Origin of the sequence: Aphanizomenon sp. CS-733/32 (assembly GCF_028330045.1) — a bacterium.
GTDB lineage: Bacteria > Cyanobacteriota > Cyanobacteriia > Cyanobacteriales > Nostocaceae > Dolichospermum > Dolichospermum gracile.
Genome location: NZ_JAQMSE010000146.1, coordinates 1 through 53133, shown reverse-complemented (window position 1 = coordinate 53133; position 53133 = coordinate 1). Strand labels below are relative to the sequence as shown.

The 53133-nt window shown below is 38.9% G+C and carries 43 protein-coding genes, 2 pseudogenes and 1 CRISPR repeat array; of the genes and pseudogenes, 26 read left to right on the top strand and 19 right to left on the bottom strand.

What is annotated here, in order from left to right; all coding sequences use genetic code 11:
* Nucleotides 1-216 precede the first annotated feature (216 nt).
* Nucleotides 217-1707 carry a UDP-N-acetylmuramoyl-L-alanyl-D-glutamate--2,6-diaminopimelate ligase gene (locus PN471_RS11605; protein WP_271776979.1) on the top strand — a complete coding sequence of 497 codons (1491 nt, stop codon included), beginning with the start codon at nt 217-219 and terminating at the stop codon, nt 1705-1707.
* A gap of 57 nt (nt 1708-1764) precedes the next feature.
* Here PN471_RS11605 and PN471_RS11600 read toward each other — a convergent pair whose 3' ends face one another.
* On the bottom strand, nt 1765-3207 hold the full coding sequence (locus tag PN471_RS11600) for a sensor histidine kinase (RefSeq protein ID WP_271776978.1): 1443 nt from the start codon (nt 3205-3207) through the stop codon (nt 1765-1767).
* 451 nt (nt 3208-3658) lie between these two features.
* On the opposite strand from PN471_RS11600, the gene PN471_RS11595 reads away from it, so the two are divergent.
* Nucleotides 3659-3961: a hypothetical protein gene (locus tag PN471_RS11595; RefSeq protein ID WP_271776977.1), complete on the top strand. Its 303-nt coding sequence runs from the start codon at nt 3659-3661 to the stop codon at nt 3959-3961.
* 163 nt (nt 3962-4124) lie between these two features.
* Here the strand turns inward: PN471_RS11595 and PN471_RS11590 are convergent, their stop codons facing one another.
* Nucleotides 4125-5525 (bottom strand): amidohydrolase, encoded by a 1401-nt coding sequence (locus tag PN471_RS11590; RefSeq protein ID WP_271776976.1) that lies wholly within the window; start codon nt 5523-5525, stop codon nt 4125-4127.
* 80 nt (nt 5526-5605) lie between these two features.
* Between PN471_RS11590 and PN471_RS11585 the strand changes: the two genes are divergently transcribed.
* From PN471_RS11585 to PN471_RS11555, 7 genes are all read left to right on the top strand, one after another.
* Nucleotides 5606-6376: a cysteine hydrolase family protein gene (locus tag PN471_RS11585; RefSeq protein WP_271776975.1), complete on the top strand. Its 771-nt coding sequence runs from the start codon at nt 5606-5608 to the stop codon at nt 6374-6376.
* Nucleotides 6377-6407: 31 nt separating this feature from the next.
* A complete protein-coding gene (locus tag PN471_RS11580) occupies nt 6408-6863 on the top strand; it encodes a cupin domain-containing protein (RefSeq protein ID WP_193894201.1) in 456 nt (151 codons plus the stop codon).
* A 388-nt stretch (nt 6864-7251) separates the two neighbouring features.
* A complete protein-coding gene (gene hemE / locus PN471_RS11575) occupies nt 7252-8304 on the top strand; it encodes a uroporphyrinogen decarboxylase (protein WP_271776974.1) in 1053 nt (350 codons plus the stop codon).
* A 320-nt stretch (nt 8305-8624) separates the two neighbouring features.
* A CRISPR array of direct repeats spans nt 8625-9465; the repeat unit is 36 nt; unit sequence CTTTACAAACCAACTTCCCCGCAAGGGGATGGAAAC.
* Between the two features lie 100 nt (nt 9466-9565).
* A complete protein-coding gene (locus PN471_RS11570) occupies nt 9566-10408 on the top strand; it encodes a GNAT family N-acetyltransferase (protein ID WP_271776973.1) in 843 nt (280 codons plus the stop codon).
* Nucleotides 10409-10652: 244 nt separating this feature from the next.
* Complete coding sequence (locus tag PN471_RS11565; protein ID WP_271776972.1) at nt 10653-11009, top strand: hypothetical protein; 357 nt, start codon at nt 10653-10655, stop codon at nt 11007-11009.
* A 5-nt stretch (nt 11010-11014) separates the two neighbouring features.
* Entirely contained in the window at nt 11015-11434 is a 420-nt protein-coding gene (locus PN471_RS11560) for an HNH endonuclease (protein ID WP_271776971.1), read from the top strand.
* A 122-nt stretch (nt 11435-11556) separates the two neighbouring features.
* Nucleotides 11557-12513, top strand: coding sequence for an NAD-dependent epimerase/dehydratase family protein (locus PN471_RS11555; protein ID WP_271776970.1), 957 nt, complete (start codon nt 11557-11559; stop codon nt 12511-12513).
* Between the two features lie 488 nt (nt 12514-13001).
* On the opposite strand, the gene PN471_RS11550 is transcribed toward PN471_RS11555, so the two are convergent.
* From PN471_RS11550 to PN471_RS11540, 3 genes are all read right to left on the bottom strand, one after another.
* The gene (locus tag PN471_RS11550; RefSeq protein WP_271776969.1) at nt 13002-13391 is read right to left on the bottom strand and encodes a DUF4346 domain-containing protein; all 390 of its coding nucleotides are present in this window, start codon (nt 13389-13391) and stop codon (nt 13002-13004) included.
* A gap of 106 nt (nt 13392-13497) precedes the next feature.
* Entirely contained in the window at nt 13498-14667 is a 1170-nt protein-coding gene (locus tag PN471_RS11545; RefSeq protein WP_193894192.1) for a GNAT family N-acetyltransferase, read from the bottom strand.
* A 164-nt stretch (nt 14668-14831) separates the two neighbouring features.
* Nucleotides 14832-15512 carry a RibD family protein gene (locus PN471_RS11540; protein WP_271776968.1) on the bottom strand — a complete coding sequence of 227 codons (681 nt, stop codon included), beginning with the start codon at nt 15510-15512 and terminating at the stop codon, nt 14832-14834.
* A gap of 100 nt (nt 15513-15612) precedes the next feature.
* On the opposite strand from PN471_RS11540, the gene PN471_RS11535 reads away from it, so the two are divergent.
* The 4 genes and pseudogenes from PN471_RS11535 (at nt 15613) to PN471_RS11520 (ending at nt 18941) form a co-directional block, all read left to right on the top strand.
* Nucleotides 15613-17499 carry a sensor histidine kinase gene (locus PN471_RS11535; protein ID WP_271776967.1) on the top strand — a complete coding sequence of 629 codons (1887 nt, stop codon included), beginning with the start codon at nt 15613-15615 and terminating at the stop codon, nt 17497-17499.
* A 57-nt stretch (nt 17500-17556) separates the two neighbouring features.
* The gene (locus tag PN471_RS11530; protein WP_271776980.1) at nt 17557-17883 is read left to right on the top strand and encodes a hypothetical protein; all 327 of its coding nucleotides are present in this window, start codon (nt 17557-17559) and stop codon (nt 17881-17883) included.
* Between the two features lie 33 nt (nt 17884-17916).
* Nucleotides 17917-18105, top strand: a pseudogene (locus PN471_RS11525) (molybdopterin dinucleotide binding domain-containing protein); the annotation flags it as partial.
* Nucleotides 18106-18491: 386 nt separating this feature from the next.
* A complete protein-coding gene (locus PN471_RS11520; protein ID WP_271776966.1) occupies nt 18492-18941 on the top strand; it encodes a phosphate-starvation-inducible PsiE family protein in 450 nt (149 codons plus the stop codon).
* A gap of 70 nt (nt 18942-19011) precedes the next feature.
* Here the strand turns inward: PN471_RS11520 and glmU are convergent, their stop codons facing one another.
* Nucleotides 19012-20367 carry a bifunctional UDP-N-acetylglucosamine diphosphorylase/glucosamine-1-phosphate N-acetyltransferase GlmU gene (gene glmU, locus PN471_RS11515; protein ID WP_271776965.1) on the bottom strand — a complete coding sequence of 452 codons (1356 nt, stop codon included), beginning with the start codon at nt 20365-20367 and terminating at the stop codon, nt 19012-19014.
* Between the two features lie 69 nt (nt 20368-20436).
* Complete coding sequence (locus PN471_RS11510; protein WP_271776964.1) at nt 20437-21360, bottom strand: tRNA (5-methylaminomethyl-2-thiouridine)(34)-methyltransferase MnmD; 924 nt, start codon at nt 21358-21360, stop codon at nt 20437-20439.
* An 88-nt stretch (nt 21361-21448) separates the two neighbouring features.
* Here PN471_RS11510 and PN471_RS11505 point away from each other — a divergent pair, with 88 nt between their 5' ends.
* Together PN471_RS11505 and gor are read left to right on the top strand one after the other, a co-directional pair.
* Nucleotides 21449-22264: a sulfurtransferase gene (locus tag PN471_RS11505; RefSeq protein WP_271776963.1), complete on the top strand. Its 816-nt coding sequence runs from the start codon at nt 21449-21451 to the stop codon at nt 22262-22264.
* A 94-nt stretch (nt 22265-22358) separates the two neighbouring features.
* A complete protein-coding gene (gene gor / locus PN471_RS11500) occupies nt 22359-23738 on the top strand; it encodes a glutathione-disulfide reductase (RefSeq protein ID WP_271776962.1) in 1380 nt (459 codons plus the stop codon).
* A gap of 233 nt (nt 23739-23971) precedes the next feature.
* On the opposite strand, the gene PN471_RS11495 is transcribed toward gor, so the two are convergent.
* From PN471_RS11495 to PN471_RS11475, 5 genes are all read right to left on the bottom strand, one after another.
* A complete protein-coding gene (locus tag PN471_RS11495; RefSeq protein WP_271776961.1) occupies nt 23972-24235 on the bottom strand; it encodes a glutaredoxin family protein in 264 nt (87 codons plus the stop codon).
* A 228-nt stretch (nt 24236-24463) separates the two neighbouring features.
* Complete coding sequence (locus PN471_RS11490) at nt 24464-26014, bottom strand: hydantoinase B/oxoprolinase family protein (RefSeq protein ID WP_271776960.1); 1551 nt, start codon at nt 26012-26014, stop codon at nt 24464-24466.
* Between the two features lie 72 nt (nt 26015-26086).
* Entirely contained in the window at nt 26087-26746 is a 660-nt protein-coding gene (locus PN471_RS11485) for a Uma2 family endonuclease (protein ID WP_271776959.1), read from the bottom strand.
* Nucleotides 26747-27109: 363 nt separating this feature from the next.
* Nucleotides 27110-29209 (bottom strand): hydantoinase/oxoprolinase family protein, encoded by a 2100-nt coding sequence (locus tag PN471_RS11480; protein ID WP_271776958.1) that lies wholly within the window; start codon nt 29207-29209, stop codon nt 27110-27112.
* Between the two features lie 89 nt (nt 29210-29298).
* On the bottom strand, nt 29299-30510 hold the full coding sequence (locus PN471_RS11475; protein WP_271776957.1) for an HhoA/HhoB/HtrA family serine endopeptidase: 1212 nt from the start codon (nt 30508-30510) through the stop codon (nt 29299-29301).
* A gap of 253 nt (nt 30511-30763) precedes the next feature.
* Here PN471_RS11475 and PN471_RS11470 point away from each other — a divergent pair, with 253 nt between their 5' ends.
* Together PN471_RS11470 and menH are read left to right on the top strand one after the other, a co-directional pair.
* Nucleotides 30764-31147 carry a metal-sensitive transcriptional regulator gene (locus PN471_RS11470; RefSeq protein WP_271776956.1) on the top strand — a complete coding sequence of 128 codons (384 nt, stop codon included), beginning with the start codon at nt 30764-30766 and terminating at the stop codon, nt 31145-31147.
* Complete coding sequence (gene menH / locus PN471_RS11465; RefSeq protein WP_271776955.1) at nt 31144-31959, top strand: 2-succinyl-6-hydroxy-2,4-cyclohexadiene-1-carboxylate synthase; 816 nt, start codon at nt 31144-31146, stop codon at nt 31957-31959. The genes PN471_RS11470 and menH overlap by 4 nt, the downstream gene beginning before the upstream one ends.
* A gap of 126 nt (nt 31960-32085) precedes the next feature.
* On the opposite strand, the gene PN471_RS11460 is transcribed toward menH, so the two are convergent.
* From PN471_RS11460 to PN471_RS11445, 4 genes are all read right to left on the bottom strand, one after another.
* Nucleotides 32086-32850, bottom strand: a complete 765-nt coding sequence (locus PN471_RS11460; protein WP_271776954.1) for a WecB/TagA/CpsF family glycosyltransferase — start codon at nt 32848-32850, stop codon at nt 32086-32088.
* Nucleotides 32851-33013: 163 nt separating this feature from the next.
* On the bottom strand, nt 33014-33631 hold the full coding sequence (locus PN471_RS11455) for a TIGR04282 family arsenosugar biosynthesis glycosyltransferase (protein ID WP_271776953.1): 618 nt from the start codon (nt 33629-33631) through the stop codon (nt 33014-33016).
* Nucleotides 33628-34332, bottom strand: a complete 705-nt coding sequence (locus PN471_RS11450; RefSeq protein WP_271776952.1) for a 16S rRNA (uracil(1498)-N(3))-methyltransferase — start codon at nt 34330-34332, stop codon at nt 33628-33630. The genes PN471_RS11455 and PN471_RS11450 overlap by 4 nt, the downstream gene beginning before the upstream one ends.
* Nucleotides 34333-34491: 159 nt before the next feature.
* Nucleotides 34492-35235 carry a tetratricopeptide repeat protein gene (locus PN471_RS11445; RefSeq protein WP_271776951.1) on the bottom strand — a complete coding sequence of 248 codons (744 nt, stop codon included), beginning with the start codon at nt 35233-35235 and terminating at the stop codon, nt 34492-34494.
* Nucleotides 35236-35859: 624 nt separating this feature from the next.
* Here PN471_RS11445 and PN471_RS11440 point away from each other — a divergent pair.
* Entirely contained in the window at nt 35860-37173 is a 1314-nt protein-coding gene (locus tag PN471_RS11440) for a pentapeptide repeat-containing protein (RefSeq protein WP_271776950.1), read from the top strand.
* Nucleotides 37174-37198: 25 nt separating this feature from the next.
* Here the strand turns inward: PN471_RS11440 and PN471_RS11435 are convergent.
* Nucleotides 37199-37375: pseudogene (locus tag PN471_RS11435) on the bottom strand (HepT-like ribonuclease domain-containing protein); the annotation flags it as partial.
* 478 nt (nt 37376-37853) lie between these two features.
* Here PN471_RS11435 and PN471_RS11430 point away from each other — a divergent pair.
* On the top strand, nt 37854-39041 hold the full coding sequence (locus PN471_RS11430) for a C1 family peptidase (RefSeq protein WP_271776949.1): 1188 nt from the start codon (nt 37854-37856) through the stop codon (nt 39039-39041).
* A 237-nt stretch (nt 39042-39278) separates the two neighbouring features.
* Complete coding sequence (locus PN471_RS11425; RefSeq protein WP_271776948.1) at nt 39279-39701, top strand: protease inhibitor I42 family protein; 423 nt, start codon at nt 39279-39281, stop codon at nt 39699-39701.
* A gap of 68 nt (nt 39702-39769) precedes the next feature.
* On the opposite strand, the gene map is transcribed toward PN471_RS11425, so the two are convergent.
* Nucleotides 39770-40537 carry a type I methionyl aminopeptidase gene (gene map, locus PN471_RS11420; protein ID WP_271776947.1) on the bottom strand — a complete coding sequence of 256 codons (768 nt, stop codon included), beginning with the start codon at nt 40535-40537 and terminating at the stop codon, nt 39770-39772.
* 11 nt (nt 40538-40548) lie between these two features.
* Nucleotides 40549-41547, bottom strand: a complete 999-nt coding sequence (locus PN471_RS11415; protein ID WP_271776946.1) for a Gfo/Idh/MocA family protein — start codon at nt 41545-41547, stop codon at nt 40549-40551.
* A gap of 355 nt (nt 41548-41902) precedes the next feature.
* On the opposite strand from PN471_RS11415, the gene PN471_RS11410 reads away from it, so the two are divergent.
* From PN471_RS11410 to PN471_RS11385, 6 genes are all read left to right on the top strand, one after another.
* Complete coding sequence (locus PN471_RS11410; RefSeq protein ID WP_271776945.1) at nt 41903-42874, top strand: sterol desaturase family protein; 972 nt, start codon at nt 41903-41905, stop codon at nt 42872-42874.
* Between the two features lie 29 nt (nt 42875-42903).
* Nucleotides 42904-43698 carry an N-acetyltransferase gene (locus tag PN471_RS11405; RefSeq protein WP_271776944.1) on the top strand — a complete coding sequence of 265 codons (795 nt, stop codon included), beginning with the start codon at nt 42904-42906 and terminating at the stop codon, nt 43696-43698.
* A gap of 47 nt (nt 43699-43745) precedes the next feature.
* A complete protein-coding gene (locus tag PN471_RS11400) occupies nt 43746-50123 on the top strand; it encodes a non-ribosomal peptide synthetase (protein ID WP_271776943.1) in 6378 nt (2125 codons plus the stop codon).
* Between the two features lie 112 nt (nt 50124-50235).
* Nucleotides 50236-51645, top strand: coding sequence for an MFS transporter (locus PN471_RS11395; protein WP_271776941.1), 1410 nt, complete (start codon nt 50236-50238; stop codon nt 51643-51645).
* 255 nt (nt 51646-51900) lie between these two features.
* Nucleotides 51901-52200 (top strand): ferredoxin, encoded by a 300-nt coding sequence (locus tag PN471_RS11390; RefSeq protein ID WP_271776940.1) that lies wholly within the window; start codon nt 51901-51903, stop codon nt 52198-52200.
* Between the two features lie 293 nt (nt 52201-52493).
* Nucleotides 52494-52793, top strand: a complete 300-nt coding sequence (locus PN471_RS11385) for a ferredoxin (protein ID WP_271776939.1) — start codon at nt 52494-52496, stop codon at nt 52791-52793.
* The last annotated feature ends 340 nt before the right edge of the window (nt 52794-53133 follow it).

The following is a 53133-nucleotide window of genomic DNA, read 5'->3' as shown; positions in this document are numbered from 1 at the left end:
GAATAAGAAAGTGTTCGTTTCCTCCATGTTCCCTTCCTTCGTGCTACGCACATTAGTCAGGGAACTGTCGTCAACTCACGCGCCATTCATCCCACGCTCCTAAGAGTGAGACGTGGGGCTTCTGTCGGTTAAGCTAAATTTTGCCTATATCTCTCCCCATAAACAGAAAATAATGTTTAAATAAGCGCAGGACAAGCTTGTGGCGAGGTTCACTAGATGAAATTGCGGGAATTATTAGCGGCTGTAGATGGAATTGAGTCTGTAAATATACCAGATATTGATATTCAAGGACTGAAAACTAATTCCCATGCCTGTGGTGTGGGCGATTTGTTTATTGGGATGCCAGGAACTAGGGTAGATGGTGGGGAGTTTTGGTCCGGGGCTTTGGCTGCTGGTGCTGTAGCGGCGATTGTTTCCCCCGAAGCAATGAGGAAAAATCCGCCGACAGCAAACTCTGTGGTAATTAGTGCTGAGAATATGACTCAGGCTTGCGCTCAAATAGCTGCGGCTTTTTATGGTTATCCCGGACAAAAACTGAAAATGGTGGGTGTGACGGGGACAAATGGGAAAACTACTACCACTCATTTGATTGAATATTTCTTAACTCAGGCTAATTTACCGACGGCGTTAATAGGTACGCTGTATACGCGCTGGCCTGGTTTTGAAGAGACTGCTGTGAATACTACTCCTTTTGCGGTGGATTTACAGCAACAATTGGCTAAAGCGATGAATGCTGGTTGTGATACTGGGGTGATGGAAGTTAGTTCTCATGCTTTGCACCAGGGTAGGGTTTTGACTTGTGCTTTTGAGGTGGGGGTATTTACTAATCTCACTCAGGATCATTTGGACTATCATTTGGATATGGAGGATTATTTTGCCGCGAAAGCGTTGTTATTTAGTCCTAATTATCTGCAAGGACGGGCAATTATCAATGCTGATGATATCTACGGTCAACGGATAATTGCATCTTTGCATCGGGAACAGGTTTGGAGTTATAGCGTTAATGATAGTACGGCTGATTTTTGGATGAGTGATTTAAGTTATCAACCCCATGGGGTGAGTGGGATTTTACATACTCCTCAAGGTAATGTGGCTTTTAGTTCGCCTTTGGTTGGTCAATATAATTTAGAAAATCTTTTGGCTGCTGTGGGGGCGGTTGTCCATTTGGGGTTAGATTTGCAATTGGTAGCAGGTGCTATTTCTGGGTTTCCCGGTGTTCCTGGACGGATGGAACGGGTACAAATTAGTTCACAACAGGATATTAGTGTGATTGTGGATTATGCCCATACTCCTGATAGTTTGGAGAATTTGCTGAAGGCGGCTCGGCCGTTTATTCCTGGTAAAATGATATGTGTATTTGGTTGCGGGGGAGACCGCGATCGCACTAAACGTCCGAAAATGGGGAAAATTGCGGCGGAACTCGCAGACATAGCGGTGGTGACTTCAGATAATCCTCGCACGGAAGACCCGGAAAAGATATTAGAGGATGTGCTGGCAGGTATTCCTGATCTGGTACAGGCAATGGTGATGAGCGATCGCTCTACCGCCATTCGGACGGCTATTTTACAGGCTCAACCTGGAGACGGTGTATTATTAGCCGGTAAAGGTCACGAAGACTATCAAATTCTCGGTACTGAAAAAATTCACTTTGACGACAGAGAACAGGCACGAGAAGCTTTACAGGAAAGAATAAATAACCAAAATTAGATCATTATTTCTGTCAGAGTGGGGTTGTCCCACTCTTCCTGACTCCTGAGTGGTAATTCAGATACTTCTAACTTCCAAAGGTAAAAAAATAGTCAAAACTTCCCCATTTTGGGGACGTTGACGCACAATTAATTTCCCCCCAATTGCTTGAAATAAATGCTTAGTTGCCGCCATATTTAAACTAATTGCTCCTGTTTCCGGCTGAAACATCAATAATTGACCCAATGACTTCCGAATTGGTGGCGTTGTCCTGTAGCTTTGATCTTGACAATCAAACTGAGGAGATAATTGCAACTTTAACTGATCACCTGCCGGAATTACTTGCACCTGAATACAACTACCAGCAGGTAAACTGCGCGTAAAATTCTCGATTAAACTAGTAAGCACCCTATCCAGCATTGCCGGATTACTAACCACCGTCGGTAACTGCTTCGGTAAAACCACATTTAAAGTTAAATTACGCCGGGTTGCCGCCAATTGCCAACGGGGAATACTCTGTTGTAAAATCTCATCCAAACACATCGGCGATAATTGGGAATTAGCAAATTTTGAAGGTTGTGATAAATTCTCTAACTCTGCCGCCTTGAATAATAACTCCATCCGGTCAATTTGCTCAGTACATTCATGATCAATAACCTCTAACCGACCGATAACATTAACAGGTAAATCCTTCCTTTTTAATAGTAACCGCGTCAGCATCCGAATAGTTGTTAACGGAGTGCGAACCTCATGAGCAAAGGCTTGGAGCAATTCCACATCAGAACGAGATGGAGATTTCGGCGGTGGAGTAGGTGAATGACAAGATAATGAAGTATGCGTAACTGGATTACTTTCTGCGGGAATAGTTAACTCTTGCAGTAATAACTGACTAAATTGAATTACAACTTGATAATCTGGAGCAACAAAAGGATAATTTTGTACCTTAACATCTAAGTCAGCAAACAATTCAGGGTTAGTTAAAACCACCCTAGCACCTATAGATTCCCAAGCCTTTTGGACAACTGCTGATTCAAAAGAAAACAAAAATTCCTTCTTACCATTCTCATTTTCCGCTAAAACCAAAACTAATCTAAATTTATCTGTAAATATCAAGCAAAACTGTTCCACACCCAGAGGATCAGCCGGTAACAAAGGTAAAATAGATTCTTGAAAAGTAGCAGTATGGGGAGTATTTGTTTTTATATTATTTATATTCTGCGTCACTTCTGACGGCATCATAAATGGCATCAACGCCAAAGGATTAAAAGGTCTAGCTGTAAAAGTTATTGTTTGTAATTGTTGTGCTAGTTGGGGGTGACTAAATAAAGGTGCAGGTGCAGCTAATACCAAACCTTGAGGATCATGAGATGAACTCGTGGCTAAAGTTTTCAACAGCAAGTTCTCCGTAGCCGCCAAACTCACACGCCATTGCTGCTCCGCCTTAGCCGTAGAACACTCAACGACAGGAGATTGATTTTCAGATAAAACTTCCTTGAGACTTGGCAAAATCCATTCGTACACAGGTTTTAACCTCTTGATTGCTTCAGCAGCTAATGGTAGTTATATTAGACATTTGCACTCTACATCCACGAGATTATCGTCATTGGGGTGAAGATAGAAAGTGGTATAACCGAACCTTTAAGGTGCAATATCCTCTCTTTGTTACCAAATCAGTCACCCATTGCCAATCCCAAAAAAGATGCGGCTGAGTCTTTAAGATGGAGAATATATAGATAGTGGCTACCTGTGAGCATCAAACCGTTAATATTCGATAGCCATGAGTACAATTAAATTGGCTCTTTTCAATAAAAGCGTTTTAATTTAGTTATTGAAAAGTTGTCATTTCGTCAGTTATCTGGACTTTTGGTTCATGACTTTTGGTTGTAGAAATTTAATTCTTTTTTAAGACTTGCTCCTGGGTATCACTCACAGTAAAATCCATCACTTCAACTATCCAACTTTGGAAATCAACATGAAAAAGCTCATTTCTTTTCTAGTTAGTGGCGTTTTAGCAGTTGGTATGGTTGGTTGTCAAGAGGCACCAAAAACAGGTTCAGAAACTACTGGTACTAGCACCACAACCCCCGTTGTTCCAGGCAAACCCGATTCTGATACCAACAGAATTATGGATAATTCTACCACAACTCCTACTGCAACTCCTATGACGATTTCTACCCCAACTCCCACTTCAACTCCTACTGCAACTTCTAAATCCACAACCGGCGTGAAAGGTGTCAAGGTAGAAGCTAGTGCGAAGACTGAGAAAAAACCCTAGTACCGCAAGGCGTTCGTCAAAATTCAAAATTCAAAACCAAGACAGTATAGGCTTTCAACAATTGAGAATGGTCGGTTGATTTACGCCGTGTTGTACTAGTTATTTGATTTCATAGCCCTCTCACCTATCTTGCAGGTAGGTGATGAAATTGCTATAGCGATATTTAATCTAATCCCATAACTTGCCGATAACGAGGTGCTAATTGATCTAAATTAGCTGATTTAGGCTGTGTTTCCCAGTGACTTCGGTTAAATAACTCTTGTCGCAGTTCATCAATATTAATTGTAGTAATTTTCCCATTACTAATAATTTGCTTGCCATTTACCCAAGCACTATTAACAACATTGACAGGACGACCTAAAACTAATAAACCAATGGGATCTATGCGGGGAAGTAATGATAAATTATTGAGATCATATAAAACTATATCAGCTTTTTTACCAACAGTAATAGAACCAAGCTCATCTTCTACATTTAAACCTTTTGCACCTCCTAAAGATGCCATTTTTACAGCTTGACGGGGTGGAATCCAGGATTGATAATCTGGTTCTGTAAGATTATGTAGAATCGAACCAATTTTAATAGCTTCTAACAGGTCTTGGGAGTCATTACTAGAAGCACCATCACAGCCAAAAGTCACATTAATCCCCGCTTGAATACATTTGATAATTGGGGCAATACCACTGCCTAAACGGAGGTTACTTAAAGGATTATGAACGACTGTAGATTGTGTTTGGGCAAGAATATTAATATCAGATTCCTTTAACCATACACAATGTGCTAAAGTTGTGCAACTGTTTAAAAATCCAAGTTGTTGTAAATGTTGAACCGCAGTACAACCATATTTTTCTTCAGCCAATTTTTCTTGGGCTTTGGTTTCTAATAAATGGGTATGACGACAAAGATCATACTTATTACTTAATGCGATACATCCTATAAATAAATCATCACTGCATAGCTGAATTCCCGTTGGGGCAACTAAAATATTAATTCCTACCTCTGGTTGATGAAATTGTTTTACTGCTGTTTCCATAATTGCTAAAGTTTCTCCCGAAGAGCGAAAATAAGGTTCATGATTTGCTTGTAATTCTCCATTAGGTATGCCCATACTCAAAGATTCATCTTGAATTAGAGGGGCAATAAAAGCTCGGATACCTACTTCTTGATAAGCCCGAACTGCGGTAGAAATTGTCTCTAATTCTTGTCCAGGAATTAATACTAAATGATCGACTACACTTGTTCCTCCGGAAAGTAAAGTTTCTACGGCCGTTCCCAAAGCACTAAGATAAACTTGTTCTGTATTTAAAGGAGTGAAATCATATAAATGTGCTAACCATAATTCAAGAGGTAAAGGGGGAATTGCTCCTCGTTGCCACATTTCCGAAGAATGGGTATGGGCATTAAAAAAACCAGGGAGCAGCAGTTTATTCTCTCCATTAATTTCTGTACCAATTATTTCTAAATTAGGGGTAACAGCGGTAATTTTACCATCTACAACCTGTACATCTGTAGTTACGTAACTATCAGCAACGCTAATTAAAGTATTTTTAATTGTAAAGTTCATGATTTTAACCTTAATTAAGTAATTGACCATTAATATAATTTTAAGCTACAACATAAAAACGATATCGAGAATTGGCATTTATGAATCTACCCACTCGGAAATTAGGATTTGCACCAAATAACTGGCAAGTAAATCAGACATTTGCAGATATTACTCGTCCTCAAAAGACTCCACAACCAGCCATTTTAGCAACAGAAACTAAAACTCTGCGTTGCGACTTATCCAAAGTTGCTATTATTGTTATTGATATGCAAAATGATTTTTGTCATCCTGATGGTTGGTTAGCACACATTGGTGTAGATGTTACCCCTGCCCGTCAACCGATTGTCCCTCTACAACAATTATTATCACAACTGCGGGCTGCTGGTATACCTATAATTTGGCTAAATTGGGGTAATCGTCCAGATTTACTAAATATCAGCGCTGGTTTATTGCACGTATATAACCCCACAGGGGCAGGTATTGGACTAGGTGATCCCCTGCCCAGCAACGGTTCTCAGGTACTAATGCAGGGCAGTTGGGCTGCTGCTGTGGTAGACGAACTAGAACAGCTACCAGAAGATATCCGGGTTGACAAGTATCGTATGAGTGGATTTTGGGATACACCCTTAGACAGTATTTTGCGAAATTTGGGTATAACTACAATTTTTTTTGCTGGTGTAAATGCTGATCAATGTGTTTTGTCAACTTTGTCTGATGCCAATTTTTTAGGATATGACTGTATTTTAGTCAAGGATTGTACGGCGACAACTTCACCGGAATATTGTTGGTTAGCAACTTTATATAATGTCGAACAATGTTTCGGGTTTGTAACAGATTCCTCGGCAATTGTAGCCGCAATTCATCATTAATTTAACTGAAGTAAAAACACCAATTACCAATATGTACGCTACTAGTTGTGTCATTCCAGTTGTCAAATCTCCCAAAGACTATCAAGCATATCGGATTAGTCCCCATGACTCTAACCGATTAGCAATTATCTTTGATTCTGCCAGTGCAAATACTTCTTTAACTTGTTGTATAGAAATCTTTGATGTTGATGGACAAACACCACCAAATCGGCATCAACGGGCTGTAGAAATGTTTTTTATCCTCAAAGGAGAAGGAACCGCAATTTGTGATGGAAAAACAGTAAATATCAAAGCTGGAGACAGTTTACTAGTACCACCAACAGGGACTCATTTAATTAGAAATACTGGTGAAAATCGTCTTTATGTCTTAACAATTATGGTTCCCAATGAGGAGTTTTCGGAACTAATTCGCAGTGGTATGCCTGTAGAATTAGATGCTGAAGATATAACTATTCTGGGAAGATTAGATTCTTTGAAGTTTTTTTAGATCAATACTGTTGCCAAAAATCTGGAACCCTATTGATATCGTAACGATTCTATCGGGTTTCAGCCCTATATTTAGGGTTTGCTGAATAAGTTGTCTGTAAGGGGAGGTGACAGGTGCTACGCCACGGGGATAGGGAAGGAATTTTCTTCTTTCTTTCTCCTGAACTCCGAACTCCGAACTCCGAACTTGCGCTTCTGGGTCCGGAGCGTGAGACAAATTCATAGTTTTATTCAGCAACGCCCTTTTCTCCATGCATCAGGAAAAGTATAACTTTTTATTAAGTTAAGTCAAGCAACCTTAAGACCTGTATAGATAGGTAGATCAAGAGGAATCTGAGGATGGTAAGCTAAATGGTGAAATATAAAAGTGACTTAGGACGAAGTGTTAAATGGGTGTTTCCTTAACGGCTCCTCTCCTCCTTCGGGCTGCTCGTGGTGAACAAGTAGATCGTCCTCCTGTATGGATGATGCGACAAGCGGGACGCTACATGAAAGCTTACCGGGATTTGCGGGAAAAATATCCTTCATTCCGCGATCGCTCAGAAATTCCCGAAGTAGCGATCGAAGTTTCCCTCCAACCCTGGAGAGCTTTCCAACCCGATGGAGTAATTTTGTTTTCCGATATTGTCACTCCCTTACCAGGAATGGGGATTGACATGGATATTGCGGAAGGAAAGGGACCGATTATTTATTCGCCCATACGCACTAAAGAACAAGTTGATCAACTGCATTCCTTAGATCCAGAATCAGCACTGCCGTTTATTAAAACGATTTTGCAAGCATTACGGCAGGAAGTAGGTAATCAATCAACGGTGTTAGGCTTTGTTGGCGCACCTTGGACATTAGCAGCTTATGCGGTGGAAGGTAAAGGTTCTAAAACCTATTCCATCATCAAAAACATGGCTTTCTCAGATCCGACAATTCTCCATCAGCTACTCACAAAATTAGCAGATTCCATTGCTGATTATGTCCGCTATCAAATTGATTGTGGCGCTCAAGTAGTACAAATGTTTGATTCTTGGGCAGGACAATTAAGCCCTCAAGATTATGATACCTTTGCTCTACCTTATCAAAAAATGGTGTTTGAGAAAGTTAAACAAACTCATCCTGACACACCATTAATTTTGTTGGTGACAGGTAGTGCGGGACTTTTGGAAAGAATGCCAGCTTCCGGTGCAGACATCATTACTGTAGACTGGGCAGTAGATATGGCAGATGCTAGAGCCAGATTAGGTAAGCACGTGAAAGTACAGGGTAATCTTGATCCAGGTGTGTTGTTTGGTTCTAAGGCATTTATCCGCGATCGCGTTTTGGACACCGTTCGCAAAGCTGGTAACTGGGGACACATCCTCAACCTTGGCCATGGTGTACTCCCCGAAACACCAGAAGAAAACGTCGCCTGCTTCTTTGAAACCGCCAAAAACCTCAACGCTTTGGTTTAACAAATTCAGTAGGGATAAGGTATCTTTTCCCTATTGAAAATATTTAATCTCCTGATTCCATAAATCAAATTTATCCGAAAAAACTCTTGACTATTTTCGTTGTTGAATAATACAATCAAGTTGGTAAGTTGAATTTTTTCGACACACCTCCCCCGAACCTTGAAAACCCTATAATCTCGTTGAGGTGTGTCGAAGTCTTACGCACCAAAGGTTTCAGGCGACAAAATCCGCCATTTTGTCAGAAAATTTTTCCATTTTTCTGAGGTGTGTCGAAATGGGTATCTGAAACCCTTACCCAGTAAGCTTTCCAGAAGTGAACTCTTTACAAACCAACTTCCCCGCAAGGGGATGGAAACGTTTGATAATGTTGCCAGAAGCCTTCGACGCTTTCTTTACAAACCAACTTCCCCGCAAGGGGATGGAAACCCCCAGGAATGTGAACAGCAAACTGGTTACAGGCACTCCTTTACAAACCAACTTCCCCGCAAGGGGATGGAAACGGCAAGGGTGGAAACGGAGGAAACTCCGCCTCCCAACTTTACAAACCAACTTCCCCGCAAGGGGATGGAAACTTTCTGCTCTGGGGTGAGGGCACCCGCAGCAGCAGTTTGACTTTACAAACCAACTTCCCCGCAAGGGGATGGAAACCATCTATCTCACCTCCAGCAAGAACAATATTAGTGTTTTCTTTACCAACCAACTTCCCCGCAAGGGGATGGAAACACGAGATTGCGTTTGGATAAAAACCCTGAGCCTCCTTTACAAACCAACTTCCCCGCAAGGGGATGGAAACTTGAGGGCGTTGACGATCAACTTGTGGGTTCCGGTCCTTTACAAACCAACTTCCCCGCAAGGGGATGGAAACGTTGTTTTTCCATAAACATTGCGAGGCAATACTGGCTTTACAAACCAACTTCCCCGCAAGGGGATGGAAACCAAATGTGTCAATATGAGCGAAATGTTTTCAACTTTACTTTACAAACCAACTTCCCCGCAAGGGGATGGAAACGTTGCTCATTTGCACGAGCAGGAAGAGTTACTATTTTTCTTTACAAACCAACTTCCCCGCAAGGGGATCGAAACATAATAACATAATGTCTAGCCTGACGTTTTTCAGGCGATAAACTTTACAAACCAACTTCCCCGCAAGGGGATCGAAAAAAGTGAACTTCTCTGAAGTATGCTATGCTATTTTTCTTTCCATACCTTGCCATAACGACAATTTTTAACACCTACTTACTGATTCATAAAATTAGCAGTTATGAAAGACACCCTAAAAATTCGCCCCATGAACAGACCCGAAGTGGCTTTAGCCATTAAATGGGCAGCCATAGAAGGTTGGAATCCAGGCATTTATGATGCCGATTCTTATTATCAAACCGACCCCCAGGGCTTTTTATTGGGCGAATTAAACGGTGAACCAATTGGCTGTATTTCCGCTGTTGCTTACGATGAACACTTCGGGTTTATAGGTTTTTACATTGTCAAACCAGAGTATCGCGGGCGTGGTTTCGGCATCCAACTTTGGCAAGCAGCAATGGACTATCTGGGTACTAACCGTAACATCGGTTTAGATGGAGTAATCGCCCAACAGGAGAACTACAAAAAGTCCGGTTTCCACATCGCCTATAAAAATATTCGCTACCAAAGAACAGGCGGTGGTATAATACCCCCTGATATCGTCCTCCTAGACACAGTTCCCTTTGAGGAATTAGTCGCCTATGACCGGCAATTTTTCCCCGCCCCAAGAAGGAAATTTTTACAACATTGGTTGCATTTACCCAACAGCGCCGCCTGTGGTATTCTCAACAATGGACATTTAACAGGTTATGGAGTCGTTCGCCGCAGCGAATCAGGTTACAGAATCGGTCCCCTATTTGCCGACAATGAAGAGATTGCTGATAAAATATTCCAAGCATTATTAACGAAAGGTATTAATACTTCGGTGTTTATTGATATTCCCGATATTAACCCACAGGCTCTGGCATTAGCACAACGTCACCAAATGCAGCCCGGATTTGAAACCACTCGGATGTACACTAAAGGCACTCCAGATTTACCCATGCACCGCATCTTTGGAGTCACCAGTTTAGAACTCGGCTAGATATCACATGATTCATCAAAATTGCCAAATTTATGCCGAAAAACCGCGTTTTATGAGTATCTTTGTTGATACAGCGGTTTCCGCTCTTATAAGGTACATCTTAGCCCCCTCATCGCTTGCGGGGAGGGGGTTGGGGGTGGGGTTCTTGTACCTCATAACATCGAGAAGTGCTGTATTTCTGTTTAGTTGCTGAAAATAAACCTGTATTTTGTTATAATCGCTTTTAAAGGTTGAAGGAAAAACTATGCAATTTACTTTAGATATTCCTGAAGAATTAGTAACTCAACTGCAATTATTTAAGCATCAAATACCACAAATTTTAGAGTTAGGAATCCGAGAAGTAAATGCTGCATCCCAACCTGGATTTACAGGTATGGCAGAAGTATTAGAATTTTTAGCACAGTTACCAACATCAGCAGAAATTATTGCTTTACGTCCTTCGGTAGAATTACAAGAACAGATTAGTAGTTTATTAGAAAAAAATCGAACTCAAGGTTTAACTCCTGCGGAAGAAATGATTTGGGAACAATATCAATATTTAGAGCATTTGGTCAGGATAGCCAAAGCCAGGGCTTTATTAAAGTTAAAAGCAGGTGAATAAACTACATGAGTACATACATTTCATCTGCTTTGAGAAAATTAGTTTATGAGCGTGCTAAAGGTTGTTGTGAATATTGTTTAATTCCTGAAATTACTACCTTATCTACTCATGAAATAGATCACATTATTGCTGAAAAACATGATGGGTTGACAGAAGCTAATAATTTAGCTCTTTGCTGTGTTTTGTGCAATAAACACAAAGGTAGCGATTTAGCGTCAATTGATCCAGATACAAAACAACTGACTCCACTGTATCATCCACGTCAAGATTATTGGCATCAACATTTTCAATTAAATGGTGCTAAATTTATTCCTCTGACAGCAGAGGGAAGAGTCACGGTGAAATTACTACAAATAAATCGTATTGATAGATTAAAGGAACGAGAATTACTTGTACAATGTGGGATGTTAAATCCACCAATATAGTAGAGTGAATTAGAAAAAAATTGATACAATAGTAAAAAATCTTTAATTTGCCTTAAATTGGATTAATATTTAATTTATAAAACCTCTCCCATACCCAAATAACAACCAAAACTGCCAAATCCATGACCAAAAAACGTATTTTAGTTACAGGTGCAAGTGGCTGTATCGGTCACTATATCAGCGAAGCCTTAATTCAAAACACCAACCACGAATTATATTTACTAGTTAGAAACCCCAATAAACTCCAAGTTGATACCACAGTCCGTCCTGGAATCACCATTCTCCAGGGTGATATGCAAGAGATTGGTAAATTCTCTAATTTACTCAAAACCATTGATATTGCCGTATTAACAGCCACTTCCTGGGGTGGTGAGGGCATTTTTGATATTAATGTCTTCAAAACTCTAGAATTAATGAACCTGCTAAATCCCGAAAGATGTGAACAGGTAATTTATTTTTCCACTGCGAGTGTTTTAAATAAGGAAAATAAACCACTTAAAGAAGCTGGAGAAATTGGTACAGATTATATCCGTTCTAAATATGATTGTTTACATCAAATCGAAAAGTTAGCTATTTTTCCCAAAATTACTACAGTTTTTCCTACCTTAGTTTTAGGTGGTGATGACAAAAAACCCTATTCTCATCTCACATCTGGTATTCCTGAAGTTACTAACTATATTAATTTGATTCGTTTTTTACAAGCAGATGGCAGTTTTCACTTTATTCATGGTAAGGATATTGCCACAGTTATCCAATATTTAATTGATTATCCACCACAACTGGGAGATCCCCGCCGATTTGTGTTAGGACAATCTTCTTTAACTGCAAATCAAGCCATTGAAGAAGTTTGTGCTTATTTCCGTAAAAAGATTTATTTCCGTATTCCTTTATCTTTAGGTTTAGCAAATGTGATTATTGCTGTATTCCGCATTCAAATGGCAGCTTGGGATAGATTCTGTATGAATTATCGTCATTTTAGTTATGCGAATGCCATTAATCCTAGCAGTTTCAATTTACCAAATTACTGTGCCACAATGACTGATATTTTGAAAATTAGCGGCGTGAAAGCGGGAATTTAGATTACAGCCATTTTCAGGTGTAGGTAGGTTAGGAATGTGAATTAACCTGAGTTCGGTGTTAGGAGTTTCTCCTTCGGAGACGCTACGCGAACAGAGCTATGATTTTTTCAAGGAGATCATCAGGGTTTGAGACTCATATTTGGGGTAGTTTTCCAAAAATTATCTTATGTCGAACTCAGGTGAATTAAATAAAGTGCAAAAGTAAAAAAGTAGGGTGTGTTAGCGACAGCGTAACGCACCATTCCACATTAAGCCAGAATTGCAGGTTATTAAATTTGCGTTCCTTAGCAGGGAATGGGGAATTAGCAAACAATTCCCAATTACCACTAATTGACACTTTCACTAGTACAAAACGGCGTAAATAAACCAACCATTCTAAATCGTTAAAAAGCCTATACTGTCTTCGTTTTGACTTTTGACTTTTGACTTTTGACTTCCGCCCCCTCTTGCCTTGCTATAGCGACAATTTTCAACGCCAACCTACTTATCTAATCTTGAATGTACTCTTTACCTGAAACTAAAGCCATTTCAGCGCGAACAAATTCTCTACCTAAATAAGCTGCATGATCTAATAAAGTCACAGGACAATTTGGAGTTTCTTCAAAAATCTTGATACAGAGTTCTTTGGCTGTACGTCCGCTAAATACAGTTCTATGGCTTCTTTCCACTTTACCGCGCGCAGGAATCACCTCACCTGTTTCGGGATTTACGGCTAAACCACGTTCGTTAATCACATTAGTGAAATGTTTGGCATAAATTAATCTTTCCTTTTGGTCTATGTAGATAATAAAATAGCCCTTGGGGTCAAGATCAATATGACGGTGAGAAAGTTTATGATCAATTGCTGTCAAATCTTCGAGTAGTAAATTCTTATGCATTGTCAAAAGCAAATTTATAGAAAGAGTATTTTCAGATTACATCAATATACAATATATAGATCCCCGATTTCTTTGAGAAGTTGGGGATCTATTTTAATCTATCTCCTTATTTAAAAGGTAACTCTGCATTAATGGCATCCATTTCTTTTTGTTCTAGTTGATTGACTTCCCGCACCCAAGGCAGGATAATCTGCCCTAAACGGTGGTTATAAAAGCGATGTAGGCTGTAATTCGGGGTGGCAGGGAAACCCCGGCGTTTTTTATGTTTACCACCAGCGCCGGGATCAAAATTTTGGATACCATGAGCGATCGCCCATGCAATTGGTGTATAATAACAAGCATCAAAATGTAAGCAATCTATGTCTTGAAAACTCCCCCAATAACGTCCATATAGTTTATCTTCTTTAAATAAACAAAAGGACATACCCACTGGTTGACCTGGATCTTCTTGATAATAAGCCGCAAAAAATACCACCCGATGCCGATAATTATGTTGTAACTGTTGAAAAAACTGCTTTGTCAAATACTTACTTCCCCACCAACCAAATTTATCACAGGTATCAGCATAAAAGTCATACATTAACGGAAACATAGAGTTAGGAATTTCCTCACCAGTTAACGCTTGCAATCTTAAACCTGCCTTTTCTACAGCTTTACGTTCCCGTTTAATATTCCGTCTTTGATTAGCATTAAATCCAGTTAAATAATCATCAAAAGTTTGAAAGTTGGCATTTTCCCAAATATAACTATGATGTAGCCAAGTTGTAAAACCCTGACTTTCTAAAATCGGTCGCCATTGGGGATCAACATAGAGAAAATGACAACCAGAAATCCGATTTTTTACACAAAAACTATCAATTTCATGGAGCATTAAAGCTGTAATTTCTTCCTCATTTTCCCCCGCAGCAATTAAAAAGCGATAGCCTTCCGCCGGGGTAAATGGAGTCATACCGAGCAACTTTGGATAGTAATCTATTCCCAACCGAGAAGCTAATTCCGCCCATTGATGATCAAAAACAAATTCGCCCTGGCTATGTCCTTTTAAATATAATGGAGCAGCCGCAATTAAAGTTCTATCTCGCCACAAAATCAAGTGATTTGGCAACCAACCAGTATTGGCTGTAACACTTTGAGATATTTCCAAATTGTGCAACCAATTCCATTCTAAAAAAGGCGTTTTTAATGGCATCGCTAAAGCATCCCATTCAACTTGGGGAACATCAGCGATTGTGTGCGTCCACACCAGAGAATAATGGGGTTTGTGTTCTTTGATCATTGTGTAAGTAGGTTAGTGTTAAAAATTGTCATTATGGCAAGGTGAGAGGTAAGAGTGAAGAAGTTTAGGGCGATTTTACAGGAGGCTTTAGTCCTGAGAGTGTCAGTTTTCTTTATTCCTTATTCCTTATTCCTTATTTTTTATTCACTTTTAACTCCTGACTCCTAAATTATTCTATAGTGTAAAAATACTTCTTGCTCGATTGTGGATACTTCTAATAGTTGTAACTTAGGAGCAAGATTAGATAAAAATCCTGTCCCCTCAACAGGTGAAGGCGCAATACTACCACCTAAAATCAGTGGACAAATAGTTAACCAGATTTCATCAATTAAATTAGATTCTAGGAAAGATGCCACTAATTGCCCTCCTCCCAAAATAGCTAATCGGCTAATTTGTAAATTTGTTAAATATTTTAAAGCAGCCAAAATGTCAATTTCTTGGCTAGGAGTTTCAAAGACTAAAACTTCTTCAAACTCTGATCTTTCTTGCCAAAAATAAGCTCCCAGAGAGGTTGTGAGTAACCATCGTCTTACTGGTTGTTGAAAAAATTTAATATCCGGATTCAGTTTGCCTGAACGGGAAATCACTATATGAACTGGCTGGGGGTGCTTATTTGCTATTTTTCTTTGTTGCAAGAGTATTGTCTCTGTGATGGTCATTGTTGTACCGTAGGCATGAAGAGTACCAGCACCAAATAAAACGGCATCAGCTGCAGCAATTTGTTTCCCCAGGTGTATTTTATCAACCACTGAGCCAAATCGAGCAGGCGATCGCTTAAAATCTGCTATTTTGCCATCAGCACTCATGGCTAAAACTACTGTGGTATGAGGACGATGTTGCATCATTGCATTACTTTGATATTTTTTATTAGGGGATATGTTTTCTCACAATTTATCACAATCAGACAACATTGAGAACTTTTAAAGATGCGAAGTGAGACAAACAATGGCTAAATTTCGTCAATCGTCATTTCGACAAATTTTAGTAACAAGAATACTGCTGGTATTTGTCCCAGTTTTATTAGTAGGAGAAATGGTTGCCCTCAATAAAGCCCGTTCTAGTCTATTAAATACTGCTCGACAAAATCTAACAGAAAGTGCGGTTAACAAAGGAGAAAAAATCAGTGATGATATTGCCGCTTTGCGCTCCAATTTAATTACAGCCAGTCAGACAAAAGTAATTAAATCTGGTTCACCTTTCCAAATTGAACAGTTTCTCAAACAGCTACAAAAACAACTACCAACTAAAATAGATTGTCTCCAATTCACCTACCTTAAAAAAGGTGAAATAATTGCCAGTAGTTGCGGGATGCAAGAAATTACCCCATCCGGTTTATCTCCCACCAGTGATGATGTTGATATTCAATTCATATTACCATCTCAATCTGGAAAAACTGGTAAAAAAGACAAACAAAATCAACTCCAGTTATTTTTATCAATTCCTATTGCTAACCAACGTGGTAATTTAGCTTACCGATTAAGCATTAAAACTACATTGTATCAACAAAATCCCAATCATCCAGGCTCATTGACGGGTCTTTTAGTAGTCATTGCTGAAGATGGTAGAGTTTTAGCCCACCCATTGCCAGAAAGAATCGGTACTAATATTAAAGATTATGCCGATGTAGAAAGAATACAAGCCATAGTTAAAAATGCTTTGGGTGGAAGTAATAATTCCAGTAATTTATCCTTTGTTGAAGGAGAGGAACTAGTTACAGGTTTTACAGCTACTACTAAACCTATCACCACAAGACCATCACAAAGATGGATTGTCCTAGCCGTTACAAGTGTAGAAAATGCCCTATTTGGTTTAGAAGAAATTAAACTAATTCTGATTGTTTTAACAGTTGGTTTAATTGGCGCAAGTTTATTGGCATCATTTTATTTAGTTCCTTATTTAGCCGGTCCTGTTGAAGAACTCCGCGATTATGCTGTTAATCTTCATAGTCATCATGCAGCACAACCCATTCCCCGCAACTTCAAAATTCGGGAATTTAACCAATTAGCACAAGCATTAGATCAAATGGTGGAAAGACTAAAAGATTGGGCGGAAGAATTAGAAATTGCTTGGAAAGAAGCCAAATCAGCTAATCAAGTAAAAAGCCAATTTTTAGCCACAACTTCCCATGAGTTAAGAAATCCCTTGAATATTATTATTAACTGTGTACGGTTAGTCCGTGATGATTTATGTGACAGTAGAGAAGAAGAATTAGAATTTCTCAAAAAAGCTGATGATACAGCGATTCATTTATTAAAGATAATTAATGATTTGCTAGATATTTCTAAAATAGAAGCTGGTAAACTTTCCGTAACTACAGTACCGCTGGATTTACGACAATTATTATTAGAGGTAATTAACTTACAATCAGTTAGTGTCCAATATAAAGGACTGCAATTAATTTGTGATATAGGTGATAAACCTATTCCCATAAAATCTGATGCCATTAAACTTAAACAAGTGCTAATTAATATTATTGGTAACGCTACTAAATTCACTGATGAAGGTAATATTCAAATTACGACAAGTATTTATCAGCATTATGTTTTAGTTTCCATAAAAGATACAGGAATTGGTATTGACCCAGGAGAACAAGGTAAACTATTTCGTCCTTTTGTCATGGTTGACGGTACAACTACACGCAAGTTTGAAGGAACTGGATTGGGTTTAGCAATTTCTCGGAATTTAATTGAACTCATGGGTGGTAAAATCACTTTAGAGAGTTTAGGGTTAAATCAAGGAACAACAGTAATTATTAAATTACCTTTGATTGATCTTGCCTTATTACCTAATCCAGAAAAAAAAGATGTGGTCAGAAATGGAGTTAGGAGTTAATTCTGGTTCTCAGAAATGTTGCGCCCATGATAAATTTAAAATTATAATCCTCCTAACATGAAGCGACTTTTTTCAGGTATTTTTGTGGTGACAGTTTTATTACTAACTCCTGGTTGTTCATCCAATACTAAGTCTACGGAAACACAGGTTTCACCTAGTATAATGACGAATCATGACGGACATTCAATGGGAAATATGAATCATGGGGATAATTCACAAATAACTGCATCTGATTATATCCATGCACACGCAATGAAAGATTCTGCGGACGGAAAGGTTGAATTTCATACTAAGTTTACCAAGCCAGGAACATATAAAATGTGGATGCAATTTAATCGCAACGGACAAATGAAAACCGCAGATTTTTGGGTAAATGTAGAATAGAAAATCGTAGGTTGCGTTAAGCAGGGGAAAGCATTTCTTGAGATTCATCCCCGTGATGCTACTGTTTTAGGTATTATTGATAATCAGTAGTGAGAGGTGCGATCGCGTCGTGGTAAAACTAAGTTTCCAGCTAAAATCACAAAAGCTATTTCTCCTGGTACTGTCTTTGTCCATATCCACTGGGGTAAGCTATGGGCGGATGACGCAGAAGCCCCAGTTTTGTATGGCTACGCCACGCAAGCTATTGTTAATTATCAATGGTTATGATTGTTTCTTTGGATAACCAAATTATCCAAGAATGATCATGATTAATTTTATAATCTAACAATACCTTGTCCAAATTGGAAAAAGCATTGACTTGTCCGTTGAGTTGAAGTATCAAACCCAAAATAAGGGTTGGGCTGCGCTATCGCTTAACCCAACAAAGCAGAAAATAGACAAGGTATTGAATCTAAGGGACGAATTATTACTTTTGAAAGCACTTCCTAAAACTGCCAAGTTTGTGAAAGTAGAAAATATATTTATGCTTTTTGATCTTTGAGATTTATCTACAGGATTTTTGTTTTATATTCGTAGTTTCCAATTTAATTTTAATCAAGGAGTGTCAAATGAGAAGGTTTATTAAAAATTTTCTAGAACTTACGAGTGATAAAAGCTTTATTCATTTGATCGAAATTATTGAGGTAATAGTTGCTAAATTACTATCTCTCTTGATGGTAATAGTAATTTTTGCCACGCTTGCTGACTTGGCAATATTTATTTTTAAGGAAATACTTTCTTCCGAAGAAGGTAGTTTTAGTCAGACATTGTTTAAAATTTTTGGACTATTTCTCAATGTTTTAATTGCTTTAGAAATACTAGAAAATATTACTGGCTACCTCAAAAAGCACGTTTTACAAGTTGAATTAGTTATTGTCACTTCTTTAATTGCTATTGCCAGAAAAATTATTATTCTTGATTTAAAAGTTACTGAAGGTATAGAAATTATTGGTTTGGGGATTGCGATTCTTGCCCTATCCATTAGTTATTGGATAATTCGGAGTAGTCACCAAAAATAAAATTATTACGTAGGAATTAATCAACTTTCTGCATAAAAAGGTGCGTTAATAAACGCACCCTAGGAAAATATTAACTGTCAGTTTTCATTTTCCAACCTGGTTTGACAACTTGACGACTTCTGGCAATTACCAAAGAATCATCAGGGACATCTTCTGTCACCGTTGAACCTGCGGCTATATAGACATCATTACCGACAGTAATAGGTGCAACTAACACAGTATTAGAACCGGTTTTGCTGCGATCGCCTATAATTGTCCTATGCTTCTTCACACCGTCATAATTAGCAGTGATTGTCCCCGCACCAACATTGACCTGAGTTCCGGTTGTGGTATCGCCTAAATATGATAAATGTGCTACATTAGTGCGATCGCCTAATTGGGTATTTTTCAACTCCACAAAATTACCAATTCTGCAACCTACACCCACCTCAGCGTGACCACGTAAATGTGCGTAAGGTCCAATTCGAGTTTGAGATTGAATCACACTATCTGTAATTACAGAATACAGAACCGTGACATTTTCACCCAATTCACTATTCTCAATTAAACTTCCCGGACCAATGCGACTACCAGCTTGAATCACCGTCCTTCCTCGCAAATGGGTTTGCGGTTCAATAATCACATCCGGCTGTAATTCCACCGTTTCATCAATAGTAATACTTGCCGGATCAATTAACGTCACCCCCGCTAACAACCATTTTTCCTTAATCCGTTTTTGCAAAATATCATTAGCAGTTGCCAATTGCAATCTATCATTAATTCCCAAAATTTCTTGATGATCTTTCACATCTACAGCCATTACCTTACCAACTTGAGTAACAGCATCCGTTAGGTAATATTCTTTTTGAGCATTATTAGCTTGCAAATCTGGTAATATCTTCGCTAAATCAGGCCAATTAAAACAATAAATACCCGCATTTACCCGATCATTTTCTCTTTGATTAGGAGTACAATCCTTATCCTCAACTATTTTTTGGACAATACCCTCACTATTCCGAAAAACCCTACCATAACCTTGGGGATTTGCTAATTGTGCAGTCAGAATAGTACAGGAATTTTGATTTTCTTGGTGAGTTTGTAAGAGGTTTCTTAAAGTTGCTGTCCGTAACAAAGGCACATCGCCATTTAAAATCAATAAATCCCCAGTATAACCCTCTAAATGGGGAAGTAATTGTTGGATAGCATGACCTGTGCCTAATTGTACAGCCTGTTCTACAAATTCCACACCATAAATAGAATCCATAGCTGTTTTTACTTCTGTGGACTGATAACCAACAATCACTAACTTACGGGAAGGTGAAAGAGGTTCAGCACTTTCAATAACGCGTTCAACTAAAGATATTCCACCCAAGGAATGTAAAACTTTAGGTAGATTAGATTTCATTCTTGTACCTTTTCCAGCCGCGAGAATTGCTACAACAACCATAATTAAATATCAGTGAGTTGGTGATAAATACTTTTTTGATTAACTCCCTTCCATGCCAGATCATATCAGTTAATCATTGCTACCTGTTGACTGTTCAGGTAAAATCTCCTGCGGTGTTGACGATCTTAACCACCTTTTGCGCCATTGTGAACTTGATTCCAATGTAGAAACTTGCACTTCCTCTTGTCGTCTTTTGAGGATCACTTCAGCAGTATCACTTAAATTAGGATCTCGATAAGGAATAGCAGCACGAGTTAATAAATGTTCGGCTTCAGCTTGAGAAAGAGGGGGCAAAGAGGATATAGTTGATCCCTGACCATGTTGAGGATATCCAACAATAGTCCCTGGAGTCCGTCTCCCTACTGGTGGAGTCGAACCAACAACCAAACCCGCAGTTAACAGCGCAGTCCGTACCGCCGCCGCACAGGAATAAGTAGCCAGTAACCCATTTTGATCCAAGCATTCTGATACTTTTTGGATAAATTCCACTGTCCATAATTGTGGACATTGGGGAGGTGAAAAGGGGTCAAGAAAAATTGCATCTGCTTGAAAACCTGATTCATGTACTTGGAGAATTAAGTTTCTAGCATCACCAATTAGTAAAGTAGCTTGCAAATAATCTATGTGGACTTGATGTTCAAACCCTATTTGAGTTAAAATTTTTATATATTTGTCCTCCCAACCATTGAATAACTGATGGTTAATTGCTGCTTGGGGGACAATGGGATTTAGTTCTAAGCCAATCACCTCCACACGACAACGAGGATTTACTTGCCAAATTGTCTGTAAAGCTGTCGCTGTGTTGTATCCTAGACCATAACAAATATCTAACAGCCGCACAAATCCCGTTTCGGCTAATACTGGTAATCGAGTCGGAATCGCAAATTTTAGCAAACTTTCCTGTTTTGCTCCATAGTGACTATGAAAGGCTTCATTAAACTCTGTGGAAAAAAAGGTAAAAGAACCATCTTGCGTTTGTTGGGGTATAAACATTTTAGGATTTTAGGAGTCAGGAGTCAGAAGGAAGAAAGAAGAAGAAACCCTGGGTGAGTCATTACCAATTACCAATTACCAATTACCAATGAATAATCAATTTATTGTTTCTCCAGAATGGCTGTTTGCAAACCTCAATAATTCTCAAGTTGTGATTGTTGATTGTCGGTTTTCTTTAGCTGATAGCCAATTAGGAAAACAACAGTATCAAACTAATCATATCCCAGGTTCTTATTATTTAGACTTAAATCAAGATTTATCTAGTCCTGTACAAGAACATGGGGGCAGACATCCTTTACCAAATATCACAGAATTAGCTGAAAAGTTATCAGCGATTGGGGTAAATTCCCAAAAAACTTTAGTAGTGGCTTATGATGATTCTCGCTTGGCTTTTGCCTCTCGTTTATGGTGGTTATTGCGGTATTTAGGACATGAACAAGTAGCTGTTTTAGATGGTGGTTTTGACCGTTGGCAAAAAGCAGGTTATGCCATTACAGATGTCATCACTACTGCGGAAAGAGGAACATTTATTCCCCAATTACAAGGGGATAAAGTTGTAGATTTTGCCTATGTTAAAAATCACAAAGATAGTGAAAATGTGGTTTTAATAGACTCTAGGGAAGGAGAACGTTATCGTGGAGAAAAAGAACCAATTGATAAAATTGCTGGACATATTCCCGGCGCTGTTAATTATCCCTGGCAAGAAGTAACGGACGCTGCTGGCTGGGTAATTCCCCAGTTAGAACAATCTCAACGGTGGCAAAATATAGATACAAATAAAGAAATTTTAGTGTATTGTGGTTCAGGTGTCACAGCTTGTGTAAATTTACTTTCTTTAGCCATAGCTGGAATTCCCTCCGCTAAACTTTACCCTGGTAGTTGGAGTGATTGGATTAGTTATTAGTTAGTTGTCAGTTGTCAGTTACGTTAGATTAAATCTAGGCAGTTTGACTATATGTAGTTCAATAGCCTATTTTTAGTGAAAAAAGTAGAAATTTATGACTTTTGATTACGACTTATTTGTGATTGGCGCTGGTTCTGGGGGGTTGGCTGCTTCTAAACGGGCGGCTAGTTATGGTGCAAAAGTGGCGATCGCCGAATATGATTTAGTTGGTGGTACTTGCGTAATTCGCGGTTGTGTCCCCAAAAAACTCATGGTTTACGGTTCTCACTTCCCCTCCCAATTTCAAGAAGCCGCAGGTTATGGTTGGACAGTGGGAGATGTAAAATTTGACTGGGAACATTTCATCACATCCATAGACAAAGAAGTTAACAGACTTTCCCAACTTCACATCAGCTTTTTAGAAAAAGCTGGAGTAGAATTAATTTCCGGTCGTGCTACCTTCATAGACCCCCACACAGTTGAAGTCAACGGGAAACAATATACAGCCGCGAAAATTTTAATTGCTGTCGGTGGTCGTCCCGTTAAACCAGAAATCCCCGGTATAGAACACGCCATTACTTCCAATGAAATCTTTCACCTGAAAACCCAACCCAAACATATCGCTATCATTGGTGCTGGTTATATCGGTAGTGAATTTGCCTGTATTATGCGCGGTTTGGGTTCAGAAGTTACCCAGATTATCCGCAAAGAGCAAATTTTGAACGGGTTTGACCAAGATATCCGCACCAGTATCCAAGAAGGAATGACCAATCATGGTATTCGCATTATCCAAAATACTCAAGTGACAGCAATAGAAAAAGTGGACGCAGGACTAAAACTAACTTTATCTGGAGACCAAGAACCCATCATTGCTGATGTATTTTTAGTAGCAACCGGTCGCAGTCCTAATATTGAAGGATTAGCCTTAGAAAATGCCCAACTTGATTGTGTTCCCAGTTCTGAAGAAGAACCAGGATATAGCACCTCAAAGGCAATTTCCGTCAATGAATACAGTCAAACTTGCCAACCCCATATTTATGCTGTTGGTGATGTCACAGACCGCTTAAATTTAACCCCCGTCGCCATTGGTGAAGGACGTGCTTTTGCTGACAGTGAATTTGGCAACAACCGCCGCGAATTTAGTCATGAAACCGTTGCTACAGCCGTATTTACCACACCAGAAGCGGCCACAGTCGGTTTAACAGAAGCCCACGCTAGGGGCAAATTCGGTGATGACAACATCAAAATTTATCGTACCAGCTTCCGCCCCATGTACTACACTTTGGCAGGTAAGCAAGAAAAAACCATGATGAAGCTAATAGTAGATACTAGCACTGATAAAATTCTAGGCGCTCACATGGTGGGAGATAGTGCCGCAGAAATTATTCAAGGTGTCGCTATTGCAGTAAAAATGGGCGCAACCAAAGCTGATTTTGATGCCACTGTAGGTATTCATCCCTCCGCAGCAGAGGAATTTGTTACCATGAGATCATAAAAGTAGGGTGCGTTAGCAACGGCGTAACGCACCTTTTAACTGGCATTCCGCACTTCAAAATGTCACATACTTGTGCTTCAAAAAATGTTATCAAATCAGGGTAAGTTCGGAGTTCAGGAGAAAGAAAGAAGAAAGAAGAAAATTCCTTCCCTATCTGACCATTATTAGCCCGATATTGGTAATCTTGGTGTATTACAAAATGAATTGCGGAATATGGGTTGTAACGGCCGATTTTAGCTTTTCACATAATCACTTAACATTTTTTCCAACCGTTCCACACTCAGACGAGGAGAAGGACGGGGTATAGGTTTTTCTCTACCGTCGCCAGTGAGTAAATATAGTACCGGAATTTCATATTGATATGCTACAAACCAATCATCACGGGTGGTAATATCGCGTACTTCTAACTCAAAACTGAGATTTTTGATTTGTTCCAGTTTTTCCTGTAATCCTTCACAAAGATGACAACCGGGTTTGCTGTAGAGAATTAATTGCATGAGTTGAGATTAAACAATGAAAATGTGTTTTATAGCTATTTTAACTAAAAATACAATTTTATAGAAAAGTATCTGATAGCGTAGCGTGGCGTAAGCCATATCAGGATACTCAAGATTACAAGATTAACAGGATAAAAGAATAGATGATAATTAATTCTGTTTATTTACAGGATTTATGCAGTAGTAAAGCACCCTACCAATATGCCAGTTGCGTAAGTCCTGTTACATTCACAAAACCTTACCAAATCCTCCACCTCCAGGAGTTTCTATGATAAAAACATCCCCCGGTTGCATCTCTACTGTAGCTGTATTCCCTAAATTTTCTTCAGTTCCATTTTCACGTTTTATCCAGTTTCTTCCCACTTTTCCGCTGTCTCCACCATCCAAACCAAAGGGAGGAATTAACCGATGACTAGAAAGAATATTAGCTGTCATTGGTTCGAGAAATTTAAGACGACGAATTACGCCATTTCCACCTGTGTATTTGCCTTTACCACCACTATCAGAACGCAAACTAAAGCTTTCTACTTGAATAGGATAACGAGTTTCTAAAACTTCTGGATCAGTTAAACGGGAGTTAGTCATGTGAGTATGAATTGCATCAGTACCAGGAAAATTCATCCCCGCACCTGAACCCCCACAAATGGTTTCATAATATTGATATTTTTCATTCCCAAAAGTAAAATTATTCATCGTTCCCTGGGAAGCAGCCATGACACCCAATGCACCATATAAAGCATCAACAATTGTTTGGGAAGTTTCTACATTTCCTGCTACCACTGCTGCGGGATAAGTTGGGTTTAACATACAGCCTTCAGGAATTATAATTTCTAAAGGTTTAAGACATCCCGCATTGAGAGGAATATTATCATTAACTAGAGTCCGAAACACATACAAAACTGCTGCCTGTGTTACGGCTTTGGGAGCATTAAAATTACTATTTAGTTGTGCAGATGTTCCCGTAAAATCAATTTTGGCACTGCGATTTTCCCGGTTAATTGTCACTGCAACCTGAATTTTTGCACCGCCATCCATTTCATAAATAAATGCACCATCTTTGAGGACATCAACCGCTTTTCTGACGGATTCTTCAGCATTATTTTGGACAAACTGCATATAAGTTTGTACTATTGTGAGTCCATATTGATTGACCATTTTACCAAGTTCTTGGACTCCCCTTTCATTGGCAGCTATTTGAGCTTTAAAATCGGCAATATTTTGATCAGGATTGCGACTAGGATAGGGATGATTTAAGAGATAATTTCTCACGGCTATTTCTTGAAAGTCTCCTTGTTCAACTAAGAGAAAATTATCAAATATAATTCCTTCTTCTGCGACTGTGCTACTGTGAGGAGGCATAGAACCAGGAGTAATACCACCTATATCTGCTTGATGTCCACGAGAAGCAACATAAAAGATAATTTGTGTTTTTTCTCCATCAAAAATTGGGGTAATGGCTGTGACATCAGGTAAATGTGTTCCCCCGTTGTAGGGGTTATTTGATAAATAAACATTTCCTGGTTTGATAGTGTCACCTTGATCATTAATTAAACTGCGGACACTTTCACTCATTGAGCCTAAATGTACAGGAATATGAGGTGCATTTGCAACTAATGAACCGGAAGCATCAAAAATAGCACAGGAAAAATCTAGCCGTTCTTTAATATTAACTGATGTTGCGGTATTTTGCAGCACAATTCCCATTTGTTCGGCGATGAATTGATAGAGGTTTTTGAATATTTCTAAGCGAATGGGATCTGGTTGAGATGTGGTATACATTTTTTCTCTTAATTAATTTTAAGATAAACAATATGTTGGGTTTCCTTGCGTCAACCCAACCTACATTTTTTATTAAATTGTATCTGGGTTAATATTTAATTTTCGCAATTTTGCTGCTAAACGTTCTGCGGTTTCTTCAGGTGTGGGGACTAAATTTCCTTCTAATGTGAAATAACGTAATAAACCCTCATGAATTCCCAAATATAACCCTAATTGTTCACTCCATAAATGTCCTTTTTCGGTGGCTTTTATAGGTTGATATTTTCCGTCTGTGATATGAAAACCTGCAAATTCTAATGTATAAGGATCAAACCAGAAATAGTCAGGTGTGCGGAAAGTTTCTTGATAAAGTTCTTTTTTTGATTCTCTATCAGTTTTAGCTGTTGTTGGTGAGAGAATTTCGACAATTACATGAGGATATTTACCATTTTCTTCCCACACTACCCAACTTTTCCGAGTTTTTCTGTCAGTTCCTAAGACTACAAAAAAATCAGGTCCACGAAAATTTTCTGTTTTCTTCTGGTGTGGACTATAATAAATACTCAGATTTCCCGCAGCATAGAAATCAGTTCTATCTTTCCATAACCATTTTAGACATTTTATTAAGAGCATAATTTGCTCTAGGTGTAGTTCTGTTTCCACGGGAGGTTCATCACTATATAGGTCACTGGGAGGAAAAATAACATCTGAAGAGATGCTTTTTTCAGATGCTATTTCTTGAGTAATCATCATGATATGATACCAAGTAGTTATTTGTTTATTCTAACATTAATGGCTCTACCATTCCCTTTATGTAACACAACATTTATTGTAGGTTGGGTTGTTCGCGTCAGCGTTGCGGAGCAATGGCACGAAACCCAACACCTCTTACTATCCTCCCGCGAATGTTGGGTTATGCCTTCGGCACGCTACGCGAACACTTCGTTCAACCCAACCTACAAAAATTAAATTAATATTCTCTTCCATAAGGGGAGCGGTAGAACCACATTAATTACCAATTAATAATTAATCCATTCAAGGTCTTATCTGCGTTCAAATATTCTGAAAATCTTATTTTCTTTGGAAATGTTGGGTTTTGCAAAGGCTCAACCCAACCTACGAAAAATGGTATTGTAAAATTAAGTGATTTTGTTTCGTTAATGTTGCTTTCCAGCGAGGTTCAACGACAATTGTGCTAATTTTTTCGACAATGATAGCAGGTCCGATAATAATATCTTCTGGTTGTAAATTATCCCGGTAATAAACAGGGGTATCATGCCATTTATCAGCCGTAAACATTTTTACTATTTCCACAGGTGTGGGATTTTGATCGAAAGGACGATTACGAGTAATTAATGGTTCTTCAGGAGTGTCCATTTTTTGAATTACTTCTACTGAGACTGATTCGACAATTAAGGGTTTCTCAGTTTGAATGAAACCATATCTATTTTTATGCTCAGTTTCAAATTCTTTTCGCATTAATGCCACATTATCGGCAAAATTAATGTTTAATGTAGAGTTAGTCCCATCATATTTTAAGTTAATTTTTTGGACTATTTTTTCTCTACTTGTTTGATCGAAGTTAATAGTAGTTTTGGCTTGGGTTTCTAAGGATGCCATTAATTGCTGTAATTGCGGAATCAATATTTGATTCAAAGGTTTTTCTACACCTGTTTCTTTAATTGAGCGAATATCAGCTAATCCCATGCCATAGGCAGAAAGAACTCCTGCATAGGGGTGAAGAAATATCTTGTTCATGCCTAAAGTATCAGCAATTAAACAAGCAAATTGTCCACCTGCACCACCAAAACAACAAAGGACATATTCGCTGACATCATAACCTTTTTGTAAACTGATTTTTTTGATGGCATTTGCCATATTTTCTACAGCGATCGCTATAAATCCGGCTGCTACTTGTTCGGGTGTAGAACTGTTGCCTGTGGCGGCTACAATCGCCTGGGAGAGTTGGATAAATTGTTTTTTAACAATATCTTGGTCTAAGGGTAAATTGCCTGCAATGCCAAACACAGAGGGGAAATATTGAGGGTGAATTTTTCCTAACATGACGTTAGCATCTGTGACGGTTAATTGTCCTCCACGTCGGTAACAAGCTGGTCCTGGATTTGCACCCGCAGATTGGGGTCCGACACGATAACTAGAACCATCAAAATATAAAATTGAACCGCCTCCGGCCGCAATGGTGTTAATTGCTAATACGGGAACTCGCATCCGCGCACCTGCAATTTCTGAGTCTAATTGGCGTTCATATTCTCCTTTGAAGTGAGCAACATCTGTACTTGTTCCACCCATATCAAAGGTAATTACTAATTCAAAACCTGCTCTTTTACTAGTTTGAATTGCTCCGACAATACCGCCAGCGGGTCCACTTAAAATACTATCTTTTCCTTGAAATTGTTCTGCGTCGGTTAACCCACCATCAGATTTCATGAACATTAATTTGACTCCAGGTATTTGACTGGCTACTTGGTTAATGTAGCGGCGCAAAATCGGAGTTAAATAAGCATCTACTACGGTTGTATCTCCTCTGCTGACTAATTTCATTAATGGACTAACTTGATGGGATATGGAGATTTGTGTAAAGCCGATTTCTTTGGCTATTTGTGCTACTTGTTGTTCATGTTTGGGATAGCGATCGCTGTGCATAAAAACAATGGCACAACTGCGAATTCCTGTGTCATAAGCCGCTTGTAAATCATGTTTAGTCTGTTGAATATTGACGGCTATTAATTCCTGTCCATGAGCATCATAACGTTCCTCTATTTCAATTACCTGCTCATACAACATGGTGGGTAAAATTATCTGTCTAGCAAAGATACTGGGACGATTTTGATAACCTATTCTCAACCCATCTTTAAAGCCTTTCGTAATAGCTAGAACTACCCGATCTCCTTTTCTTTCTAACAGTGCATTTGTGGCTACTGTTGTTCCCATTTTGACGATTTCTATGGCTTCAGTCGGAATAGGTTCTTGGTTGGAAATACCCAAAATATCCCGAATACCTTGAATTACGGCATCTTGATATTGTTCGGAATTTTCTGAGAGTAATTTATAGACTACTATCCATTCTTGATTAGGGAGAGGAACGATTAAAAACCGTTCTTGATGTTTTAAAAGTCTGTTGATTATTGTTTGATTATTAGTGACAGCAACTATATCTGTAAATGTACCACCTCTGTCTGCAAATACTTTTAACATTATTTAATTTCCTCAATGCTATTGCAAGAGTTAAAGAGTCAAATCCCCGACTTTTTTAATAAGTCGAGGATCTTGTTGTTTAAAACTAACTAAGAAAGGTCTTTCAATTCAGCAGTGCGGACTGAAAGTATCTGTGTTTGATTCCCTCTTTGCACTTTTACCTGCAACACTTGACCAAGGGTACTGTTTTCTACAACATTTTGCAATTGTTCAGCACTGGTAATAGCTTTATTGTCAATTTGTACAATCACATCACCGCGCCGGATACCTGCACTTGCAGCCGGAGAATTAGGAACAACTCGCATGACCAAAACACCTTTAACTTCAGGAATTGCAAACATGGAATTAGGGTCATTGTTATTTTGTTTTGCTAATTCTGGTGTTAGTGTCACCATTTGCACACCTAAATAGGGGTGAGCAACTTTGCCATCTCGTTGCAATTGTACAGCGATCGCCTTGGCCTTATCAATAGGAATCGCAAACCCAATCCCCATAGCATCTGCACGAATGGCGGTATTAATTCCAATCACCTCTCCTAAACCATTTAATAACGGTCCACCAGAGTTACCGGGGTTAATAGCTGCGTCAGTCTGGATGAAATCTAACCGTTTATCACTGATTCCTACTTGAGCGCTCGAACGTTTCAGGGTGCTGACAATCCCCAAAGTAACAGTATTATCAAATCCTAACGGATTACCGACCGCGATCGCCCAATCTCCCACCTGAACATTACTAGAAGAACCCAAAGGTGCAACAGGTAAATCCTTACCAGCATTAATCTTAACTACAGCCAAATCCGTAACTTCATCAATGCCTTTCACCTTACCCTCAAAAGTGCGACCATCTTTCAGACGGACAGTAACCTTATCCGCCTTATCAACTACGTGAGCATTAGTGAGAATTACACCACTTTTGTCAAGAATAAAACCAGAACCTAAACCCCGTAACTGTTCAGTCGGTGATTGTTGAGGAAAGCTATCACCAAAAAACCGCCGAAAAAACGGATCTTCCAGCATCGGATCACTTCGGCGAGTAATCGTCCGTTCAGTATCAATTCTCACTACTGCTGAACCCACACGATTTACCGCTGCTGTCACAAAACTATGACTACCAATCACGGCCGCAGCGGGAGAAGGCTTTTGAGCAACTTTTATGAATGACTCAGTGACAGGACTCGGACCCGGTTCTGCTGCTGAAGGTAACACCCGCAGGGAAGTAAAAGTCAGCGTCACTCCCATAAAAATTGCTAACAGATGGGTACTGAGTTGTCGGATAGACCGGGACATTGGGAAAAATCGCATAATCACAACCTAATCTACAAGTCTAGTTTTTGCTGTTTCTTGATAAATCTATCTACATCTCATTCTAGTTTATTGACATTTTCACTCCAATTTAAGTTTCTGAGATTTTGCCAGATATTGGCTCAAACATCAATATTTCTCAGCTGTCACCAACTCGGTGGCGACAGTTAAACAACATAAAAAATTCCTATCTCTCTGGGCTAAGATATTTATTAGAGCCAAAATGCCAAAACCAATATTCATAGAATAACTTATGAATGGAGCAACCCCCATTACAAACGACTCCTTACTTATACCAGAACCAGGAGAACATATCCACAATCACAGCCATACGGATCATACACACATTGATTCTGTTCATCCTCATGTTCACAGTGAAGAGTCTTTACGCAAAATTGTTAACCGACTATCACGTATAGAAGGTCACGTTCGCGGAATTAAGACAATGGTACAACAAAATACCCCATGTCCTGATGTGTTATTACAAATTGCCGCCGTGCGAGGAGCATTAGATAAAGTAGCACGAATCGTCCTAGACGAACATTTAACTGAGTGTATTGGTAGAGCTGCTCAAGCAGGTAATATAGAACTAGAAATTGAACAATTAAAAGCCGCTTTAGATAGATTTTTGCCTTGATTATCCATAAATATCAATTTCACTATTTTTTAAATCATCAACCAAACAAACCAATAATTCTGTTTTTACATGGCTTCATGGGGAATATTTATGAATTTGATCAAGCCATAAAACTACTAGTTGATGATTTTTCCCATCTTACCATTGATTTACCGGGACATAGACAAACTCATGTTTTAGATGATGAATGCTATACAATGGCATCTACAGCCACAGCGATTATCCAATTATTAGATCAATTAAAAATTGACCAGTGTTATTTAATTGGTTACTCAATGGGAGGAAGATTGGCTTTATATCTGACTCTGTATTTTCCCCAAAGATTTATTAAAGTTATCCTAGAATCTGCTTCTCCTGGTTTAGCAACAGAAACCGCAAGGTTGGCTAGAATTAAAAGTGATGCTCAAATAGCCAAAAAATTAACGAGAATGACAAATAAAGATGATTTTGATCACTTTCTCCATAATTGGTATCAACAGCCAGTTTTTGGGGATATTAAAAATCATCCGCAATACCAATCTATGATAGCCAGTAGATTAGCAAATAATCCGCTAAATTTAGTTAAATCATTGCAATTTATGGGAACAGGTTCTCAACCTAGTTTATGGGAATTGCTACCTGAAAATACTATTCCTCTATTATTATTAGTCGGTGAGAAAGATGAGAAATTTATAGATATTAATATCGCCATGACTGAAAAATGTAATTTTGCTAAATTACAAATAATTCCTCAAGTCGGACATAATATTCATCTAGAAACTACTTTAGCATTTGTGCAAAATGTGCTAAAATTTTTCAAGAGGGTGTGTTAGCGACAGCGTAACCCACCATTATCAATAATTTGGTACATTACAGATTTCTCATTGTTGTTGTTACTGAATTCTGGGCGCAGACCCTGCGCCCCTACGTTGCGAACTGTTTCCCTATTACCGTTGCACTCAGAACTCCCAACCATTGACATCTTTATGCGTCCAACGATAAATTAAAGATTTAAAGGCGAACTCTGGTAAAGCTAACATTCGTTGCCACCGCCAAGGTTCTTGATATAGTCTATATAGCCATTCTAAGTTATTATTTGCTAACCAACGGGGGGCGCGAGTTTTTCCACCTGACCAAATATCAAAACTACCACCAACACCTATCCAAATTGAGTGGGGACACAAATGACGGTGTTTAGCAATCCATAATTCTTGACGTGGTACTCCCAAACCAACAAATATGACTTGTGGCTGGATTTGGGTGAGGGTTTGCAATAACTGTTCTTCTTCTGCTGGGGAATGATAACCAGAATGTGTACCAGATATTTTGAGGGTGGGAAGTTGTTTTTGCCATAAATCTGCGGCTTTGGCGGCTATTCCTGGTGCGCCTCCATAGAAAAATATTGAAGCTGATATTTGCTCTTGAGCGATTGTTTGTAAAAGTTTTTCGGCTAATTCAATTCCGGGAAACCGTTGGACTTTTTGTCCTAATAGATATTGTAAATAGAGAACTACTCCTGCACCGTCAGGAATAACTAATTCAGCGTTTTTAATGATTTTTGCTAAGGGGAAATTGCGCTCTGCTTGCATAGTCATTTCGGCATTGAGGGTGACTACATGAGTTCCTTGACCTGCTTTTAAGCAATCTAATAACCAGTTTGGATAATTATTCATTATATGCACTGGTAAGCCTAGTACGGGGAATGCCTGCGGGAATTTAAACATAGTTTTTTTAAAATCAGACTTTAGGAGAATGTTTGATAAAGATTAGTGTATCAAGTTTTTCCCTGAATGAATGACAAGAATTTGTCAAGGAAAACAGTTTAGGTGTGAGGGCGGTAAACCCCGCCTCTACAGGTTTTGCGATAGAAAACTGTACCTCATAACATCAGAAAGTGGTGTTAAGATCCTCTGGACGATCAATATCTGCTAAAGTTTGCAGATAGCTGATTGATAAGTTTAACTTCTGGGCAATTTCTACTGTTTTTACAAATACTTGAGCGGTTCCCCAGGAAATATTTGTGAATAATTCTGCTATTGGTTGTTGTAACCCAATTAAATAATAACCACCGTCTAGGGCAGGTCCCAGGACAAGATTAAAAACTTTTAATTGCTCGAAGGCGGTTGTTAAAATTTGCGAGTTTAGATCGGGGCAGTCTGTACCAATGATGATGACTCGTGCTGCTTTTTGATTAAACGCATTGATGAGCGATCGCTCCATTCTTGCTCCCAAATCTCCTTCGCCCTGAGATTCATATCTTAAATCATTTCCTAACCAATTTTGCATTTTTTCCAAATTACCACCTGTAAACCGCACTTCTACGGATACTCTGGTGGTCCTTTGCAGTTCTTTGACCTGAAAAATAGTCTGTTCGGTCATTTGTTTGTGCAAGTTAGCAGCACCAACTTCACCCAAAGCAGGTATTAATCGGGTTTTTGTTGTCCCTGGTTCTGGGTAGCGGGTAAAAATAATCAGGTGTTGTGTTGATGGTTTCCAAGATATCATTCAAAATTTGCTGCTATTAAAGATATGGCAACTATGGGTGCGGTGACTGCGCGAAGAATCCGACGACCCAGGGAAATCGGCTGAAATCCTGATTCTCTGGCTATTTCTAGTTCTTGATTTGTCCAACCTCCTTCTGGACCAATGGCAATAATGATCTCATTGGCGGTTTTATTGATTATCTGCTGTAAATGAGGATAATCTCCACGAGCTTCACAGATATAACGATGAGTGGCAATATTTTCTTTAATGACAGTATTAAAAGCTACTGGTTGGAGGATGGTGGGAACTACAGCCCGTTCTGACTGTTCAGCGGCTTCTGATGCTATACGCTGCCAACGTTCTAGTTTTTGGGGGCTAGGATTTAATAGGGTGCGATCGCTCAAAATAGGTGCAATACAAGTTACCCCTAACTCAGTACAACAGCGGACAATTTCATCAAATCCATTACCTTTGGGTAATGCCATCATCAAGGTAATAGCCACAGGTAATTCAGTTTTTACCTCCAGCGGTTCTAAAATCTCTCCTTGTTCCCCTTGTAACTGCGCTAACCACCATTTCCCCATACCATCCATCACAATAAATTTATCACCATCTCGCAAGCGCAATACCCGCAGCAAATAATGTTGTTGTTGAGGTGTTAATACAAGCTGGTTAGCTTGAAGTTGTTGGGGATGAATAGTGATGCGTTGAAGTTGGGGCATAGGGGAGGAGTCAGGAGGTAGGGGCGCAGGGCCTGCGCCCAGTCAGGAGTCAGGATGAAGAAAGAATTAGAGGGAAGTGAGAATAGTCTTAAATCTAGGGAAGTGATAGCATAAGCGCTGACTTGTCAGTTCGGTAAAAATTTATCCGACTACTTACTGTTATTGTAATAATGCTTGAAACCGCTGTTCGCCCCGAATTTTAGCAAAATCTGGGTCATTTTTCGCTAAATCTTGATATTTTCGGGGTACAAGTTGAATGGCTTTTCTGAGGTTGTCAATTGCTAGTTCGAGATTATTTTGCAAGGCATAATTACAAGCCTTGTTATAATATGCTTGATGCAAATTAGGCTGAATGGTAATTGCTTGATTGTAAGATGCCAAAGCTTCTTTGTAGCGTTGTAATTTAGTCAGAGCAATGCCTCGGTTAATCCAGGCTTCATATTTATTGGAGTGAATAGCGATCGCTTCATTGTATGATTTAACAGCTTCTTCATAATTTCGTAAAGCCGTTAAAGCATTACCACGATTATACCAAGCCTCATCTTGATTAGGGCGAATAGCGATCGCCTTATCATAAGATTCTACCGCTTCTGGATACTGTTGCAAAGCAATCAAAGCATTACCACGATTTACCCAAGTCTCCGCACTATCGGTTTTAATAGCTATGACCTGATTATATACACTTAAAGCCTCTCGATAACGATGGGTATCTAACAAGCCATTACCTTGTAGTAATAAATTTTCGGCTTTTTGACTATCTTGCACCTCTGTAATTAGTTGATTAACATTACTTTCCTGGACAACTTGTTGAGTATTATCTGGTGAAGAATTTGCCAAATCACTACAGCCAATTGCCAAAAAACTAATTAAACTAGAGGCAATTAATTGTCGCCAAACTACCATGTTGCACCTACAAAAATCATATAATTATCCTAAAACTCATGGAAACTTTAAAGTCGTATCGAAATCAACTAATCATTATTAATTGTTTTTTGTTTATGTAAACTCAAGATGAAGATTTGGATAAGGTTTTCATAAAGTATGAATATTATACCATATTTGCCAGAGTCACCTGAGTTCGGTGTTAGGAGTTTCTCCTTCGGAGACGCTACGCGAACGGAGTTATGATTTTTTCAACGAGATCATCAGGTTTTGAGACTCATAATTGGGGCAGTTTTCCACAAATTATCTTATGTCGAACTCAGGTAGAGTCAGATCCCCGACTGCTTAGAGAAGTCGGGGATCTTATTTATAGCTGTTGTGGCGGAGTCATTTGGTGAGTTGCCAAAAAAAAGAATCATCCCACATAAAAATTCTAAATGATTCGTGGTAAAATTACGTGCTTGTTGCTTGTGGAGACAAAAAATTTGATTTACGACCGGAGAGAATCATAATTATCCGTATTGATCTGTGATCAATTATCCAAATTGATCACAGATTGAGGATAAAGATTATATAATACTGTGAATCCAAGTGTTTTGCCAGGGATTAAATTGATAATGAGACGATGGGAGGAAACTAAAAAATATGAGTATTGAACCTGACTCATCTAACTCAGAAATAAATCAAAAAGATGAATTAGAAACTGATGGTAGTGATCAATCATTACTAACAGCAGGATTAGGAAAAAAACAAATATTTGGACAATCTGCATTCCAGGCGAACATGAGCAAAGGGGCTGGGTTTCTTGTGGAAAGTAACTCCAGTTTGCAAACTGCTATTACCCCCAGAATTTTATTATTTACCAGTTTGGCGATCGCCACAACTATGATTAGTATTGTCATTAATAACTCATTTCTGGGGATTGTGGGAACTTTAGCCACCTTGATTTTATCACTGTTAATCCTGTTCCCATGGTTGCGGGATCTCATTCAAGAATGGTTTTCACCCCAAGATAGAAATGTATTTATTGGCTTAATAGGCGTAATCGTAGCAATAATTGGTTTATTCCGATTTACTAATTTGGGCAGTGGTTTACTGCGTTGGGGGAAAAGAATTAACTGGGATGCTTCTGGGACCTTAGCAGAATGGTTTGGAGCATTGGGACAAATTGCCATTGCTATTATCGCCGTTTATGTAGCATGGCGACAATATGTAATTTCCAAAGACCTCACCATTCAACAAAACCTGCTAACTGTCCAGCAAAACATTATTACCCAACAGCAAACCATAGATTCCTACTTTCAAGGAATTTCTGACCTAGTATTAGATGAAGAAGGATTATTAGAAGATTGGCCACAAGAAAGAGCGATCGCTGAAGGACGCACCGCCGCTATATTTAGTAGTGTAGATGGCAGTGGTAAAGCCAAAATTCTGCGATTTCTCTCCCGTTCCAAATTACTCTCTCCCCTCCAGCGCGATCGCCGACTAGGAAGAGCTATTCTAGATGGTAGTGGTGGTTATGCTGAAGATCGTTTAGAAGGAGTGCGCGTCATTGATTTAGGTGTCATGTTAGCAGGTGCAGATTTAGCCGACAATGATTTGCGCTGGACAGATTTAAGTGAAGCTAACCTGATTCGTGCTAATCTGAGCAATTGCGATTTAGTTAAAGCCAACCTTGCCCGTACAATCTTATATGATGCCAATTTGAGCAGCGCCGACTTAAATGGAGTGCGCCTATTTTATGGTTTACCTGAACAGGCATCCCCCCGCAGTCGCACCGAACCACCCAACTACGAAACAGGAGAACACACCGGCGCAGTTATCGAAAATGCCGACTTCACCAACGCCCAAAGAATGTCCGAATCTACCCGTTACTATTGCTGTGCTTGGTGTGGAGAGAAAACCAGACGGACAATTCCCGGTGGTTGTGAAGGGATTCCTAATAAATTGGGAAGATAACAGGAAATTGATAATTAACCATTCTTTAAGTTTCTAAATCTTTAATTGCCTTTTCAACCTCAATTAAAAGTAAAGGTAAATCTTTAGTGATTACTTGCCAGACAATATCTAAATCAACATCAAAATACGCATGAACCATCCGATTTCTCATGCCGATGATTTGTCGCCAAGGTATTTTCAAATACTTAGATTGGCAAGATAAGGTTTGTAGTAAGGTCTTTAGACCTGAAAGTAGGGCTAAAGCCCTAACTACGAGCCAATTTCAGAATCTGTTAACTTACTTAACATAGTTCTATTTATTTTTGCCTACCTACTTAAAGCTAAAGATAGCATTCTATCATCATCTAAATCCTCTCTCTTGCGACTCTTCACAAAAGATAACGCTTCCCTTGCAGAATATTTGATGTGTTTTAGCCGAGTTAAATCATAAATTTTGTTTATTTGCCGGGATTTGTGTAGTCTGATACACTTTACCAATGTGCCAGTTGCGTGATTCCTCAGACTTCCTCTTTGACCTATCTAACAGGAAATTGACAATTCTTAATATTCAACAATATTGGAACTAAACCTATCATCTATAAGTCAACTTGAACTTGTAATACAATCAAGGTGTATAAAAACCCTTTTGAAAAATCACCCAACGACAGCTTAAATAACAAGTTTAAGGAGCATTTAACTTGATGAGAAGTTACAAATTTCTGCAAATATCTACTGCGGCTTTGTTGAGTTTAGGAATCTTCCAAAACATAGCTCTTGCTCAACCAATTAAAACCCAAATCAGAATCCCCGCATCTCAAACTGTAGATCAAAATTTATCGCCAATAAAAATCAATCCCCTTTATCTTGAGCGCGAACAAAAAGCTCCCTTAATCATTAAAAATCAACTACTGGAATTACGCCGGGATATCCAGTCAAAAAACCTCACCTTTCAAGTAGGTTACACCACAGCCTTAGATTATAAACTAGAGCAACTAGCCGCCACCCAAGCACCAGATGATTTACCAACACAGGCTAACATCCAAAACGCCGTTGCAGCACAAATCTTAAATCTTGATTCAGCCGAACGTGACAAATTTGAACGTATCAATCCCGGCGTAATCCCCGAATTACAATTAATTAAAGCTCGTGGCTGTTTTGCCGCCGCCAAATCCTTTGACTGGCGGAATTTAAATAAAGTTACCCCAGTTCGTAACCAAGGAGGTTGCGGTAGTTGTTGGGCATTTGCTACCCTGGGAGCTTACGAAGGTAACAACCTCATTCGCAATAACTCCACTGCTGATGCTTCCGAACAGCAAATTATTAACTGGGGTGGTGCAGGTAGTTGTGGTGGGGGTTGGTGGTCCAAAGCATTTGATTATCTCATTAACAATGGGACTGCAACCGAAGCCACCGTCCCCTACACCGCCACCAATAATCCCTACAATCCCAGTGTAGCTACTCCTTACCGTTCTATAGCTTGGGGATATGTTAAACCCAACGGCGGTATTCCCACGGTTGCAGAAATGAAACAGGCTATGTGTAAATATGGACCCTTAACAGTTGCAGTGCGGGTTACTCCGGCCTTCCAAGGTTATGTTAGCGGCGTATTTAACGAACAAGCACAAGGACCTATTAATCATGGTGTCACCCTTATTGGTTGGGATGATCAAAAACAAGCTTGGTTAATCAAGAATTCTTGGGGTACAGGTTGGGGTGATAATGGTTATATGTGGATTGGCTATAACAGCAATAGCATCGGTTATGGCGCAGCTTGGACTCAAGCTAGAAGCAATTTCTACAAGCTTTCTCCTGACTTGTTGAAAAAAATCACTCCTTTAAAAATCAATCCAGAATTAATTAAAGTTAATTCCAAAAACATCTCTCGATAATTGTTTTGACTTTGAGGTTGGGTAAAGTTAAACGGGCAGTTAGAAACCGCGTCCATACAGGTAAAACCCACCTGCGTTTCAAATCCTTGATTTTTTGTTAGTCCGCGCAGGCGGACTTTGTTTGTGTAGCCGTGACTTTTAGTCGCCGGGGTTTAAGTGAACACCTATCAGCACTGCTAAACCCCTAACAATATAATCAAATAATCAAGCAATTTTGACTATAGGATAAAATTATTTATGACTTTCACCAAGCGAGTTTTTTTAATTATTTCTCTGTTAACTACCTTGACTATTATTTTTCAAGTTAGTCATGCTGCTAATCCCCCTATGTCTAAATCACAAATTACTGTCAATGATACTAACAATCACAGTCAGATTATTATTCAAAAAGGTAATATGATGATTGTTGAATTGTTAACTAATCCAGGAACAGGCTATAGTTGGCAAATTATTAAAAATGATCCTGACAAACTCAAACCTTTGGGAGATTCAGTATTAAAACCGTTGGAGACAGAAGCCCCAGGAGCGGATGAAAATCAAGTTTTCCAGTTTTTAGCCCAAAAGTCGGGTTCAACAGTGCTAGAACTCCATTATTTACGTCCCTGGGAAAGAAATATTCCGCCCTTAAAAACCTATCAAATTCATATCCAAATTCGTTAACAATAAAAAGCGTTTTTTTATTCTTCCTTCCTTTTTTCTTCCTTTCTTCTTTCTCCTGACTCCTTCTATCAGTTGTCTGGTAAAGTCAGAATTTCTACGCCATCTTCGGTGACAGCAATGGTATGCTCAAATTGAGCAGACAGGAGGCGATCGCTTGTTACCGCAGTCCAACCATCTCCAAGCATTTGGGCTTCATGAGTTCCTTGATTAATCATCGGTTCAATGGTAAACACCATCCCGGCTCTCAGTTTCTTCCCTCTACCCCTAATGCCATAATGGGGAATATCCGGTGCTGTATGGAAAATATTACTAATTCCATGTCCCACAAAATCCCGCACCACAGAAAAGCCGAAAGACTCCGCGTACTCTTGAATTGCTGCCCCAATATCCCCAATTTTTGCCCCTGGTTTTACCTCTGCAATTCCCAATCGCAGACACTCTTCTGTTACCTCTACTAACTTTTGGGCTGTGGGGGAAGGATTACCCACCAGAAATGTTTTTGATGTATCACCATGATAACCCTCAACAATGGGTGTAACATCTATATTAATAATATCTCCATCCTTGAGAATTTGTTTAGCATTGGGAATACCGTGACAAATCACCTCATTCACACTTGTACAAATAGACTTAGGATAACCTTTATAACCCAAAGGAGCGCTTTTTGCTCCATGCTTTTGAGTCCATCTTTCCGCTTCATCATTTAATTGCAGAGTGCTAACTCCCGGTTTAACTAAAGGTTCTAGATGTTGTAACAACTTAGCCGCTAAACTGCCAGCACGGCGCATTTTTTCGATTTCCCGCTGGGATAAAATAACTATGGTTTCGGTTTTCATCAATTTTCTATCTACTCTTTTAAAAATATAGTTAATCCAGTTGTCGCGGCCCTGCTTGCAGCATCTGCCACCTTTAAAGTATACAAGCTTTGTTCTGGGGTGATATATAAAGGACTACCATCGCATAGATGATCTAATACCATAGTCGTATCTTTAGCAAATAAACCCCGACGAGTACCCACTTCAATCAACTTTGTGCCGGCTGCTGACACCAGCATTCCCGTATCACCATCGAGAATTATCTCCCCTTTTTCACCTTGAATTTCTAATTTGCGTTCTGATTGCCACAAAGTTTCACCTTTACCATAAATTACCTGTGCCAGTAGTCCACTTTCAAAGCATAATTGGGCTGAACATAAACAGGTTTGATAATAATCAGACTCTGTTTGCCAATATCGTTGGTGACAATTGACAGTTAAGACTTCACCAAACAAATCAATCAGACGATGTAAACGAGATAATGCCCCCATCAGGGGAAAGCCAAACATCTCATGATTATAAGTCCACTTCCGCGGCGCTGGATGCTGGGGATTTAGGGTGCTATAGCGAATATAAAACAAATCACCAATTTGGTCTGAGTATTGTTTTAAAGTTTGATGCCAACCCCCCAATAATTCAATGTGTTCGACGTGCAAAAGCTTGTTTACTTTTTTGGCTAAAGCAATCAGTTCTTCGGCTTCTTGGAAATCCACGGATAAGGGATATTCAACAATGGTGTGTTTGCCAGATTCTAAAGCTGCTTGAGTAATTCTACCATGATCTCGATTAATGGTGCTGATGACCACCAGATCCAAATCGTCTCGTTCTACTAGCTGTTGCCAAGAATCCATCGCCACAGTTGCATATTCTTGGGCTAAAACCGCTGTCCTTTCAGGATTACCAGCTATTGCTATTAAATCAGTTCGGGGATCTTGTTGCAATGCCTCAGCCCTGAGTTTAGCTGCATAGCCTGTTCCCACTAAACCCACTCTCAGACTGTTTTTGGATAAAGTTAGTTGCTTATCGTACATGAATTTATCACCAGTTTTCAATGTTTCGGTTTATAATGCCATGATTTCGGTAATTTTGGAAACAACACCATAACTATAATACAGTGTAAGAAGCCGTATAAAGCTCAGGATAAATAAGTAATTAAACGATTTTGAATTTTAATATCTGTTTTTTCCTGATTTCTAAGCTTAATTAGGGTTTGCAAATAATTATGTTCTGTTATATGTTTTACATGATATGGTACATAAGTTAAAAAATACTAAAAATAAACTTGGCATTTTATGTACAAAATGTGCGCATTTTATACTTTAAATATCAAATTCCTGGATAATTTTCGCAAGTATCTACTATATTTCTAGTTTCCCGATATCTAAGATGATGACACAAATCCAAAATCTGCGAATTTTTTATCCATTTTTAGTGCCATTTATAAGTTCGTCGGAAGTTCATTGGTTATATATACTTTCAGCTTTGTTACTAGCTTTAATTATATATAAATTAGGGTTATCTCAACAAGACAAACAGATAAATTTAAGGCAATATCTTTTTCCCAAAGAGGTTTATTTACATCCTTCAGCGATCGCTGAATACAAGTATTATTTTTTATCTGCGCTCTTAGAAATATTTGTAATATTGCCGATTATATTATCTCTACCAAATCTAGCCAATATCATTTGTCATTACTTAACGGAAATTACGTACGTAACAACACCCCTTTTAATTACTCATCCTCAATGGTATCACTATATCGCATTGAGTATTTTTGTGGCTTTAGCGGGGGATTTTGCCTATTATTGTTACCATTATTTAGCTCATAGAAATTCATTCTTTTGGGAATTTCATAAAGTCCATCATTCCGCGGATGTACTAACTCCGATGACTGTTTATCGTTCCCATCCCTTTGATTTGCTTTTAAGTATGAGCGTAGCGACGGTAATGCTGGGTTTTGCTACAGGGATCTGGGTTTATTTATTTGGCAATCAAGTTTCCCATTTATCCATTTATGGAGTTGATTGGCAGATATTTCTATTTTATTTAACTGGTGCTAACTTACGACATTCTCATATTTGGTTGAATTACCCTTATGCGGTTAGTCATGTGTTGATGAGTCCTGCCCAACATCACATTCATCATAGTGTTGAACCAAGGCATTATGATAAAAACTTTGGTTACATTTTGTCTGTTTGGGATTGGATATTTGGGACTTTATACGTACCAAGGAGCTATGAAAAACTCAGCTTTGGTTTAGCAAATGGAGAATCAAATTTATTTAATAGTGTCACCAATATGTTGTTACAGCCTTTGAGAGCAATTAGGCAGGGAATTAGCAAAAAGGTGATATCTTAGGAAAAATTAACCCGAAAAAAACACTGAACATGAATTATCTAGAATTGCCAAATTTGATCAAAGATGGCGTTTCCTATCAGTTAGTAACGGCTAAAGATACTCCTAATTTTTCAGAGTTGGCTGGGGATATTTTAAAGCAAGGATTTGCCAAATTTTTATTCTCTCCCAATCCGTCAGGAGAACAAAATATAAATGCTCTTTTATGTAAATTATATCCAGAATTTCAGTATGGTTTAGTGGAATCTAGCACTCAACGGATGGTAGCGGTAGGGTTCTCCGTTCCTTTGTCCTGGGAGGGCAATTTCCAGAATTTGCCAAATGAAGGCTGGGATTGGGCGTATGAGAAAGCTATATCCGACCATGCAGAAGGATCTAATCCGACCCTATTATGTGCCTTGAGCATTACCGTTCTCCCTGAGTATCGTGGCAAATCTCTCAGCGGAAATATGATTAAGTTGATGGGAGAAATTGCTAAGTTCCACAAGCTTGGCTGGCTGATTGTTCCCGCCCGTCCAACACTGAAAAATCTTTATCCTCTCATACCAATAAAGCATTATGTAAACTGGCAAAATGAAGCGGGTCTTCCCTTTGATCCTTGGTTACGTACTCATATTAAGCAAGGAGCTAAGATCATAAAAATTTGCGATCAAGCTATGACAATTATAGACACTATTACAAGATGGGAAACTAGGGCAGATATGCGCTTTCCAGAAACGGGAGATTATATTGTTCCCCAGGCGTTAGTGCCAATAAGAATTGACTATGCAAGTAATCAAGGAACTTACATAGAACCTAATGTGTGGTTATACTACGAGTTGTCCTAACTCCGCCAAAACAGATTTATAAAATAAAGATTTTTAGATATAACAACATGAAATATTCTCAAAATATGTGTATTCATCACCTTTTTGCAGAGCAGGTAGTAAAAACACCTGATGCAGTAGCAGTAATATTTGAAAACCAGCAATTGACCTACAGAGAATTGAATGCAAAAGCTAATCAACTGGCACATCATTTGCAAGAGATGGGGGTAGAAGCAGAGGTATTAGTGGGTCTATGCGTAGAGCGCTCTATTGAGTTAATTATAGGAATTCTCGGTATTCTCAAAGCTGGTGGAGCTTATGTTCCTTTAGACCCTGCTTATCCTCAAGAACGCCTAGCATTTATGTTAGAAGATGCCAGATTACCAATTCTTTTAACTAAAGTAGAATGGCTAGAAATTCTGCCTGTGATTAGTGCTTCAGTGTTATGTCTAGATGCAGATTGGCACGAGATTGAAAAACAAAGTCAAGTAAATCCAATTAGTGCAGTCCAATCAGAAAACCTTGCTTACCTCATATATACTTCTGGCTCTACTGGTAAGCCAAAAGGTGTACAAATGCCTCATGGTAGTATTTGTAATTATCTTCAGGCGATCGCTAAAATATTACCAGTTAATCATCAAGATATTTATCTCCATACAGCATCTTTCTCTTTTACTGCTTCAGTCAGACAATTATTTTTACCTTTATCCCAAGGTGCAACCAGTATTCTGGCTACTCGTGAACAAACAAGAACTCCTTTAAGCCTATTTGAATTAATTCAAAAACGTGGTGTTACCATTTCTGACGGTGTACCTTCTGTATGGCGTTATGGACTAATGGCTTTAGAAAGTTTAGAGCCAAAATATACAAAAGCCCTGAGTGAATCAAAATTAAGATTAATAGTATTTGGTGGCGAATTATTACCCTATCAACTAATTAAAAAGTTACGCAACCTATTTAAAACACCACCCCAATTTTTTAATATTCTTGGTCAAACAGAAAGTATTGGCCATGGTTTTTATCCCATTCCCGACGACTGCAACCCTGAAGATGGATATGTACCCGTTGGTTATCCTCTGCCAGATATTCAGCAGGTTTATGTACTCAATTCCCAACTTGAACCAGTAAAAATTGGTGAGTCTGGAGAAGTCCATATTGCAGGTTCTACCTTAGCACGAGGCTATCTGAATCGCAGCGAAGCAAATGGGGAAAAATTTATTATTAATCCTTTTAATCCTCAACAACGACTTTTTAAAACCGGAGATGTTGCCCGTTATTCAAGTAATCAAAATTTAGAAATTCTTGGTCGCATTGATTTTCAGGTAAATATTCGAGGAATGCGGGTTGAATTGGAAGAAATTGAAGCAGTAATTAAACTTCATCCCAGTATTCAAGAAGCTGTGGTTTCTGCTAGGGAAGATGTCTCTGGTGGTAAGCGGCTAGTTGCTTATATCGTAGTCAATAACCAAGATTTTAATTCGGAAGAATTACGCAATTTTCTGTCCAGTAAATTACCAGATTATATGATTCCCCATACCTTAATGGTAATGGAGAAATTGCCAGTTTTACCTAATGGAAAATTAGACCGTAACAGTTTACCCGAACCTGATCTATCAGCAATTCAAAGTAAATTTGTCCCTCCGCAAACACCCACACAGGAAATCATTGCTAAAATCTGGTCTGAAGTTTTAGGAATTGAAAAAGTTGGTATTCATGATAACTTTTTAGAATTGGGTGGACATTCCCTATTAGCAAGTTTAGTTATATCGAGATTGCGTGAAGCACTATCAATAGAAATATCAATTGCTAGTTTATTTGCTGCGCCAACAATTGCCACATTTAGTGAAAAAATTGGATCTTCTGCCCAGAATTTACTGCCAAACTTAGAACCAGTTGCTCGAAATATTGAATTACCTCTTTCATTAACCCAGCAGCGGTTTTGGTTTCTTGATCAAATGGAAGGGGCAAATTCTGCGTACAATATTGTCAGAGTCTTGAATATACAAGGATTACTTAACTTTACAGCACTTGAAGGGGCGATCGCTACAATTATTAATCGTCATGAAACCCTGCGTACCAGTTTTGGAATTGCTGATGGTAAACCCATCCAAATTATTGCTGATAAATTAGCATTTACCTTACCTGTAATAGATTTACAGGAATTAGCAGAAGATCACAAAACGACTGAAGCACAAAAATTAATTACCAATGAATATCTTCGCCCTTTTGAGTTAAATGAATCATCTCTATTAAGAGTGACACTAATCCAATTAGGAGAAAAATCCCATCAGTTATTAATAATCATGCACCACATCATTTCTGATGCCTGGTCAGTGGGGAATTTTCTCCAAGAATTATCGGTTATTTATTCAGCCTTGACAGCGGGTTTACCTTCTCCCTTACCCAAATTATCAATTCAGTATGCCGATTATGCTTATTGGCAACGACAATGGCTGGAAAATCAACCCGCGCTTGATTACTGGAAACAACAATTAGCAGATATTCCCACAGTAATTGAATTACCTACAGATCGATCACGAACAGCAATGCAAACCTTTCGCAGTGATCTCCAGAAATTTCAATTTGATTCCCAACTTACACACAAAGTTAAAAACCTCAGTCAAAAATCGGGTTCTTCCCTATTTATGACACTGCTCACAGCTTTTGTGATCTTACTTTCCCGCTACAGTGGACAAGAAGATATTGTTATTGGTTCTCCCATTAGTAATCGCAATCGCGTGGCATTAGAACCATTAATTGGCTTTTTTGTGAATACCTTAGTTTTACGAACTCGTCTCGAAGGAAATCCCACATTTATAGAATTACTCCAACAGGTGCGACAGATGGCACTTGAGGCTTATGCTCACCAAAATGTCCCCTTTGATCAACTTGTGGAAACCCTCCAACCTCAGCGCCACCTCAGTCATAGTCCCTTATTTCAAGTCATGTTTGTATTGCAAAATTCTCCGGTGTCAAAACTGGAATTAGGAGATTTGCAAGTTACCCAAATAGAATTAGCAAGAGCGACAGCGGGGGCAACTTTTGATTTAACTTTATCAATGCAGGAAAAAGATTCAGCATTAGGAACTGAATTAATAGGTGCATTTGAATATAATGCTAATTTGTTTGATGCTGATACTATTGCCAGAATGGTGGAGAGTTTTCACACCTTAGTTGAGGCAGTTGTGGCAGATCCTCAAGAGCGGATTAGGACATTACCTTTATTAACAGCATCCCAAAAGCATCAGTTATTAGTTGAATGGAATCATACGGGAACTGATTATCCCCAAAAATCCATTCATCAATTATTTGAGGAGCAGGTGGATAAAACACCCGATGCAGTAGCGGTAGTATTTGAAGATCAGCAATTAACCTACCAACAATTAAATTTACAAGCTAACAAACTAGCTCATTATTTACAGTTTTTGGGTGTAGAACCAGAAATATTAGTGGGTGTATATTTAGAACGTTCTTTGGAAATGATAGTCGGATATTTGGGCATTTTCAAAGCTGGTGGTGCTTATGTGCCACTCGATCCTAACTATCCCCCAGAACGTCTCAATTATATGGTGGCAGACTCACAAATGTCCATCATTTTGACTCATTCTTCATTACTCCCACATTTATCATCAACCCTAGAGCAATCACAAACTAAAATTATTTGTTGGGATAAAGATTTGGAAATTGAAATTGCCAGTCAGAGTTCCCATAATCCTATTAATAATTGCACCCCTGAAAATTTAGCTTATGTCATCTATACTTCTGGTTCTACAGGAAGACCTAAAGGTGTACTAATTCAACATTCAGCACTATTAAATTTAGTGTTCTGGCACTTAAATAATTTTGAAGTAAAATCATCAGATCGAGCGACACAGTTAGCCGGAACAGCTTTTGATGCTGCTGTCTGGGAATTATGGCCTTATTTAGTAGTCGGAGCGAGTATATATTTAATTAAATCAGAATTTCTGCTGTCAGCAAAAACACTTCAAGAGAAGTTGCTATCACATAATATTACTATTAGTTTTATTCCTACACCCTTAGCAGAACAATTCTGTCTTTTATCTTGGTCAGCAAATACAACTTTGCGAACTATGTTAACTGGTGGAGATAGACTTAATTTTTATCCATCAAATAAGTTACCATTTAAGTTTTTTAATAACTATGGTCCCACCGAAAATACAGTAGTTACAACTTCTAGGCAAATTTTACCAGCAGCATCCGATAGTAAATTTCCACCTATAGGTCGTCCTATTGCCAATACTCAAGTTTACATTCTTGATCCCTATCTTCAACCCCTACCTATTGGCGTTTATGGAGAAATCTACATTGGTGGACTAAGTTTAGCTAGAGGGTACTTGAATCGTCCTGACTTAACATCTGAGCGATTTATTGCTAATCCTTTTGTGGCAAATGAACGACTTTATAAAACTGGAGACTTAGGACGCTATTTACCAGACGGAAATATTGAATTTCTGGGACGCATTGATCACCAAGTCAAAATTCGAGGTTTTCGGATTGAACTAGGAGAAATCGAGACAGTATTAACACAACATCCTCAAGTTCAGCAGGTAGTAGTCATTGTTAGAGAAGATCATCCAGGTAACAAGTATTTAACAGCTTATATTGTTAGCGCCACAGAAACATTGACTAGTAGCGAATTACGTCAATTTCTGAAAGGAAATCTACCTGAATATATGATACCTGCGGCTTTTGTGATGCTCAAAGCCTTACCTTTGACTCCTAATGGTAAAGTTGACAGGCTGGTTTTACCAAAGCCAGAAATAACCAATGCAGAGCTAGAAACGGCTTTTGTTGCCCCTGGGACTGCCCTAGAAACAAAATTAGCCGAAATCTGGTGTACGGTATTACATCGGGAGCAGGTAGGCATCTATGATAACTTCTTTGAATTGGGGGGACACTCTCTCCTGATCACATCTGTAATATCTCGCATTCAAGAACATTTTTCCATCGTTCTGCCTTTGCGTTCTTTATTTACAGCCCCGACTATTGCTGAACTTAGTCAAGTAATAATTGCACATCAACTGGATGCCATAAAAGTTGATACCTTACCACCCCTTGTCCCTCAAGCACGAGACACTTGTATCCCCCTGTCTTTTGCCCAAGAGTCTATCTGGTATTTACAACAATTAGCTCCTGAAAGTTGCGCCTACAACAGCTTTTTTATTTTACGGTTCACTGGCTCTCTTTCTGCAATTGCGTTGGAGTCCAGTTTCAATGAAATCATTCGTCGTCATGAAATATTACGCACGGCTTTTACTATAGTAGAAGGTCAACCCGTACAAGTAATTAGCCCGTCTCTGACTATCCCATTAGAGATTATAGACTTACAAAACCTACCTTTAATAGAGCGAATATCTGAAGCAGAAAGACTAGCTGCGCTGCAATATAATCACCATTTTGATCTGGCTTTAGTCCCGCTCATCAAAACAAGTTTATTGCGACTAACTCCAGAAGAACATTGGTTGACAATCAATATGCACCATATCATCACAGATGGCTGGTCATTTGGTCTGTTGTTGGAGGAGTTAGGAATCCTCTATGCAGCTTTTGTGAATGGTTTACCTTCACCTCTACCCGAATTACCTGTTCATTACGCAGATTTTACCCTCTGGCAACGGCAATACTTTAATGAAAAGGTTATAGAAAAGCAATTGGCTTACTGGCTACAAAAACTAACTAATACTTCATTAGAATCTGATCAGATATCTAGCAATCAGCTACCGTTGAGTAACGAAAATACCAGCGCAGCTATTTATTCTGTGGTTCTGCCAGCAAGTATTGTAACATCAATCGAAGCTCTCTGCCGTTCTCAAAGGATCAGTATCTTTGCGATCATTCTCACTGCTCTAAATATACTTTTGTTCAAATATAGTAGTAAGAACGATATTTTAGTCGTCACAACTATTGGTAATCGGAGTGCGGTAGAAACTGAAAAAATGCTCGGTTGCTTCATCAATGATGTCATTTTGCGATCTGCGCTTCGCAGCAGCGCTTCGCTATCGCATCTTTCCTCTGAACAAACTGGACAAATTCTTTTAGAACAAGCCCAAGAAACTCTCACGGAAGCCATTAATAATAAAGAAATTGCTTGTCACACAGTCATTGAGACTATCACCAGTAAACAACGATTGAATATCTCGGCATCCCTAACTATGTTACCTCCACAAAATTGGCATAACTGGATATTAGATGTAGATTTTGTCACAATTAAGCGCGATCTCGACTTGTGGGATGGAGAAATTCCTTTAGAAATTTATGTTTCTTCACCTTCAGTAAATAATCCCACCATGGAAATTAAGGTTTTCTACAGCACGGAGTTATTTACAAATCAAACCATCGAGGTTTTGTTCGGCTATTACCAGCAAATTCTTCAGCAGCTTGTCCAAGATCCCACTAGTCAAGTTTGTGAATTTTTTGATTGGTGAACATTGCAAGAGTCCAGATCCCCGACTTCTCTAAGAAGTCGGGGATATGAGAAATAAATGTTACATTAAATCATGAGGCTTTGCCGCAAGTTCACTAATAATCACTATTGCCATGTTAGAAAACAGCCCACCAGAGTTGAAACAACAACCTAGATTTGGATCATCTTTATTGAGATGGACTGAGTATTTTTCCAGTCAATCAGGAGAGATAACTCAAAGCATGAGCGTTTTTATCTTGATCTGGTTTGGTCAAGTGTTGTCTCTGGTTGGCTCGCGGACAACGGGTTTTGCGCTCAGTATTTGGGTTTATCAACATACGAATTCCACGACTCAATTTACACTGCTGATTCTCTCCACAACCCTACCAACAATTTTGATCTCTCCGATTGCCGGCGTGATTGTCGATCGCTTTCCTCGGCGCTGGATCATGATTATTAGTGATTTCTGTGCAGGTTTATGTACCTTACTAATTGCTTGGTTATTTATCAGTAATCACTTAGAAGTTTGGAGTCTGTGTCTAATCAGTGGGATTAGTTCCACTTTCAGTGCTTTTCAGGGACTAGCCTATTCCTCGGCGACTACATTACTTGTGCCAAAAGAACAACTTGGTCGTGCCAGTTCGATGACACAGATCAGATTAGCGATCGCCGAAATTCTCTCCCCCGCATTAGCAGCAGCCTTATTAGTAACTGTACAATTATCAGGAATTGTCATCATTGATTTATCTACATTAGCCTTGGCCTTGATCTGTTTGCTGGTAGTTAAATTTCCTGAAATCTCGTCCACAGAAAATCCCGATGCCGAAACTAACTCATTTTGGCAAGAAATCACCTTTGGCTGGAAATATTTAGTGGCACGTCCTGGACTACTCGGATTAGTCATGTTCATTGCCATTATCAACTTTCTCGTTGGTAGCGCAGAAGCTCTCACTACACCCTTAGTGCTTTCCTTTGCTTCCGCTCAATCCCTAGGGACTATCTATTCTATTTCTAGTTTTGGACTATTGCTAGGCAGTGCGGTGATCAGCATTTGGGGCGGACTAGAACGCCAGATCAATACTATATTTGTATCAATGGCATTTTTGGGCATTTTATATGTATTAGCTGGGTTGAAGGCTTCCACAGTTATATTTACGATCGCCAATTTCTTGATATTTTTGATGTTTCCCATTATTAATGGGTCAATTCAAGTCATCTATCAAAAAAAAGTAGCCCCAGAAGTCCAGGGAAGGGTTTTTGCTTTTCGCAGTGCTGCTGTGCAGGGGTTTTTACCACTGGCCTACCTGACCTGTGGAGCATTAGCTGATCAATTTTTTGAACCAATCATGGCGCAAGATGGAGCTTTAGCCAATAGCATTGGCCAGATTATTGGGGTTGGTCATGGTCGCGGCATGGGTTTAATGTTTATCATCATGGGTCTGTTTTCTCTAGTTGCAACCTTAATTGCCTACTTATATCCGCGTTTACGCTGCGTAGAACATGAACTACCTGATGCAATTCCTGACCAACCAGAGATTTCATAAGACCGATATCAAAAAATGCCCCCAAGATGCACTTTGACATCTATCCCAGTCGGTATTTCATATAACAAAAACTTATTAGTAATAAGTAACTAAATTTCATTACTAATCGGGGTCAATTTTCTGTTATAACTTTTAACTTTTCCCTTAGTATCAGAATTGAAGCAAATTTAAACCAGCGGCTAATCCCATCAGAATAGCTGTAATGTTTGCGGAAACATCACTTATACTGCCGATTTCACAACAGAGGATAATTAAATGGCTAGTTACAAAGTCAGACTAATCAACGAAGCCGAAGGTTTAGACAAAACCATTGAAGTTGACGACGATGTCTATATTCTAGATGCAGCAGAAGAAGCTGGACTGGACTTACCCTACTCCTGTCGCGCTGGTGCTTGTTCAACCTGTGCTGGTAAACTCGTTAGTGGTACTGTAGACCAATCTGATCAGTCTTTCTTAGATGACGATCAAGTTGAAGCTGGATATGTATTGACTTGTGTGGCTTATCCTACTTCTGATGTCACCATCGAAACCCACAAAGAAGAAGACCTTTACTAAATTTTAGTAAAAAATTCCACTCTACAAAGGGGATTGGGAATTGGCTACTGAGTAGGACTTTTACCAATTCCCCAATTATCTAATACCTTTAATTTTAGTCCCCGGATCGTAGAACTCTAAGGTCTTGGAACTAGACCAACCTCACAAAGTTAACTTTCTGTCACCCCTTGTCACCTTTTTCTGGGGATTCAGAACTCAAGTAAATTTAAACCAGCACTTAATCTCATCAGAATAGCTGTAAAATTTGCTGAAACATCACTAATACTACCGATTTCACAAGAGAGGATAATTAAATGGCTACTTACAAAGTGACACTTATCAACGAAACAGAAGGTCTTAATGTAACCATTAACGTTGACGATGATGAGTATATTATAGATGCAGCGGAAGATCAGAAAATTGAGTTACCTTACTCCTGTCGGGCTGGTGCTTGTTCAAGCTGTGCTGGTAAAATCAAGTCCGGTACTGTTGATCAATCTGATCAATCTTTCTTAGATGATGACCAAATTGAAGCTGGATATGTATTGACTTGTGTGGCTTATCCTACTTCTGATGTCATCATCGAAACCCACAAAGAAGAAGAGCTTTACTAAGTTTTAGGAAAAAACCACTCCAAAAAGGGGATTGGGAATTGGCTACTGAGTAATACTTTTACCAATTCCCCAAATTACCTAAGTAGGTTGGTGTTGAAAATTGTCGTTATAGTAAGGCAAGAGGCAAGAGGCAATAGTAAAGAAGTTTTCAGCGATTTTAAGTTTCTTTACACAGTTTTGTTTTATTGTGTTTACCTACTTAGGGTTTGCTGAAAAAGTTATCTGTGAGGGTTAGGAGTCAGGAGTCAGGAGTCAGGAGTCAGGAGGAAGAATTAGAAAGATATAAGAATAGTCTCAAATTCCAGAAAGTGATAGGTTTTTAATGGTTTCAATGCTTATT

Bases quoted from the DNA above. Each gene is read 5' to 3' on its own strand.
- PN471_RS11605 (WP_271776979.1), top strand. From the start codon at position 217: ATGAAATTGCGGGAATTATTAGCGGCTGTAGATGGAATTGAGTCTGTA.
- PN471_RS11595 (WP_271776977.1), top strand. From the start codon at position 3,659: ATGAAAAAGCTCATTTCTTTTCTAGTTAGTGGCGTTTTAGCAGTTGGT.
- PN471_RS11590 (WP_271776976.1), bottom strand. From the start codon at position 5,525: ATGAACTTTACAATTAAAAATACTTTAATTAGCGTTGCTGATAGTTAC.
- PN471_RS11585 (WP_271776975.1), top strand. From the start codon at position 5,606: ATGAATCTACCCACTCGGAAATTAGGATTTGCACCAAATAACTGGCAA.
- PN471_RS11580 (WP_193894201.1), top strand. From the start codon at position 6,408: ATGTACGCTACTAGTTGTGTCATTCCAGTTGTCAAATCTCCCAAAGAC.
- hemE (WP_271776974.1), top strand. From the start codon at position 7,252: ATGGGTGTTTCCTTAACGGCTCCTCTCCTCCTTCGGGCTGCTCGTGGT.
- PN471_RS11570 (WP_271776973.1), top strand. From the start codon at position 9,566: ATGAAAGACACCCTAAAAATTCGCCCCATGAACAGACCCGAAGTGGCT.
- PN471_RS11565 (WP_271776972.1), top strand. From the start codon at position 10,653: ATGCAATTTACTTTAGATATTCCTGAAGAATTAGTAACTCAACTGCAA.
- PN471_RS11560 (WP_271776971.1), top strand. From the start codon at position 11,015: ATGAGTACATACATTTCATCTGCTTTGAGAAAATTAGTTTATGAGCGT.
- PN471_RS11555 (WP_271776970.1), top strand. From the start codon at position 11,557: ATGACCAAAAAACGTATTTTAGTTACAGGTGCAAGTGGCTGTATCGGT.
- PN471_RS11550 (WP_271776969.1), bottom strand. From the start codon at position 13,391: ATGCATAAGAATTTACTACTCGAAGATTTGACAGCAATTGATCATAAA.
- PN471_RS11545 (WP_193894192.1), bottom strand. From the start codon at position 14,667: ATGATCAAAGAACACAAACCCCATTATTCTCTGGTGTGGACGCACACA.
- PN471_RS11540 (WP_271776968.1), bottom strand. From the start codon at position 15,512: ATGATGCAACATCGTCCTCATACCACAGTAGTTTTAGCCATGAGTGCT.
- PN471_RS11535 (WP_271776967.1), top strand. From the start codon at position 15,613: ATGGCTAAATTTCGTCAATCGTCATTTCGACAAATTTTAGTAACAAGA.
- PN471_RS11530 (WP_271776980.1), top strand. From the start codon at position 17,557: ATGAAGCGACTTTTTTCAGGTATTTTTGTGGTGACAGTTTTATTACTA.
- PN471_RS11520 (WP_271776966.1), top strand. From the start codon at position 18,492: ATGAGAAGGTTTATTAAAAATTTTCTAGAACTTACGAGTGATAAAAGC.
- glmU (WP_271776965.1), bottom strand. From the start codon at position 20,367: ATGGTTGTTGTAGCAATTCTCGCGGCTGGAAAAGGTACAAGAATGAAA.
- PN471_RS11510 (WP_271776964.1), bottom strand. From the start codon at position 21,360: ATGTTTATACCCCAACAAACGCAAGATGGTTCTTTTACCTTTTTTTCC.
- PN471_RS11505 (WP_271776963.1), top strand. From the start codon at position 21,449: ATGAATAATCAATTTATTGTTTCTCCAGAATGGCTGTTTGCAAACCTC.
- gor (WP_271776962.1), top strand. From the start codon at position 22,359: ATGACTTTTGATTACGACTTATTTGTGATTGGCGCTGGTTCTGGGGGG.
- PN471_RS11495 (WP_271776961.1), bottom strand. From the start codon at position 24,235: ATGCAATTAATTCTCTACAGCAAACCCGGTTGTCATCTTTGTGAAGGA.
- PN471_RS11490 (WP_271776960.1), bottom strand. From the start codon at position 26,014: ATGTATACCACATCTCAACCAGATCCCATTCGCTTAGAAATATTCAAA.
- PN471_RS11485 (WP_271776959.1), bottom strand. From the start codon at position 26,746: ATGATGATTACTCAAGAAATAGCATCTGAAAAAAGCATCTCTTCAGAT.
- PN471_RS11480 (WP_271776958.1), bottom strand. From the start codon at position 29,209: ATGTTAAAAGTATTTGCAGACAGAGGTGGTACATTTACAGATATAGTT.
- PN471_RS11475 (WP_271776957.1), bottom strand. From the start codon at position 30,510: ATGCGATTTTTCCCAATGTCCCGGTCTATCCGACAACTCAGTACCCAT.
- PN471_RS11470 (WP_271776956.1), top strand. From the start codon at position 30,764: ATGAATGGAGCAACCCCCATTACAAACGACTCCTTACTTATACCAGAA.
- PN471_RS11460 (WP_271776954.1), bottom strand. From the start codon at position 32,850: ATGTTTAAATTCCCGCAGGCATTCCCCGTACTAGGCTTACCAGTGCAT.
- PN471_RS11455 (WP_271776953.1), bottom strand. From the start codon at position 33,631: ATGATATCTTGGAAACCATCAACACAACACCTGATTATTTTTACCCGC.
- PN471_RS11450 (WP_271776952.1), bottom strand. From the start codon at position 34,332: ATGCCCCAACTTCAACGCATCACTATTCATCCCCAACAACTTCAAGCT.
- PN471_RS11445 (WP_271776951.1), bottom strand. From the start codon at position 35,235: ATGGTAGTTTGGCGACAATTAATTGCCTCTAGTTTAATTAGTTTTTTG.
- PN471_RS11440 (WP_271776950.1), top strand. From the start codon at position 35,860: ATGAGTATTGAACCTGACTCATCTAACTCAGAAATAAATCAAAAAGAT.
- PN471_RS11430 (WP_271776949.1), top strand. From the start codon at position 37,854: ATGAGAAGTTACAAATTTCTGCAAATATCTACTGCGGCTTTGTTGAGT.
- PN471_RS11425 (WP_271776948.1), top strand. From the start codon at position 39,279: ATGACTTTCACCAAGCGAGTTTTTTTAATTATTTCTCTGTTAACTACC.
- map (WP_271776947.1), bottom strand. From the start codon at position 40,537: ATGAAAACCGAAACCATAGTTATTTTATCCCAGCGGGAAATCGAAAAA.
- PN471_RS11415 (WP_271776946.1), bottom strand. From the start codon at position 41,547: ATGTACGATAAGCAACTAACTTTATCCAAAAACAGTCTGAGAGTGGGT.
- PN471_RS11410 (WP_271776945.1), top strand. From the start codon at position 41,903: ATGATGACACAAATCCAAAATCTGCGAATTTTTTATCCATTTTTAGTG.
- PN471_RS11405 (WP_271776944.1), top strand. From the start codon at position 42,904: ATGAATTATCTAGAATTGCCAAATTTGATCAAAGATGGCGTTTCCTAT.
- PN471_RS11400 (WP_271776943.1), top strand. From the start codon at position 43,746: ATGAAATATTCTCAAAATATGTGTATTCATCACCTTTTTGCAGAGCAG.
- PN471_RS11395 (WP_271776941.1), top strand. From the start codon at position 50,236: ATGTTAGAAAACAGCCCACCAGAGTTGAAACAACAACCTAGATTTGGA.
- PN471_RS11390 (WP_271776940.1), top strand. From the start codon at position 51,901: ATGGCTAGTTACAAAGTCAGACTAATCAACGAAGCCGAAGGTTTAGAC.
- PN471_RS11385 (WP_271776939.1), top strand. From the start codon at position 52,494: ATGGCTACTTACAAAGTGACACTTATCAACGAAACAGAAGGTCTTAAT.